The sequence below is a fragment of the Otoolea muris genome (assembly GCF_943193115.1).
Taxonomy (GTDB): Bacteria; Bacillota; Clostridia; order Lachnospirales; family Lachnospiraceae; genus Otoolea; species Otoolea muris.
Genome location: NZ_CALPCY010000005.1, coordinates 115,343 through 163,451, shown reverse-complemented (window position 1 = coordinate 163,451; position 48,109 = coordinate 115,343). Strand labels below are relative to the sequence as shown.

Below are 48,109 nucleotides of genomic sequence, written 5' to 3'. Positions count from 1 at the left end.
AGAAAAAAGTGGGTGATTTTTGAAAAATAGGTTCTGAAAGCCCCATGAAATAAGGGCTGAAGATTCCGAGAAGTTATGAAAATCCCAAGGAGGAAACGTGTTTGAAAAAAGATATGTGATTTTTATTTCCGATCAATTCGGCTACCGGAGCGGAGGAAGCAACACGGTTAATATTGAGCTGTGCATTGCGCTCAAACAGATCGCCAGGGGAGAGGATGAGATTGTGTCCCTCGTTATCAACTGCGAGGATGGCTGCCGTATCAAGGCTTTGGAGGAGAGAGCACAGGAACTCCGTATCCAACTGGTTCACCAGAATATCCTGGAAAAAGAGATATCTGAGAAGGAGTGCGATGAGATTTGCCGCCGTATTTTTGGCTATGAGAATGAGGAGGGGTGGAAGAATGCGGTCTGGATTGGGCATGATATTTTTACCGGCCATCATGCGATCCGTCTGGCGCGATTTACGAAAAGTATCAGCGTTGCTGTCATCCACACGGATTATGACACGATTGAAGGGCTGAAGGGCGTTAATAATCAGGGGTTTGTGAAGGAGGGGAACCAGAGATGGATTATTGAGCAGGCGGATAAGGTTTTTGCGGTTGGGCCGCGCCTGATGGAACGGGTTCGGGAAATCCGGGAGTCTGAGATATATGAATTAATTCCCGGCCTTTCTTTTTTTCAGGAAAATCAGATTTTCAATAACAGGGCGATTATTACATATGGGCGGTTTGAGGAAACAGTGGCCCAGGTGAAGCAGGTGCGCCTGGTGCTGGCGGCGTTTGGAAGGGCTGTTGATATTATGAATAACAACCGTGATTATGTACTGCACATTATAGGGACAGCGGACAGGGAGGAAGAAAAGCGTTTAAGGGGCATAGCGGAGGAGTACGCGAATGGACGGAGGCTCAGCATCAATTTTCTGAACTATACGCAGGACCGGAAAAGATTATATTCATATTTAAAAAATAATTGCGCAGGGCTTATGGTTTCAATCAGCGAGGGTTTTGGCATGACCGGGTGGGAGATGATATCTGCCGGTATTCCGCTGATTCTGACAAAAAAGAGCGGGCTGTATGATTATCTGGTATCGCGGTTCGGATTCAGGATGAACGGCCTGTGCCTTCCGGTCGATTTGAAGGGAAGCTCGGATCAGCATCTTTGCCGGGAGGATGTGGAGACGGTCGCCGGACGGATTGTAACGGTATTCAGGAATACAAAGGAATTAAGGGAGGCTGCCTCGGAATTAAAAGAACTATTGCGGGATGATACATGGTATAAGGCGGCGGAACGGCTGGCCGGGGGGATTGGGCTTCCGATTGAGAATTCAGGCAGCGCACAGATATATAGTGCAACTTACAGGACGCGTAAGGCCTGTATTGAGGAACTGCTTAACGAGCTGGAGCTGCGGCCGGATAAAAGACGGTTTCTTATTTTTTTCGGGGGGATTTCAAGCGCCCTGTGCAGGGAACGGGCAATCCGTAAAATAGATAGGTGGCTGCAGGAGGATCCGAAAAGAAAGCTTTTTTTATGCTATGAATCGGGAAATGCGGCAAGCGAGCGCGCGAAGGATCTGGACGCCAGAAAGCTCCCGCAGGACGGCCTGCCGGGCGATCCAAAAGAGCGGATGATAGCAAAGGAAAAAATGGTGGTGGAAAGTGTGAAACGCTATTCACAGCAGGTTCAGAGAAGGATTGTACTGATCCGGCTGGAAAATCAGCCCCTTACTTACAGCATCGTGTCAGGCCGGGATATTTATTTTACTGTTTTGCTGGAGACAAGAAGCTCGGAAAGCATGACCATGAAAATCAGGGATAATTCAATCGAGGAGAAGAGAAAAATCATTGCCAGCATGGAGTATATCATACAAAAACAAAAAACAGGAGGAGAGGAGGAAGAGCTGCTGGATATTTTACGCCAGTTGCAGACGGCTGATTTCTGGAGACAATGAGTGTGGAGGCGGCGAATAACGAATTATAAAGTAACAGCAGGGAGAGCGGAAGTGTTACTTTAAATTATGATACAAAGGAGAAAGTAATTATGGAAGGGATCGAGAAGGCGATTGTTTTTGTTGCCGATTTCTGGGGAAGCGAAAAAGGAGGAGTGAATGTTGTAAATCTGGAATTATGCAGCAGTATGGGATATATTGTGACCGGAAAAACAAGGGTAATCGCCCTGATCCTGAACGGTATCGTTTCAGACATGCAGATCGAGAAGGCGAAAAGGAATAATGTATATATTGTGCGTTATCAGAAGGATAAGAATGAGGAAAAGCTGCATTATGATCTGATTGTGAGAAAGGTTCTTCAGGAGGGAGGGATAAAAAGGCAGGCAGAAATGATTTGGGTGGGCCATGACATCCATACAGGCAACGAGGCATGCGAGCTCTCAAAGTACAGTAAAACAAGGCTGCGGATGCAAAGTATATTTGCGTTGATTATTCATACGCCATATAACCTGAGGGAGGGGTTTAAGGAGCACGGACAAAGGCTGAGTAAGTTAGGAAGGCAGGAAGCTCTTTTACTTGAAGCAGATCATATTTTTTGCGTCGGGCCGCTTCTTAAAAAACTTTTGAAGGATGAATACCATATTCAGAGAGATATAGATGAGATTATCCCGGGATTAACATCTGCAGACAGCGCCGAGGGGTGTGGGAGATATCATATCCTGACATATGGGTATGTGCTGGATGATTCTGATATTCAAAAAAACTGGAAGGAGGTCTGCTGGGCGCTTGCAAAGGCATTAAAGCGGCTAGGGCCGGATAAATACAGGCCGGAGCAATTTCCCGTCGTCGTCTGTGGGCTGAATGATGAGGCTAAAAAGGAAAAGTTGTATCAAATGGCAAAAGATATGATAGATGAAATTGAAGATGTAACAGGTGTCAGGATTACGCTTGAGTTACATAATTTCCAAACAGACAGAAGAAAGCTGTTAAGCCAGCTTAAAAGAAGCAAACTGTTTGTTTTGAATTCGGAGCTGGAGTCCTTTAGTTTGTCGGCGTGGGAGGCAATTTCCATGGGGATTCCTGTTATTGTGACAGAATCGTCGGGAGTTTATTACTATCTGGAAAGCCGATTTGGTTACCTGGCCAACGGGCTGTGCGGGGTAATCCGCAGGGACATAGAACATATAAACAGGCTTGACCGCGCAGAACATGATAATGCAGAACCTTTGGCGAGGGTTCTGCGCGATATCATTGATAATCTCCCGAAAATGGAATATTCTACAAAGTACCTGCTGAAGGAACTGCAGGACTGCACCTGGACAATGGCAGCGGCTAAGATGGCAAAGGCGCTGCGCCTTGATTACGGCGAGGATTTTATTGTGCGGGAGGAGAACAACTGTTATGAAACCGTTTATTATAAACGGGAAACCGTATTTAATATGCTTTACCATCAGGCCGAGAGATTTGAAATTACGAACCGGATTATTTTCTTTGGCGGCATTGCGACCCGGCTGACAGAGGGAGATTTCACGAAATGTCTGTTAAAACTGATGAGCTCCGGCAAAGGTAGGAAACTTGATATCTACTACTGTTATGAGACGGAGGAAGCGATCCGGCAGAGAGAAGAGATGCAGGCGCTGGAAGGCATGGAACAGGCCAGAACGGAGGAGAAGCGGGAGAAAATCCGCAAGGCAAATGAGGAAAAGCAACGGAAAAAAGCAGAGCGGATCATTCATATAAAGGAAGTATTCCAGGAAGAATATGAAAAATTGAATCTGGATTCCGCACAGGAATGGATGTCTCTTGACTCTGTTCTCTCAAGGATTCATATTATTCCGTTGAAAAAATCGCCGGCGTTTTATTTTAATATTATCGACGAGGATATGTACATCGGTTTTAAATACGAAACCAGAAGTTCTGTCAATACAACGGCAAAGATAAAGAACGAGGAAGCAGGACTTGCAGAGCGTCTTCGCGTGCTGTCTCATATGAGCTTTGTGCTGCAGGACAGTGAAAAAACAGAGGATTGTAAAAGGCTTATGGCTCTGATAGAAAAATTACGAGCATCCTATGAAGAACGAATTAAAAGAGAATTAACAGAAAGGATTTAGCTGTATCAGATGATACATTTAAGATATCTAATATAGTTAGGAAAGGGGTGGAGGTTTATGAGCACAGATACAGCAAGCCATCTTATGGAAGAGTATAAGCTTTTGCGGGAGGAACAGATGTATTTTATGAATAAGGATACAACACTGTCTATCTGCCTATTTTCGGAGGTTTCGGCAGCCCTGTTTCTGTCCGTACAGCACAAGGTGCCGGAGGGCTGCCTGCTGGCATTTCTTATCATCCTGCCGATATGCGTAAAGCTTGCGTACCACCAGAAGCAATCGGCTAAGATAGCAGCCTATTTATCGGAATATCTGGAAAAGAGGCTGGAGATTCAGTGGGAGACGTCAGTACAACGGCTGTCAAAGGTGAAAAGCCGGGAGCGCACCGGGCGTTTTTTGAAATTCTCGGAATGTCCGGTTATGGCATCTGCGGCCCTGGCAACCTATACGTGCCTGTCTGTGGAGCACAGGCTGTGGGAAGGGCGGCAGTTTCTTTTTGTGGTTGAGACAATATTAGCTTTTGTTTTGTTTATCGCCGTTCTGGCATATTCGCGAAATATTTACAGAATGAAGGAGTACCGTGAGAAATATACGGAGGCATGGAGACTGGCGAAGAATGTTCAGGACAACGATTGAGGCTCGTAGGAAAATGTTCCGGTTAATGTTAAACGTATAAAGGCAAAACTAAACATATATTCAAAGGAGAATGAAAGAAATGGATGAATTAAAGAGGATTGACAGTATTAGAACATGTACTAAAGAGCGGTTACTGGAAAAGATTAAATCAGCCCGGTTTGATATTAGCCTGATCGGCCCGATTGCGTTTGATCTCCCCTGGAGCGATCTGGCGGATTCACTGAAAGCGAATTTTAGAAGAGAAGATTTTACAATTCACATTTTAAGGGAGTCGGAGACGACGATCGCCCAGTATGCCCTCCTTACGGCGAGCCAGGAGGAGGACGGCGATTACGGGAACCTTTCCAGAGGAAATTTGATTGGTATTAAGGACAAGGTAATCAGGGAATTGAAGGATCTGTTGGAGGAAAGCAATCAGGGAAATAATATCGAGCCGCCAGAAGATAAATACGCGAAAGAGCTCGGAAAGATTTATTATGAGGAAAAAAGAAAGTATATTTTAAAATCATATTCTATCCATGGATGTGAAAGCTCTTTTAAAGAGTATATAGGGCGATGTGTAGAAGACACAGTGATGGGGACGGAAAATTATTTCTTAGGTCATCCGGAATTTGTAAAGCTTATAACAGAGAACATTTCTTCCGATCCGGAGTTTGTATCAAGGTTTGCCAACCATTTAAAGCGCATTTTGAGAGACGTAATCGCGGGTATTACTTGTTGTCTTGGGAATCTGGAAAATTTACAGGTACTGGAGGAGACAAATAAGTATGGTGGATTAGAAGCAGTCATAGGAAAAAAGGGTCAGACATCTGTTTATGCGAACATAAAAGTAGATATAGGGAAAACGGATATTTCAAAGAGGATTGAGCTTCCGATTGAGAAATGGATCGATGCCTTCACGCCTGAAGCAAGAGAGGGGGATGTGAAATACCGGATTGAGGCAGATAAAATACAGGCAATTAAACGTGCGTCGGATGTAAAGAGACAGAAACTGGAGGAGTATCAAAGGGATCCGAAGAAGAGGCAGCGTCTTTTTATTAAAAATTGCTATATGCCTATACCAATTCCCATGATTAAAATCGACCATGAACTCTTTATTACCATGGCGCTAACCAGATTTGACAATATCGCAAAATTCCAGTATGTGGGCGATGTGGCAGTGGATGAAGAAACCGGGACACATGTAGCAGAGAGCGGAAAGGATGAATACCGTTCCCTGTGGCTGGATGAGTTTGTCCGCTATTATACGGAATACTTTGTGAATGAAAACGGGGCGCAGAAATATTCTACAGAGGAGACAAAGGAGGGGAACCGGAAGGAGGTTATCGATATTTTTGATGAAAATCGAAGCCGGATCGGCATTGGGCCAAGGGACGCTTTCCTTTCTAACATGGCCATCGTAAAATCCGTGGTCTGGGCGCTGATCTTTGACAGGCAAGGGCGAATCCTGATTCACCAGAGAGCAAAAAACGCCAAGGACAACCAGGGCCTGTGGGATAAATCAGTGGGAGGACATGTCAGCACCGAGGATCTCGATACCATTGAAGCAATCAAACGCGAAATCGCGGAGGAACTCTTTACCATTGAGCATGAGGGGCAGGGCGGACATGACAGCGTACAGTGGATGATTACGAATAAAAATAAGATCATTTACCTGGGAGACTGGAAAACGTCGCGTTTTCCCGATCTGGGAGCGTTGAATTTAAGCCCGGATGAATACTACAATTTCTCCCTGAATTATCCAGATATCAATCGGAGAGATTTCAGGCGGGATATAGTCATCACTGAGCGCCTGCTGCCTAACGGGGAGTCTGTGAAGGCAAAATGCTTTGTGGATCCGTATCTGTGCGTGGTTTCAGAGGATTTTGAGATTAAGTCCCTGCAGAATTCAAAATATGCGCTTCTTACGCCAAATGAGTTAAAGCGCTGTGTGCTGCGAAAAAAAATTAAATTGAACGGGAAACGGGAGTATGACGCGGAAAATGGCGTGGAGGAGGAATTTAATCCCACGTCGGATCTGGCTTATCTGGTGGAATCCGCCATCTGGGATGATATTGTGACCGAGTTTGCTAAAAGAATTCGGGAAACATTTTCCAGGGCACAGGAGAACGGAAATGGGAAATAAAGGGTTTATCATAACCCTGACGGGCTCTTCCCAAAGTGGGAAATCTCTGGTAATGAAAAAAATCAGGCAGCTTCGGGAGGAGCTTAAAAGGGACGGGATGGATTTTTCGCCTGTTATTATCAAAAAATATACGACAAGATACCTGCGGCTGGATGAGCTGGAGCGTTCCAGGCATGGAGAGGAAGCAGATGTAGTGTATGTACATCAGATTCCGGAGGAATGTGATCTAGTGTATCAGACATATGGGATACGCTATGGGATGGAGACACAGCGTTTGTCTGAGGAGCTTGACAGGGGAAATTCACCGGTTCTTGTGGTCAATGATATACGGGTTGTAGAAGAAATTAAAAAATTTTTCTCCGGCCGTGTGCTGTCCTTGTATTTATTCCGAAAAATACCAGAGCTGGAGGATTTCAAAAGAGAGGCCCAGAACAGGGGGAATATGTCAGAACAGGAGGTAGTGGCCAGGTATGATAAGGCAGTGGCCATCTACCGGATTTACATAGAAAATATTATCCTGTTTGATAAAGTGATTTTAAATTCCATTGAATATGAGGAAGGGGAGGAGTTGAGCAATCAGACGATTCTTGACATGCAGCTACGGAATGTGCTTCTCCCGATTATCAAAGGTGAAAAGCGCCTCCGCCATAAAATGGAGTACCCAAAACTACCAAGGATCTTTGTCATTGCTGGGAATGCCGCGTCAGGAAAGGATGAGCTGATCCGGGCTCTTCTCTCTATGGGAAAGCTCCAGGCCCGGGTTCTGCCCAAGTATACCATGAGGCAGCAGGAGCCGGAGGATGGGAGGGAGATGATCTGCCGGTATATTCCGAAGAAAAGCTGGCTTGAGAGGCTTAAAAAGGAATATGATGAACAAAGAAGAAGCATCGAAGAAAATCTGAATAAGATGGAGGAACGCTTTAAGGCGGAATTCCGATCTGAATTTGTCAGTTTTGAGCAGAGGCTGAAGGAGCGTACCAAGAATGAGTATGAGCGTTTCTGGAGACTGGTAAAGGAGGAGATGGAGGAAAAGGGAGCCCGGGCAGATGAGATATTATATGAGTATTATGAGGAGAATTCTGCCTATGTGGATTTGACGGATATCAGGGAAAACGGCTACAGGCGGTATATGGATCAGGGGGTGGGGATCTATGAGCGAGGTGATCGCTCTTATATCATTTATGGAAATGATGGCAAGCTATATGGCTGCGATATTACGGAGATTCAGAAATCTTTGGAGGAAAACAGGGGGCATTTTGTGATTGTGGCCAGCCAAATAGGCGTAGTCAACGTGCTGAAGAAGAAATACGGAGAAAAGAACGTCCGCCTGATATATGCCCACTCGGAGATTTCCGCAAGCGAATTTGAGGCAAACGCGTCAGATATCACAAAGGGTGAGAAAAAGAAGGAATTCAGGGAGATCTTGGATAATTACACAAAGGAGATATCTAATTATGACCATGTGACAATCTATGCGAGGACGCAGCTTAATTATGAGCAGACGAGCCGGGAAGAGGAACTGATTGATCAGATGTTTCGTCTGCTGAGGGCATATTAACTGCCGTATTGCAAAAGGGGCGGGCGGCAGCCATTTTAGGAGGAAATATGGCACATATTATTACATTGACAGGGCCGGCACATTGCGGGAAGAGCACAATCAGCCAGTTATTTATGGAGTGTGAGGATGAATATTTCAGACCGATCCATGTTGCTAAATATACAACGAGACCCCAGAGAAAGAATGACGAGGACGTTATATGTGTGGATGAGATTCCGGAGGAGTGTGATCTGATTTATGAACAGTATGGCGTTCGGTACGGGCTGAAGTTGGACACAGTGTATGAATTACTGGAAAAGGGCAGGACTCCGATTATTGTGCTCAATGATATACGCGCAGTTGAGGATATCAAATCCATTCTGGGAAGCTTGGCGGTTTCCATTTTTTTATACCGGAAGGAGCCCGTATACGAAGAATTTTATGAGGAAGAGAAAGAGCGGGCTGGAGAAAGGGTGGAAGACAGTGAAATCGAGAGAAGCGCTAAGACGAGATATGAAAAGGCTCAGGCTATTTTCCGTATCTATATAGAAAATATTCCTCTGTTTGATCAGGTGATTCTGAATACATATGATTTGGGATACACAAAAAAACAGGTAATGTATATCGTAAATCAGCTTGAACAGAATTTTGGCGGCTTGAAGGAGGGCGATGCAGATGTCCATTAGTAAGCGGAATATGGCGAATATTTTTGCAATAGTTGGAAGCAACAATTCCGGGAAGGATGAAATCATCCGGGCTGTTTATGAGCTGGGAGGGCTGCATGCGCAGATTATCCCAAAATTCACTTCGAGAAAGAGAGATAAAGGAGATGGAAAAGAAATAAAGTGTAATTATGACTTTGAAGCGCTGGAAAACGGAAGTTACAATGTAAAATCTCGCGAAGATTATAAAGAGTTTATCTGCGATATTGTCTATAAAAAGAACGAAAATTATTATGGGATTAATTCCCATGAGATATGGAACGGGCTGCGTAACAACCGTTTCCAAGTGATCGCCGTCTCAGAGATCGAGGCAATCAACAGTTTGCGGAAGATATTCGGCGGCCTGGTGGTCCTTATCTATACTCATTCCAGGGAGGAAAGCGAGCCGTCGTCTGAATTTAAGATGTTTGTGGAGAATTTTAATTCGTTTGACCATGTATTGCTGTACGAGAGCCGGAAGGAGGATCTGTACGATCAGTTGTTCCGGCTGTTCCGGGCGTACGAGGCATAATTTAATACCCATATAGTAACAAAAACCGTTTTTAACCTGCATATTTCCAGTGGGCCAAGGCTGGCATGGAAACATGCCAGCCCGTCCGAACTGCTGCCGCAAGGCTCACATAACCCATAACCTGTTACTCAGGCAAGCGTCACAGGCTAACACCTCGCTGTTGATAACATAGTTATGGAAGAGATATTGACTGCCAAAACCAAATCATCCCCCTCACCGCCAAATCCCCACCCGCTCCTCCGGCGCTGTGTACATCGCGTCCGTCTCTTCAATATCATACGTCTCATAAAAGGCATCGCACGAGCTTAAGACAGCGTTCACGCGGATCTTGTTCGGCGCGTGGGTGTCGGTGCGCAGCGAGTAGAGCATGAAGTCCGCGGTGTCCTCCGCCGCCCAGTTATAGGCCATCTGGCTGAACGCGTCGTCTAAGGCGTCGGTATCATCGCCCAGGATGGAGGAGATGCAGGCCGCTGCGCCGAGGTCGGCGATATTTTCCGACAGGGTCAGTTCGCCGTTTACGGGAACACCCATCATTTCATACTGGTTATAATAGTCGATGATGGTCTGTGAAAGCCGCTGATATTCGGCCCGTTCCTCATCGGTCCACCAGTTGTTGTAGTTGCCGTATTCGTCATACAGGGATCCGTTCAAATCAAACGCGTGAGAGACTTCATGGGCAATCACAAAGCCTATGCCGCCCATATTGGCGCCGCGGCTGTTTTCGCGGTCATAAAACGGGGCCTGGAGGATCGCGGCGGGGAAGATGATCTCATTATTGAGCGGGTCGTAGAGGGCATTGACCGTCTGCGGAGGAATGTCCCACTTGCTTTTGTCCGCCCTGCCTCCGAGAAGGCACAGGCCGTGTTCGACGCCGACGTTCATGCTCCGCATGAAATTGGACATCAGGCTCCCGCCCTCAGAGACAGGCGTGACCTGCATCATATCCTTTTCTTCCGGCCACTCGTCCGGATATCCGATTTTGACATTCATAGTTTCCAGCTTGCGGACGGCTTTCTGTTTTGTCGCCCCGCTCATCCAGTCCTGCTTCATGATAATGGATTCATATTCGTCCAGGATCAGGGCTATGATTTCTTCCACGTTTTCTTTATCTTCTTTAGAAAAATGTTCTTCCACATAGATCATGCCGAAATCCCAGGGCAGCAGCTCCTGCGTCAGGCGCAGCCAGATCGTCTCATCGTCCCATTCCTGCGTTATGCCGTAGAGCGCGTTTTCCATGCCCTTATAGAGCCTGGCCATGGCCGCGCTGCCGTATTCGGCCGCGTCGTTGAGCAGGACAAAGGTCGAGTAGGCTTTTAAAGCCTCTAAGTTTTCTTCGGTCAGAAGAGAATTGACGGTTTTCGCCTGTTCCACGTCGATCACAATATAGCTGTCCCGGCCGTCGATCCGCAGGCCCCGGAGCATTTTGTCCACATCCACATTCGAGTAAAGCTCCTGAAGCTCCCCGGCGGTGTAGACATTGTACGTCAGGGACGGATCATACGACTGTTCGATGGTCAGTGTGGAAGCGCAGATATCGCGCAGCAGGCGCATGACAGAATCAGCCGAACGCCGCGCCTCGCTTTCCCCAAGGCCGAATTCCAGGAACATATTTTCGATATAATCCTGATACAGGCTGACATACGCCTGCGTGCCTTCGCCTTCCATATATTCCTTGCCGATCAGGGTGTCGGCGTACAGCATATAGACCGCATACTGATCCGAGTCCGCCTTGTCCTGCATGATGCTGTAGCCGCCGATAATGCTGCTGAAGCCGTATTCGCCGCTAAGGCTTACCAGGGCGTCCACGTATTCCGCGATGCTCTGCGCATTGCGGATACGGTCAATGTGCGGCTTGAGGGACCCCAGACCTGTCTCATTGCGGTTCTCTGTATCCGATACGCATTCATACAGATCCCGTATTTTCTGCTCGCTGGAGCCGGCCTCAAAGGCCGTGCGATCCCGCGACAGCCCGCGGATAATATCATCCATCTCATTGCTGGCAGCGATGTCCAGCTCCCCGAACCAGTCCCAGTGTGCGTCAGCAGCAGACAATTCGATCTGATCCAGAAGCTCTTTATTGATAAATTCATAGTAATCGTCCTGGAGGCGCGGGCCGTCAGCGTCTGTCTCCTGCCCGGAGACTTTGCCGCCCTGCGCGGACAAGCCGTTTTCCAGGGGATTTTTACCCTGTCCCGCCGCGCCGCAGCCGGTGAATACGATGAGCTGTACGGCAAGGAACAGGGCCAGTAATGATCGTTTCATAAATGAGTTCTCCTTTTCCTGTCTGATACCTGGGTAAAACAGCCTGCAAAATAGGAGGCTGAGTGATATATGAACTTTATTATAGGAGGAATTGCTCCGGGGTGTCAACTGTTTTTGCGGGATTGTTTGTCCGGACGCCGCCGATTTACCGGGCCAGCCTGGCAGGGGTGCGAATTAATGCAACGCTGTACCAGTCATTATATTTTAGATTTCCCGCCGTCTGAACTGTTACCCATCTTTTAGTCAAATCCGAAAAAACCTCTTACATTTATTGACATTTATTCGTAATAATTATACAATAAACTTGTTACATATTAGACAATGGTTCAGACTGAGTATGGATAATAGTCTAAAGGAGCAGGAAATACGATGAAGCAGGACTTTCATTACGGCAACAGACAGAGGCTTTATAGGACCCTGCCGGAGGATACGCTGGTTTTGCTGTTTTCAGGCCATGCGAAGAAAAAGACGGCGGATGAGGACTATCCGTTTTATGCGGATCGGAATTTCGTTTACTTAACGGGCCTTGACTGCGAGGGCTTTGTGTTTTTGGCCGAGAAGAGCGGGGGGCGGGTGAAGGAGACGGTTTTTATCCTTCCGCCAAACGCCCGCGATGAGCGCTGGAGCGGGAAGCGGATGCGGGAGACGGAGGCGAAGGAGCGGTCCGGGATTGAGCATACGGCTTTTACGGGCGAGCTGCGGGAGACGCTGCACCGTCTTTTGAAACGAGGGTGTTTTGCCCATGTGGCGCTGGATCTGTATAAGGATCAGGCCGGGGACGAGGATACGGAGGCTTTTTGCATGGCGGAGAGGATACGCCGCGCGGCCCCGGCCGCGCAGCTTTTGAATCTCTCCCCGCATATCCGGAGGCTGCGCACGATCAAGCAGCCGTGCGAGATCGAAGCCATGCGCAGGGCGGCGCTGATCACGCGGGACGGGATCGTGGCCATGATGCGCGCTTCCCGGCCGGGCATGTACGAGTACCAGTACAAGGCGGAATTTGACTACGCGCTGGCGCAGCACGGCGTGCTGGAGCCGGCGTTTCCGAGCATCATTTCAGCAGGGGACAATAATTTCTGCATCCATTATCATGAATATACCGGCCAGGCAAAGGACGGGGATATGGTTTTAAATGACGTGGGGGCCAAGTATGACGGCCTGTGCAATGACGTCTCCCGCGGCTGGCCGTGCAACGGTGTATTTTCCGGGCGGCAGCGCCAGCTCTACCAGTGCGCGTACAATACCTCTGAGCACATGTTTTCTGTCATCCGGCCCGGGATGGCGATGGGGGATGTGGACCGTCTGGCCCGGGAATTTAATTTTGAACAGCTAAAGGCCGTCGGCCTGTGCAGCCGCTATGAGGACGTGGATCGCTATATCTGGCACGGCGGCGCGCATCATGTGGGCTGGGATGTCCATGATCTCGTGGACGCGTCCGTGACGGAGCCGGGCATGGTGTTCTGCGTGGATATCGGGATCTACTGCGAGGAATGGGGCATCGGCTTCCGCCTGGAGGACAACTGCCTGGTGACAGAGGACGGGTGCGAGAACTTAACGGCCGTTGTGCCGCGGAGCATCGATGCGATCGAGGCCGTGATGGCGGGGGACGGCGGCGAGGCGCCTTCCCGGGAACGCGAGCCGGTTCCTGGCGGTTTTCTGGGCTGATCCGGGAGGAGGCACGGGTTCTGGGACGGGCGCTGCGCCGTTCACGCTGCAATTACATACTATGACAGACTGGAGGTACATACAGACGATATGGAGCGTTTATTGGAGCAAATGGAGAAGGCGGGCCTTGAGGCCATGTTTATCAGCCGCCCGGTGAATGTGAAATATGTGAGCGGATATACGGGGGATGATTCGTATCTCCTGATAACAAACCATAAAAAATATTTTATCACGGATCCGCGCTATATGGAACAGGCTTCCATCGAGTGCCCGGATTACATCCTGACAGAGTGGAGAAGCCGCGGCTCTGTGGGGAAGGCGGTCGCGGAGATCGCTGAGAAAGAAGAGCTTTCGGCGATCGGCTTTGAGGACGGCCACATGACGGTTGCGGAGTACCGTTCCTTTGAGGCTGAGGTAAAGGCCGAGCTCGCGCCCTTTGACGGCGTGATTGAGGGCTTCCGCTCCGTGAAGCGGCTGGAGGAGATTGAGTGCCTGCGCGCGGCGTGCGATATCGCGTCGCGGTCCTTTGACAAGATCATAAAGGATATCCGGATCGGCACACGGAAAAGGAGCTGGCGTCCCGGCTTTCCATGTATATGGTGATGGAGGGCGCGGACACAAAGCCCTATGGGAATATTCCCATTTCCGGGCCCAGGACGTCCCTGCTGCACGGGATTCCGTCGTCCAGGGCCATTGGCTACGGCGATCTGGTGCTGATGGATTACGGGTGCCAGTACCACGGTTACCTGTCAGATATGACGCGGACTGTAGTCGTGGGAAGGGCCACGAAAAAGCAGCGGGAGGTCTACGGGCTGGAGCAGCGGATGGTGGAGGCGGTCGAAGCCTTTTTAAAGGACGGCGTATCGGCCGCAGAGGCTTATGAAGAGTCAAGGCGGATCCTGGAGGGCACGGAGTACCTTCCCTGGCATTATACGGGGATCGGGCACGGAGTGGGCATGTTTGTGCATGAGACGCCCTTTATGAGCCCGCTTTCCAAAGACATAGTCCGCGCGGGAAATGTCATGACGGTAGAACCAGGTATTTATATCCCGGGATGGGGCGGGATCCGGATCGAGGATCAGCTTCTCATCACGGAAACGGGAAATGAAAACCTGATAAGCGCTACAAAGGAGCTCATAGAGATCTAGCGGCTGCCGGCAAAGCCCGGCGCGCGGCGGGAAGAAGGGCGTATGCCCTCCTGCCCGCCTGTTCGATCCGGCGGCCGCCTGTCCGTCCAGCTACCTCGGCGCGGTTCTGAAAAACGGCGCGGCGGTGAGCGCGGAGGAGCTTCCGCTCGAGGAACTGGGCGTGAAGGCCCTTGATGACTACACGCTGGAGATCACGCTGGAAAACCCGGCCGACTATTTCCTCGGCATGCTGAGCATGAGCGCGTTTGCCCCGGTCCGCCAGGATCTGGTTGAAAAATACGGCGCGGAATTCGGCGGCGGCGCGGATAAGCAGGCATACAACGGCCCCTTTAAGGTAACGGCTTACGGCGAGGGCAAGCTCGTGATGGCAAAGAACGAGGCGTATTACGACGCGGACAAGGTGAAGCTGGACAGCGTGGAGATCCTGACTGTGGCGGACAAGACGACCGCGGTTTCCATGTTCGACGCGGGCGACCTTGATTTGGTGGAGGTCCCGACCGAGCTCGCTCCCCAGTATGAGGGAAAGACGTTAAGCTATTACAACGGCTCGGACGACTATGCGGCCTTAAACCACAAGAACCAGTACCTGGCCAACAAAAACCTGCGCCTGGCGATGAATTACGCCATCAACCGCGAGGAGTATATTCTCCTGAGCCACAGCGGCCTTTACGACCCGAACCTGCGCTATGTGCTCCCGCAGGTGCACGGCGTGGACGGCGACTACGGGACCGAGTACCCGCTGGAGGCGTTTCCTGTGATCGGCGATCAGGAAAAGGCCCGGGAGTACCTGGAAGCGGCTCTTTCAGAGTTAAATCTTACAAGCGCGTCTGACATCACCTTAAAGCTGGTAGTATCGGACAATGATGCGGCCAAGAAGGAGGCCGAGGTGGTGGTCAACCAGTGGAAGAATGTTCTTGGCATCAATGTGGAGATCAACATGGTTCCGTATGCGACGAGAAACGCGCTTCTCGTTCCGGACAGCGACGAGTTTGACATCATCATGACAGGCTGGGCGCCGGATTATTCGGATCCGTACAGCTATCTGGAACTGTGGTACAGCACCTCCGGATACAACTATTTAAACTATAAGAGCGAAACGTATGACAAGTATCTGGACGCTTCCAAGATCACGAAGGGCAAGGAGCGCATGGATAACCTGTTTAACGCCGAGAAGACGCTTTTGGAGGACGGCGCGTTAGTTCCGCTCCAGTTCCGCGAGATCCAGTACATGGTATCGGATCGCGTGCAGAATCTGGGCGCGTACTTTGTCGGCCTGGACTACAATTTCGTATATGTGGATATGACGGAATAACAGGAATTCCGTTTCCAGTCACCGCAGAGCGCGCCAGGCATGCCTTTCTGCCCGTACGCTTACCTGTCCGGGCCCTGGCGCGCCCTGCCATTTTCAAAGGAGCAGCGCGCCTATGACAAAATACGTTCTGAAACGGATCGGCATCTCACTGGTCACGGTGTTTGTGCTGGTTTCCGTCGTTTTTTTCCTCGCACGGTTAATGCCGGGCGGCCCGTTTAATGATCCGAAGCTTTCCGCGACCGCCCGGGAAAATTTAAACGCCTACTATGGCTTTGACAAGCCGGTGCTCGAACAGTACCTGCAGTATCTAAACAATCTGATCCACGGCAATTTCGGCTTTTCAACGAAATATCCCAGCCGCACCGTGAATGATCTTCTGGCAGGGGCATTCCCCTACTCCGCTGATTTGGGAATCAGGGCGCTCTGTCTGGCCGTGTCCTTCGGACTTGTGTTCGGGATCATTTCGGCCTTAAACAGGGGCAATAAGATAGATTTGTTTTTTGTTCTCATCGCCGTGATCGGCACCAGCGTCCCGGACTTTATTATGGGCGCTTTGCTTCAGCATTTCTTTGGGGTAAAATGGGGCCTTCTTCCTATCGCGGAGTATAAGGGCTTCAGCTATACGATCCTCCCCTCCGTCGGCCTGGGCTTTTACACCATGGCCTCTGTCTCGCGCATCATGCGCGCCAGCATGCTGGAGGTGGTGCAGCAGGATTATATCAAGACCGCCCGCTCCAAGGGGATTTCCCGTTTCCGCGTGACGGTCAAGCACCAGATGCGCAACGCCACCATGCCGGTTGTGACCATGATGGGCCCCACCGTGGCGGCTGTGCTGACCGGGACCTTTGTCATTGAGTCCCTGTTTGCGATCCCCGGCATGGGAAAATACTATGTGGAGAGCGTTCAGAATAACGATTACTCCCTGATTCTGGGAATGACGGCCTTTTACGGCGCGTTCCTGGTGTTCTGCAACATGATCGTTGATATTCTCTACGGCGTCATCGACCCGAGAATCCGCATTGCAGGAAAGTAGGTGGATGATATGAGTGGAAATCAAGCGGAATTAACGAATCAAATGGAGATAACAAGAGACAAATTTCAGTTTGTAAGCTTTTTCCATAAGTTTCCCCAGTTTTCAAGGCTTTGCGCTATGCCAACCTCAAAATATGTATCCTTTTCCCTTGTTTTTGCCCTTATGGGTAGGTTACAAGGGAAAGTTTTTCTTATTCAGTTTTAATTCATTCCCACAACCTTATCCAAGAGTTTTGCAGATTCCCTCTTTGCCTCCCTTGTAGCGTGTGCATAGACATTTATGGTAGTGCTTACGTCCGAGTGTCCTAAAAGTTCCTGCACATCTTTTGGCTGCGCCCCGTTTGATAACAGGTTTGTTGTGTAGGTGTGCCTTAATGTGTGGAAGTGGAACCCCTCTAACTCCGGTACTTTCCTTGCCGCTGTCCGGCAGGCTGTTTCTACGGTGGCTGGAAGTTCCAGACAGCCATCTTCCCTCAGACATACAAAGGAGATTTCCGTATAATCCTCCGGCACATCCTCTGCCATTCCCAAGTTGTAATACTCATAATGTACCCGATTTTTCTCTGTAACTTCCCTGTAGAAATTCCTGTGGTAGAGTCCGCCATACTGCATACGGTTTTTAAGCTGCTGTTTCCTTGCTTTCTTCAGGATGTCAGCGAGGGCGTTCCCAAAATCAACGATCCGCACTTTCTTCCTTTTTGTCGAGCCGATTTCATGCTTATGGGTAGCGCCATTGTAGCGGACGCTTCTGCGGACTGTCAGGCATTGTTCCTCAAAGTTGATATCCTGCCAAGTCAGTCCTGCCACTTCCCCAAGCCTGAGACCTGTGAAATAGGCTATCTGTACAGGTAGGATTGCGTCTTTGCTCCGCTTGCCAAGCTGTGCAATCAGCTTTTGGTACTGCTCAAATGACAGTGGATTGACTTTGCCATTGTCGGTGTCCGTTTCTTCCGCAAACAAGTCCATATCGTCCTTTTTATGCCTCATGACTACATACTGCATGGGATTGAACGTAATGTACTGTTTCGGGAACACCGCAAAGCGGAATGACTGTTGTAATACTGCGGAAAATGACTTTACGTAGTCTTTGGAATATCCTTTGGAAACAAAATCTTCAATCGTGCCTCCAAAAGACATGATATCCATGAACTGCTGCAAATGCCCCGAAGTAACCGTTTTTAGCTTTCGTCTGCTTACAGGGTGCTGTTTAATGCGGTTGATCACCTGAAGATAAGTACCGACAGTTCCATTGCTCAATGTTCCTGTCTTTAATTCTTCCTCTGCCCATGTGTCAAGCAACTGTCCAAGGGTGATATTGTCCGCCTTTGCAATGAATTTCTTGCTTTCGTAATCTTCCATTGCCTGCCTTAACAGCTTTTCCGTTTCGCTTTTGCTTTCTGTTCCTGCATATTCTTTTTGTACCAGATTTCCACTTGCGTCCTCCACATAGAAGCGGTAGTACCATTTTTTTCCTTTCTTCCGAACTGATCCTTTTGCCATAATCGTTTCTCCTTTCGATAAACGCAACCTTTATTGCGTATGGCAATCGGAACTGATGAAATGCTTTCTGCGTGTAAGTATATCATAACTCCGGCTGCCAAGCTATACCGATTCGGATTCTTCCCCCGATACCATAGAAAGAAGATTTGCAAGCCTTATGGTGGCTGTTTCGGGATTTTTGGAATAGAGCCTCACAATATCGCCCATATCGTTAAACATATTTACGGTGTGGGTGATTTCCCTGAGAAACATAATCTCGTTATATTCCTTATTCGATTCAAACCCCATTGTCTGAGCGAGTGCGGCATTTTCCGCATTGTCCTTGAAATTCTTGCAGGCAAACTGAAAAGAATCCACGAACAATTCATATTCCTTCAACATCAGCAGCAGTAAATCTTTGGAAAAATCCGCCTCATCAGGCTTCATATCATAGGGGAGTTTGTTTACGATGGAATTCATCACATCACGAATAAATAATTCCCTATTATCCGTAATGTCCGTTTGGTATTCCTCCGTTTCCCCTTTCAGCCACTTCACAGACACATGGAGTGCTTCTGAAAGACCTTCCAAGACCAGCTTCTTTGTGTTGTCGATTGTTCCCGCCTCATAACGCACGATTGTGGAAGTGGCTACCCCCATCTTCTCTGCGACATAAGGCTGGTTTAATCCCAACTCAACCCTCCGCTGTTTTGCCCTGCTACCGATCAGCTTGCGTAACTCTTTATCTTTCATACTGATACGCCTCCTTTTTCGGTATGGACAAAGTATAGCATAGAAAAAGTAATAATGCAATATGCAACTTAAAAATGATTTTTGAATTGCTATAATGCTTGACAAGAGATTATAAAAGCGTTATAGTAAGCGTACTATTGAAATTGCATTATGCAATTAAAGGGGAGGTGAGTTAATGACCAAAACGAAAATTGCACTATCCATTGAAGAAGCTGCCGATTATACGGGTATCGGGAGGAATACCCTGCGAAACCTTGTAGAGTGGGGAAAACTACCCGTCCTCAAAGTCGGGAGAAAGGTACTTATCAAAATTGATATACTGGAGAAGTTCATGGAAGTGAACGAGGGGAAGAACCTGCGGGATAAGAATGATGTAAAGTCTGTTACAAGAAAATCAGCAGTATAAAAGGCGGCTTCTAAGGAAACCGCCCAATGGTATGTATCAGACCGAAGCCATGATATACCTACACGCAAATAAATTATATCATGTGCTTCCTTTTGGTACAAGCGGAAATTTGGGGAAAGCGGAAAAAGTGAGTTGAAAAAATAAGTTAATTTTGGAACAGCCAACTGAAAAAATCAACTTGTTTTGGTATATTCAGTTAAAAAAATCAACAGATGTTTCGGGCGTCATTTTCAATGTGATGTAAGATTGCTGCAAAAAGTTAACTGACATTTTAGATATTACTTTTTTGCTATCAAGGTTGCACTTTTTACTATCATAAGTGGCAGCACTTTTTGCTATCACAATGATGGCATTCTAAGGCAGATGACAGCATTTTTTGCTATCATGGCGGCTGATTTTACCGGCATAATCCGAACAGTTTCAAGAGAATATTACCTTCTCTTAAAGCCCTCGGCGTTTGAGAGCGAAATACACCCATTGCACAAACTTCGTTTATGCAATGGGGATTTCGCCCTTGCAGGGAGCAAATTCACGCAAGCGTGAATTACAAATGCTGCTGCATTTGTGAGAACCGCCGCCCTCTCCGCTTTCGCGCATCCGCTACTGCCATTTGCAGGAGGGAGGACAAAGCACAATACAAAGGCATTCATTTATCCGCATGAGCAAGCTGCTTGATGTCAGGGGCAGAATCACTTATATATCCAACCATGCAAAACAGGAAAACCTGTATGCAGTCTATGAAACGACAGACCGCTATTATTGGACGGAGCTTGCAAGATTCAATCAGCAGGAATTTCAAAAAAGCGGCACAGAGGGGGAATGTATCGAGGCGAGGGAATTTATCATTGCCCTGCCGGAATCTTTCCCGAATCTCTATGAGCCAGACAAACTTTTACAGTTGTTCACAGACCGCTTTAAGGAAAAGTACGGTGTGGAGTGCGTATCGGCTCTGCACCATAACAAACGAAAAACAAACTACCATATCCACCTTATTTTTTCAGAGAGGGAGAGATTGCCTGAACCCATAGAAAAGACTGCAACAAGGAATATGTTCTATGATGAGCAGGGAAAACATGTCCGCACCAAAAAAGAGATACTTGACGAAAACGGAAATGTCCGCAAAGGCTGTAAGATTGTGAAGAAAGGTGAGATATATGAGCGGAATCTTTTTACCGCCAAGAATAAGCTGTTCAAGCAGGACGAGTTTGTGGACGAGGTAAAGCATTTTTATACAGACCTTATCAATACTTTGGTAAAGAACGACAAAGAGAAACTGCACGTTTTTAACGAAAACGGTCTGTATCTTGCCACTAAGAAGATAGGGAAAAATAATCCGAAAGCGGAACAGATACAGACGGACAACGAATACCGTATGCGTTGGAATCGTGAAGTTGACAGGGCGATTGTAAGCGGCATGGCAGAAACAGAGATACAACAGATAAAAAAAGAGTACATCTCTGACCGCATCAAAGAATCTATTGATTTATTCGGCAGTCAGCCGGAACGGTTTGGAACAATCCTCATGAGTGCAGTTGCAGTATTGGCAATGCTGATTTCAAAGGTGCTGCAAAAAGCAAGGGAACTGTCTGCAAAACTCTTTGATACAGAGCAGATACAACCGCAGATGCCTGTGCAAGAACCTGTCCACCAACCATCCGAAAAGGAAGCACAGACCAAACCGAAGATACCGCCCAAACCTATTATGTCTGCCGAAGCAACCGCCTATCCAAAGCTGTTTAAGATTTACAAGGAACTGAAACGACAGAATAAGATTATTTTTGAGGCAGAAAAAGAACGCAATGCTTTGGAACTTGAGCGTGATGCCCTAAAAGGACTTGCGAAATTTACCAAGAAAGGTGAACTGCAAAGCAAAATTCACCGTAAAAATGAGGAGATTGACATCTTAAAAATCGGCTTGTCCGGCATTGTTAGAAGATATGGTTATCAGAATGTGCAGAATTTTTATCGGATTTACCATAAATCTCATAGTGCTTATATTGCTTATAGGGAACAAGAGGCTGAATGGGAAAAAATTTACGGAAAGGACAATCAAAAACAGGATAGGCAAAGTGTGCTTGAGCGGTTGAAAAATCCGCCAAAGAGAACGACAGATTGCCAGCAACAAATGACGGTTAAGAGCAAGGACCGAAGTGCAAGATAATATTTCAATCCTTGCTCTTACATAACAGTTTTTTAATGATGAATATTGAAAAATATGTTATGATAGGTTTGTAGCAGATAGCTTAAAGATTTTGGAGGAATATATAAAAATATGGAAAAATGGGACTTGTATACAAAATATAGAGAAAAGTCAGGAAAAGAGCAGATTCGAGGAGAAAAGATTCCAAACGGTTTCTACCATTTGGTAGTGCATGTATGGATACGAAATTGCAAAGGGGAATATCTCATTTCCCAACGTTCAGTTAGCAGACCAACATTTCCGCTTATGTGGGAGTGCGTTGGAGGTTCTGTTTTGATGGGGGAAAGCAGTATTGACGGAGCACTTAGAGAAGTAAAGGAAGAAGTGGGACTGGATTTACAACCCGAAGCCGGAAAACTCCTTTTTACTAAAATCCGAGGCACTGATGTTAAATATGAATGCAAAGAATTTAATGATATTATGGATGTATGGCTTTTTGAATACGATGGAGACCTGCATTTGGAAGATGCAACAACGGATGAAGTTGCTGACTGTAAATGGATGACAGTTTCTGAGATTAGAAAGTTATATGAAAACAAGAAGCTTGTGCAGACATTGGACTATTTTTTTTGTGTTATGGAAGCAGATGAACCGGATTACAGCCATATTATTGGGAAAATGGTAGACGGAACTGTTGACAGACCATTAGGCACCGCTCATCCTCGTCATTCGGAGATGATTTATCCAATCAATTATGGATATGTAAATAATGTACTTGCCGGTGATGGAGCAGAACAAGATGTTTATATATTTGGAACAAATAAACCGCTAAAGAGTTTTCGTGGCAAAGTAGTCGCAGTATGGCATCGTTTTGACGATGTGGAGGATAAGTGGATTGTGTCTTTGAATGGAGAAGATATTGCAGAAGAGAAAATATTAGGTGACATTTCATTTCAAGAGCAGTTTTTCTATGGGAAATTGTATAAATAATATTAAATTGCAATTGGTATTTATGGAATAGGAAAGGATGCCCTGTATGGTTAGAGAAATAGAAAAAAATGATTTAGAGGGTTTATTAAGATTGTATATGCAGCTACATAATAATCCCATGCCGGAAAAGACCGCAGAACTATTGCAGATTTGGGATACCATTTTTCAGGATAAAAATCATCATGTGATTGTTGCAGAGGAAAATGGAAAAATCGTATCTTCCTGTGTCTGTGTTATCATTCCTAACCTGACGCACAACCAGCAGCCGTATGCTTTTATTGAAAATGTGATAACGGATGAAAAGTTTAGAAAAAGAGGACTGGCAACGCAATGCCTAAACTATGCAAAAGAGATTGCCATAAAAGAAAACTGCTATAAAATGATGCTTCTCACAGGTTCTAAGGAAATAAGTACATTGGATTTTTACAGAAAGGCAGGGTACAACAGTGATGACAAAACAGCATTTATTCAATGGATATAGCGTGGCAAAGGAAACGCTTGACTTATATTTGGAAATGCAAAACCTAAATCGGGCAGCAATAAAGTATGTTGCTGGCATAATTAAAGTCGGGATGAATCTGGCGGATATGAAAGCATTGTGCGAAAATTATTTGTTGGAACATGGCGCGGATTCCTTTTGGTATTGGGATGTTGGTGCGTTTGTTTTTGCGGGAGATGAAACTGCTGTTTCCGTATCAGGCAAAGATTATAAAGTGACAAATAGAATCATACAGGAAAATGATATTATTACGATTGATTTAAGTCCTCAAAAGAATAACATTTGGGGGGATTATGCAAGAACGCTTGTATTTGAAAATGGCATTTTATGTGATAAAACTGACAAAATAAGAAATAACGAGTGGCGCAGCGGATTGCAGATGGAAGAATATCTGCATAAAACTCTAATTGATGTCGCAACGCCGGACATGACATTTGAAGAATTATATTATCTCATGAATGATGTTATTGTAAAAAAAGGATTTCTTAACTTGGATTTTCTTGGCAACCTTGGACATTCCATTGTGAAAAACAAAAATGACAGAATATATACCGAAAAGGGAAACCATCAAAGATTATCAGATGTTAAAATGTTTACCTTTGAACCGCACATCAGTCTTCCTGATTCCAAATATGGATATAAAAGAGAAGATATCTATTATTTTGATAACGGAAAGTTAATACAATTATAGACCGCATAGATGAAAGGATTTTATATGGGAAAACTAAATGTTGACGGAACAGAGATACAGGTCTTACAGATTGAAGAAGATGATTATATCTCTTTAACCGATATGGTAAGGAAAATTGACAATGGACCTGCTCTGATAGAAAAATGGTTACGAAACAAGAATACAATAGAATTTCTTGGTATATGGGAAGAAATGTACAATGCAGACTTTAATACTGCCGCCTATGAAGAAATCATGCTGGAGGCGGGATTAAACCGCTTTATTATGTCGGTTAAACAATGGGTAACCCGCACAAATTCAAAGGGCATTGTAGCAAAGGCAGGAAGGTATGGCGGTACATACGCATATAAAGATATTGCGTTTGAATTTGCAAGCTGGGTATCTCCACAATTCAAATTATATCTTATCAAGGAATTTGAACGGTTAAAGAAAGAAGAACAGGCTCTGCTTGGCTGGAGTGCCAAAAGGGAATTGGCAAAAATCAATTATCGAATACACACCGATGCAATCAAAGTTAATCTCATTCCGTCAGAGCTTACACCACAGCAGACTTCTATCATGTACGCATCGGAAGCTGATGTGTTGAATATGGCATTATTTGGCATGACAGCAAAACAATGGCGGGATAAGAATCCTGACAAAAAAGGCAATATCCGGGATTATGCGAGCATAAATGAATTGATATGCCTGTCAAATATGGAAAACATCAATGCAGTGCTGATTGAAGATGGGCTGAATCAAAAAGAACGCTTAATAAAACTCAATAAAATTGCAATACATCAGATGTCCATTTTGGAAGAACAGACTACAAAGATTTTGAAGTGATTTAATTCCCCCGAATTCGGGGGAATTAAAATTATTCTTACCATAATTCAAGGCTATCTTCTGCGTCAATCCACATTTGCAAGCTGCCATCGAGTGCTAAGCGGGCATATTCGAGCGGCTCATCTATTGCCAAGGCATCTAAGGCACATTGAGAGCAGGGAGTAGTCCTTAATCCATCTTCAGCCTTGTTACAGTCAATCCGCAGGATATACTCGTCAAAGGTGGTTATATCAACACTGTTGTGGTGCATATTGTATTCTGCATATATGAATCTCATATCTTATCTGTCCTTTCTTAGTTAATTATATTTTGGAGAAATTTTAGAAAGCATTTCAATCAGTTCTTCCTGCCCTGTTCATTTCATGTTATAATTTGTTACAGGTTTTTCTTTCCCTTATTTTTGCCCTTATGAGAGTTCGTAACATGAGGGAAAAGGATATAACACGAGGGAAAGCATAAGGGCAAACTCACTTGCTATAAATTTAGCGTTTTCAAGGGTTTGCAGACTTTTTGAAGATAAGATATAACAGTTATTAAATGTTATAAAAAGTGTCTTATCAGAACTGAAAGTTGTCGGCAAAAATCTGGAAAAGATGGAGTCCATTTCCCGGCCCAGCCTGATTTTCTGGCAGGAGGCGTGGCGGCGGATCCGCGGGAATAAGGTCGCGTTTTTCAGCCTCATCCTCCTGATCGCCTACGGGTTCCTGGCGATTTTTGCGCCCATGCTCAGCAAATACGGCTTTGACCAGCAGGACGCCTACGCCATGAGCCAGGGCTTTTCCGGGGCGCACTGGCTGGGAACCGACTCCCTGGGGCGCGATCTCTGGGTGCGCGTGTGGATGGGCGCCCGGGTGTCGCTCACGATCGGCCTTCTGGCCGCGGTTCTCAACACCGTGATCGGTACGGTCTTAGGGGGCTTCTGCGGGTATTACGGCGGGAAGCTCGATATGATCGTGATGCGCATGATTGACGTTATTTACGGCATCCCGTCCCTGATCGTCTGTATTCTGGTGATGGTGGTCTTGGGATCCGGCGTGCAGAGCCTGGTGATCGCCATGGTCATCGTGGGCTGGACCGGGACCTGCCATTTCACAAGGGGCGAGGTGTTCCGCCTAAAGGAACAGGAATTCGTGCTCGCGGCCCGCGTGATGGGCGAGCCGGTATTTACGATCATCATGCGTGAGATTGTCCCCAACATCATGGGCCTTCTGATCACGCAGCTCGCCATGGCCATTCCCAGCGCGATCTTCCAGGAGGCGTTCTTAAGCTACATCGGGCTCGGCATTTCCCCGCCGCAGGCAAGCTGGGGGGTTCTCGCCAAGGAGGGCACGAGAATGCTGAAGGTGGCTCCCCATATGCTGTACGTGCCGGCGTTTTTTATCTGCACCACGGTGCTGGCGCTCAACCAGCTTGGCAACGGACTGCGCGACGCCTTTGATCCGAGGCTGCGCGGCACAGAGTAAGGAGGGAGCAGAAAGAATGGCAAATAACATTTTAGAGATTAAAAACCTGGAGTTTTCCTTCCGCACTTACGGCGGCGTGGTCAAGTCCGTCCGCGACGTGAGCTTCAATGTCCGCGAGGGGGAGATTCTCGGGATTGTGGGGGAGAGCGGCTGCGGAAAAAGCGTGACCTCCCAGTGCATTCTGCGGCTGAACCCCGAGCCGCCGGGCTTCTTTGCGGGAGGATCGATCAAATACAGGGGAGAAGAGATCACGGCCAAGTCCGACCGGGAGATGCGCAAAATCCGCGGCATGGAGATCGGCTTCATTTTCCAGGATCCCATGACGTCCTTAAACCCCACCATGACCATCGGAAAGCAGATCGAGAAGATCTTTGTGGGGCGGGAGGGCATTTCCAAAAAAGAGGTGCGGGAGCGAACGCTGGAGATCTTAAAGCTGGTGGGCATCAATGAGCCGGAGCGGCGCTACAAGCAGTATCCGCACGAGCTGTCGGGCGGCATGAAGCAGCGCGTCATGATCGCCATCGCGCTCGTCGGCAAGCCGAGCATCATTATCGCGGACGAGCCGACCACCTCCCTGGACGTGACGATCGAGGCGCAGATCCTGGATCTCCTGATGGATCTGCGCAGGCAGATGAATACCTCGATTATCCTCATCACCCACGATCTGGGTGTGATCGCCAAGATGTGCGACCGCGTGCTCGTCATGTACGGGGGAAAGGTGGCCGAAAAAGGCACGGTGGAGGAGATCTTTTACGAGACAGCCCACCCCTATACGGCGGGGCTTATCAAATCTATCGCGACCCTGGACACGTCCAAGGATCAGAAGCTGGTTCCCATTGACGGAACGCCGCCGGATCTGTTCGCGCCGCCTGCGGGCTGCCCCTTTGCGGCCCGCTGTGAATTCGCGATGCAGATCTGCTATGAGAAGCAGCCGGAAAATTATCAGATTTCAGAGGAACACATGTGCGCCTGCTGGCTGCGCCACGAGTACGCGCCCAAAGTGGATATCATGAAGCGCGGGGCGGGCCGCGCGGATGGAACCGGCGGGATAAACGGGGCGGACAGGACTGATGACACGGCCGCCGCAAATGACACGAGCCGTACAAATGGGATGAAGCGTACAGGTGAAACGAGCCAGTCAAGGGAGGAGGTCCGGGCATGAGCAGGCAAATCGCACGAAACGAGCCGCTTTTTCAGGCAGAGGATCTCTGCCAGTATTTCCACATCGCCAGAGGGAAGATCTTAAAGGCCGTGGATCACGTGAATTTCACGATCTATAAAGGGGAAACTCTGGGACTGGTGGGGGAGAGCGGCTGCGGCAAATCGACCACCGGCCGGTGCCTTGTAAAGCTCTACCAGCCGGCCGCGGGGCGCATTACTTATAAGGGTAAGGACATCTTTTCGTATAACCGGGAGGAGGAAAAGCAGTTCCGCAAAAACGTGCAGATGATTTTCCAGAATCCCCATTCGTCCTTAAACCCGCGCATGACGGTCAAGGATATCGTGGGGGCGGGTATGAAGCTGCACGGCCTGGCCACGGATTCGGATCTGGACGCGAAGGTGGAGGCCATGCTCCGGCGCGTGGGCTTAAACCGGGATCACATGTCGCGCTTCCCGCATGAGTTTTCCGGCGGCCAGAAGCAGCGCATCGGCATTGCCCGCGCCCTGGCCGTGGAACCGGAATTCATCATCTGTGACGAGCCGATCTCGGCCCTGGACGTGTCGATCCAGGCGCAGGTGTTAAATATGCTGAAAGAGCTGCAGGAGGAGCTGGGGCTGACGTACCTCTTCATCGCGCATGATCTGAGCGTGGTCAAGTATATCTCGGACCGCGTGATCGTGATGTATCTGGGAACCATGGTGGAGTTTGCGGACGCGGAGGAACTGTATATGAACCCGCTGCACCCGTATACCCAGGTGCTCCTGTCGTCAATCCCGGTGGCTGACCCGCGGCTGGTGCGGGAGCGGAAGCGGATTATGGTGAAAGGGGAGATCCCCAGCCCGATCAATCCGCCGGACTGCTGCCGCTTCGTGGAGCGGTGCCCGTATGCAAAGGAGGAGTGCAGGAAAAAGCTTCCGGAGCTGCGGGAGGTGAAGAAGGGGCATTTTGTGGCCTGTCATATGGTTGGTTAGGGGAATCAGTATACTCTTTAAGGTTTGTGAAAAGGCCGCCGGGATGGATTTTGCAGGTTCCGGCGGTTTTTTATGCGCGGATCTGTGTAAGGAACTGTCAAAAAATAACTTTTCATATTGCTTGTTTTTTTCTCCGATAGTACCACTCAAAAATCAGTTACATAGCCCACTATGCGCCTGATTTTTGAGTGGCACTCCCGAAGAAAAATCCTGCGCACTATTGAAAAGTTATTTCTTAACAGTTCCTAAGAACAGTTTGCTGCCAATGCAGCATGCGGGCAGGAGCCATAAATTCAATCCCTTATGTTTCCCCCAAACCCGCCGATATTCCAACTGGAGTTTATGCATATACCGGAAAGGCGCTGTATGGCTCATACCATATTCTGACATGCAGCCAGAACAGCCGCGCCGGAGATGCGTTTAACATAAAGAGGAGAGATTGGTATGAGAATCGCAGTGATTGGAACCGGATATGTGGGCCTCGTGACAGGCGCGTGTTTTTCGGAGATGGGCAATAAAATCTGGTGTGTGGATGTGGATGAGAAAAAGATTGAGAATTTAAACAATGGGATCATCCCCATTTTTGAGCCGGGTCTTGCGGATATGGTGGCGAGGAACCGGAAGCAGGGACATCTGCGCTTTACGACAGGCATTGAGGAAGCGCTGGAGCAGTGCGAGATTTGCTTTATCGCGGTGGGGACGCCGATGGGCGAGGACGGGAGCGCGGATCTGCAGTACGTGACGGCTGTGGCAAAGGACATCGGCCGTTATATGGCGCGCCACATGTATGTGGTTGATAAATCAACGGTTCCGGTGGGGACGGCCGCGGCGGTGCGGGAGGCGGTACAGGAAGAGCTTGACAGGCGCGGCTCGGATCTGACGTTTGACGTGATCTCCAATCCGGAGTTTTTGAAAGAGGGATCGGCGGTAAGCGACTGCTTAAAGCCGGACCGCATCGTGATCGGCGCGGACAGCGAGGACGCGGCGGAGCTGATGAAAGAGCTCTATAAGCCGTATGTGATGAATACTGAAAATTTTATTGTCATGGACGTGGCCAGCGCGGAGATGACGAAGTATGCGGCAAACTGCATGCTTGCCACGAAGATCTCGTTTATGAATGAGATTTCCAATATCTGTGAGCGCGTGGGCGCGGATGTGAATAAGGTGAGGATGGGCATTGGCAGCGACAGGCGGATCGGCTATTCCTTTATTTACCCGGGCTGCGGGTACGGCGGAAGCTGCTTCCCCAAGGATGTGAAGGCGCTGATCCGCACCGCGGGCCAGTACGGCTACCATACAAGGCTTTTGCAGGCCGTGGAGGACGTGAACCAGGCGCAGAAACGGGTGCTGGTGGAGAAGATCACCGGGCGTTTCGGGGAAGATCTGTCGGGAAAATGCTTTGCCATCTGGGGGCTTGCGTTTAAGCCGGATACGGACGATATGCGCGAGGCGGCGGCGCTGACGATCATCTCTGAGCTGACGGCGGCGGGCGCGGCGGTGCAGGCATATGATCCCAAGGCCATGGCGGATGCAAAGGAATTTTACTTAAAGGGAAATGATCGCGTGACCTACTGCGACACCAAGTATGAGGCGCTTAAGGGGGCGGACGCCCTGGTGCTGGTTACGGAGTGGAAGGAGTTCAGGAGCCCTGATTTTTATGAGATTAAGGCCCGGCTTCGCGAGCCGGTTATTTTTGACGGAAGAAATCAGTACAGCCCGAAGCGGATTGCCCGGTACGGCCTGGAATATTACCAGATTGGCGCGCGCCCGGTGATCGGCAGGGATGAAAGAGGCAGACAGGAAGAAATCTTTGCCTGAAAGGCATTTATGTACTCCCGGAATCTTGCCGCGTCTGATGCTGTGAGATGATTTTTTGCCGGATGTGCACAAATTTATGAGGAGTAAGTTGATTAAATTTGGGTGCATCCGTCAGAAAATCAGCCGCAAAGGCAGGCTCGGCGAGACTCCGGGAGTTCATATTTATGGTTCCTGTTTTTCAGATATAGGAGATTTTAGCGGGATGTATAACGGTGTAACAGCTCTGGTTGTCTGAATGGTTACGAAACGAATTTTTATTTCCCGAAAAATTTAAAAATGGGATTGACTCTCCCCTACGGTCAGGGTATACACTGTCCATAGGCTCGAGTCAACAAATCCCGCGCAGGCAATGGGATATGCCGGGGCAGCCGCTAAATGTGCATGAAAGCCTGCCTGTTGCCCGCGGGAATCCATTATATGTACTTTCAGAATCTCTCTGCACCTGATTTTGTGAGTACATTCATCACGAAAGGAGGTATCAGGGGATGCTGCAGATCGGAGAGTTTTCCAAGATTTGCCAGGTCAGCGTGAAAACGCTGCGCCATTACGATAAGATCGGCCTGCTGGCGCCGGCAGAGGTGGATCGTTTTACAGGCTACAGGTACTACCGTGTTGAACAGATTGACACGATGAACTATATTCAGCGTCTGAAACGGTATGGCTTTTCTCTGGAAGAGATACAGCACCTGATTGCCATTTCGGAGCCAAAAGAGCTCGCAGCCCGGCTCCGGCAGCAGAAGGAAAAGCTGGAGGCAGGGCAGCAGGAGATGGCCATGATCCTGAACGAGCTTAGGACACATATTTCTGTATTTGAAAGGACAGGTGATATTATGACGGTTCAGAAGGGGTATACAATTGAAATCAAGGAGTCTCCGGCCATGTATGTGCTGGCAAAGCGCGCGGTTATGGGCGTGGACGAATTCGGCAAGTATTACGGTACACTCTTTGAGCGTGTGCCTAAGGAAGGCGTTACGCCTACAGGACTTACGGGCGCCAGGTACTATGACAAGGAATTCAACCATGAATCATCAGATGTGGAGGTGTTTGTCGAAATCAGGGAAGCGGATAAGGCGGACGCGGCCATAGAGCCGGTAACATGCGCGGTGACCATGCATCATGGCGCATATTCCACGCTTTCAGAGGCATACGGCGCGATCGTATCCTGGATTATTGAGAACGGCTATGAATATGCCGGCGCGCCGTTTGAGCGGTACATCAAAACACAGTTCAATTCACTGTCTCCGGAGGACTGGGAGACGGAGGTGTACTTCCCTGTCCGCAGGAAGTGATCCCCGCCAGCAATCGCACTGCCTGAATATAATCGGGACAGTACACTAGAGCGTGTTTGAAAATTCATTCCTGGCATCTGCACGCCCCACTTCGCGGTATATTTGTGCCAAATTCACTTAACGTAGCCCACTGCGCCGCGTTCATTTGGCACAAATCTCCCACAAAGTGGCACGCACAGCTACCAGAAAGCAATTTTCAAACACGCTCTAGTACAGCATTGCGTAAATAATGATGAATTCAGCGCCTGCTCTTTGCGCCAGCGCCGCGTTGTCGTCAGTCAACGATGCCACCGCATCGCCTCCCTCCTCCGCCTTGCCCTGACACAAATATCAGTGATTAAATTGCTAATGGTATACCAGCATATGTCCACTTAAATGGGTGTGCTGTAAGATTATATTGTTCAATAAAGCGCTGGATGCCTGCTTCCAGTTCTTCTACTGACAGGTAGCTTTTCCGCTTCTCCCTAAAATATCGGTAGGAATCCCGGTGTTTTTTGGTATAATAAAAGTAAGACAGCGATTGGACAGCAGCCGGAGAACTGGCGGCAGACAGGCGAAAGCGGAATTGTGTAAGCTTAAGGCAGAGAAAAACAGCAGTAGGAGGTGTGGTTCCCATGTATCTGAAACGAAAAATATATGATCGACTGATGGAATGGAAGAACGACAAAAGCCACAGCACCTTGGAGGTAAACGGCGCCAGGCAGACCGGAAAGACCTACATCATCAATAAATTTGCAGATGAAAATTTCAAGCATAAAATCTACATTAATTTGTTTGACCTTTCCGGAAAGCAGTTTATGGAGTGCTATCAGAAAGCAACGGAATGGGTTCCGGGAAGCAGACGGCCGGAGTTTCCGCTTCATGAGGCGGTCCGCCTGTATGAACCTTCTTTTCAGAACTGTGGGGATACGGTGATTATCATTGATGAGATTCAGGAATCTTCAGAGATTTATAACCGGATCAGAGAGTTTACCAGACAGTTTCAGGCACGATTTATCGTCACGGGAAGTTACCTTGGACGGGTGCTGGAACCGGAGTTTCACTATGCCAGCGGGGATATTACAAAGCTGCGGATTTATACCCTTTCCTTTGAGGAATTTCTGGAGGCATTGGACGGGGAGCTTTGTCAGGCATGGAGAAGGCTTCCTTTGCCTGAGGCAGATGACAACTGCCCGGAGGTGTATGACCGGCTGAGACTGGCCTATGACCAGTATTGCCAGATTGGCGGCTATCCGAAGGTAGTGGAAGCATATCTGGAAAGGCGGGACATTCTGGCAGCCCGGAAGGAGCTGGTGCGGATTATCCAGATTTTTTTGGAAGAATCCATGCGGTATTTTAAGGATATTACGGATATCAGTGTGTTTACTAATATTTTCTTAAGTATCTGCCGTATCCTTTTGCGGGAAAAGGAGGGACTGGAGGAGGACAGTGTCAGTGAGGAACTGCAAAAACTGGTGACGAAGAATTATTCCAGCAACCTGTCAAAAGAAACCTGCAACCGGGCGATTAGCTGGCTGTACCATTCGGGGATTATCGGATTCTGCGGAAAGATTATTGAAATGGACTTTCTGGATTTTAAGCCGGGAAGACGGTGCTTTTTTATGGACCCAGGGGTTGCGGCCTACTATTTTAACAGGGCAGGAACTACGGAGGCGGCTGTTTACGGAACGCTGAATGAAAACTATGTATTCATCAATCTTTTGAAGCGCCAGGATTTCCCGGAGGAGATTACCTTTGAGATGCCGGCATTTGCCACATATAAGGGCGGAGAGATCGACTATGTGGTGCAGACAATCCGGGGACACAGAAGATATCTGGTGGAGGTGAAATCAGGAAAGGGAAGGGCGGCTACTGCCCTTAAGGCACTGGAGGCTGGAAAGGCGGATTACCTGCTGTATCTGAAGGGCAACACCAAGGGCGGCAGGGAAGGGAAAATTTTCACGCTGCCTCTTTATATGCTGGAGCAATTTGAGTTTTAAAAATAAGAAAGAATAGAGATTCTATTAAGAAAGGCCGTGGGAAACTGCGGCCTTTTGTGATACCACAATATGCGAAGGATTCGGAAAAAGAAGAAGGAGTCTATGGAGTTAAAGGAAAAATGGCTTGATGAATACTGCAATAGCTGTGGCCGGCAGATCAGTACCTGGGACAAGCGGATATCAAAGGTACCGGCCTACAAATATCCTTGCTGTGAGGATTGTATTGCAAAGGAATATGATATGGAGCCGGAAGCTCTTCGCAGGCGCATGGAAAATGTGTTTGGAATGCGGCCCTGTCTGGGACTGTAGGGGTCTGCCATGAAAGAGTACAACCTTTTTACACAAAAACTCTTTGAGCAGGGCTATACCTTTGAACATTATCCAAACTATGCCAAAATGCCAAACCCGGTGATTCCCTGCCCTTACAAAAAATTCCAAAAAAGTCTTATGAGAATCCTATTTATTTTATGAAAGGCCCAAAAGCCAGTGTACCTTGACAGCAGAATAGCTTCAGTTGGGACAAATTGTCTCGAACTTAATAGGGGCTGTCCAGAAAATGCGCCTCGGCCTCCTCCAGCCCCCGGCAGTCGAAAACCTCATAGAGCTCGGCCGCCACGCGCCGGATGTCCTCGGGGGAAAAGCCGCAGTTTTCCATCGCGTAGATGGCATAGCCCCGGCACCCTATGGCTTGCCGGGCAGATTTCGCTTGTTGGGAGGAATCCCAAACCCTCTGAAATACCCCGTATTTCCCACAATGCCACACAGGACAGCTTTACCAAAGTTATGCAAAAATTCTTTTCCGTCATTTATGAAAATGGTATAAACTTTTCGCACCCACTTGACAACTGAAATGTGTAGCAGTAAAATAAATTCCTGTAATTAGAATTCTAAGTAGAAACGGGTGATACCATGAGGGACGAAAAAAAGCTAATGGAAAAATATGACAAGTTGAATCGGAGAATGCTGAGATACTTTTCAAGTTTTTTCACAGGTACACAGATAACCAGCATTCAAGGTCTTATCCTGCATTATATTATCGTTGAATCGGAGGCAAGGGACATATTCCCCAAAGACATAGAAGAATTTTTAGAAATTAAAGGTTCTTCTGTCACGAGCCTTATCAGCAATCTGGAGCGCAATGGCTATTTGCGCCGTGAAAGTTTGGACAGCGACAGGCGTTATAAGAAACTTGTATTGACAGAACAGACGCTTGCGATAAAGGACGATATTACAAGCCGTGTCAATGAGTACATGCACAGTATGTTCGCCGGTATCTCCGAAGATGATTTGGAAGTCTTTGAAAAGGTCATTCTGCAAATGACGGAGAATACAAAATAGGTATTCTTTTGCCTGTATAATTAGAATTCTAATTAAAAGGAAAGGAGGATGGATTGATAAAGAAAAATTGTATTGGCTGTTTTTTTATGATAAGATAGATTGTATGAATAAGTGATGTTTGAGATTCTGAGAAAGGAATGGGGATATGGGACGATATTTAGACAGCAGAGATCCTTTTGAATCATACAGGGGAATTGCCGGGACCCGGTTTTTTGTGGATAAAACATTGCTTTTGGAAGATATTTTGAAGGCGGTTGAAGTAGATGGGCAAAGGTATTTGTGCATTACAAGGCCGCGGCGCTTTGGTAAGAGTGTTATGGCGAACATGGTGGCGGCATTTTTAGGGAGGGAGAGGAAACAGGAGACCTTTTTGACCGGTTGGAGATTGGGCAGTCGGAATGCTGCCATGGGCATTTGAATCAATATCCGGTTATTTATATTGATTTTAGTGAAATTCCGGAGAACTGTGTTTCCTATCGTGAGTATATCAGCCGGGTGCTGGAGGGCTTGAAACAGGATTTGTCGGAAGCATTTCCGGAAATCGTTACGGATACGGGAATATCGGTATGGGATATATTGAAGCAGGTTTTCCGAAAGGCAGGGATGAAGTTTGTTTTTGTAATTGATGAATGGGATTCCATATTCCATATGTCTTTTATTACAGAGGAGGATAAAAAGGCGTACCTTCTTTTTTTGAAGTCTCTTTTAAAGGATAAGGCATATGTGAAGTTTGTGTATATGACAGGGGTGCTTCCCATTACAAAATACTCCAGTGGTTCGGAACTGAATATGTTTGTGGAGTATGATATGACGGTGATGGAGAGGTTTAGTGACTGCTTTGGGTTTGTGGAAAGGGAGGCTGACCGTCTTTTTGATATTTACCTTCAGACAACGAAAAAGCCGAAGATTACACGGAAGGATCTGGAGGTGTGGTATGATGGGTATTATACGGCAGCGGGGGAGAGATTATATAATCCCCGTTCTGTGGTGTGTGCGCTGGTTAATAATCAGCTGGCAAATTATTGGACCAGCTCCGGGCCGTATGATGAGATATTCTTTTATGTGAAAAATAATGTGGATGATATGCGGGATGATCTGGTTCTGATGGTTGCCGGTGAAGGGGTGGAAGCGGAGATTCGGAATTATGCCGCTGTTTCTATGGAGCTGAATACAAAGGATGAAATTTATTCGGCTATGGTAATCTATGGCCTGCTTACCTATATGGATGGAGAGGTGTTTATTCCGAATAAGGAGCTGATGGATAAGTTCCGGGAGCTTCTTATGGGCAAGGAGTCCATGGGATATGTGTACCGGCTGGCTAATGAGTCGAAAAGGATGCTGGCGGCAACCTTACATGGGGATACAAGGGTTATGCGTTACGATTTAAGGGAAAAATGGGGGAGAAGCCAAAGTATACGGGGAGGATTTTAGCTGTGGGAATCAGTTACAGCACAAAGACGAAGGAGCATTCCTGCAGGGTGGAAGTGTTGTAGAAGATTTGCAGGGTGAGACAAGTTTTGTGTTGGTTTGTTTGGGCGCCATTATGACATAAAGAAGAAATGTGTATTTAGATGGTGTGGAATCGTAATGGCTGCTGAATTTAGAAGAGAGGTCCCCAAAATGTATAATTTATCAGAAAATATTGAGGAAAATGGTAAAAAAGGGTATCAGGGAAGAACGGATTGAGGCTATAGATAGAATGATTAAGGCCAACGCTGCCAAAGAACAGATTATTTTGTATGGATATACGGAAGCGGAATATATAGAAGCGGAAAAGTTTATGTATATGAATGCATAGATGTGGCTGGCTGCTGTCTGGGAGAAGGAGATATAAGGCATGGAGAGCCATAGGAGTTGAAACTGAATATTGCAAAATGGGAAGCAGTCATCAGATTTGGTGGCTGCTTTTTTTGTGCCCAAATGGGCGGAACGGAGGCTGGCGGTATTGGTTCGGAAGGTAAAGAGTGTCCTGGAGGATGTGGGCAGAAAGACGGAGAGTCAGATTCCCCCTGCTCCACTTTCCGGCCAAATCATATTTTAACGGCTCTGGTTTACCTGGCCCTACAAATGGAGTCCTTTTGATATCCTTAATCAGTTCACTCACTCTTTTAACAATTTTCTTATCCATCTTTTGCCAATAAAGATAATTTTCCGTGAAAGATACATTCATATGCGAATCCTCCACATCAAAATTCACTAATTTTCCCTCTTCCGCCTGTTTTATCGATTCCTTTAACCATTCATAATTCGGCTTACTGTGTCTGATATGAAGATTTTCCATCAGGCTGTCATATTGGGCCCGGGACATTAAAACAACATTTTCGTCATTTTTTCTTGTGATAATTGCAATTTCAGAATCCCGGACAACACGATCGCATACTTCTTTAAAATTATTTCATACATTTGAAAAATTAGCCGCTATCATTTTCCACATTCCTTTGCTTATAGTATATAAAAGGAAAAAAATAATTATCAATATTCTGTACTGAGAACGATTTGATGCCGAAACAGTTCAGGTTGTCTGAACTGTTACTTGTCAGGCGCGGTTTAATAGGGTTTCACTTCTGAAATGTAGTATGCAGATGGCTTTAAAATGATTTTACGGTTTCATTTTTGGATTTCGTAGAATAACGTATTCTAAGAAATTTCATTTATTATACTACGGTTTTCCCCTTATTTCAATAGCAGTTTCTCTCATAAATGTTTTAAAATTCTATAAATATTCTTTGTGAATTTCTTAATTAAAACTCATCAAAAAATAAATCAGATAATTAAATAAATTTTAACACAATTATCTTTCGTAGATTACGTTATTCTACGAAATCCGGGAGGTTTCTATGTGGTATGTGCTGGAATGCCGGCGCGGGCGGGAAGAGCGGATGCTCGACGCCTGCCGCAGGCAGTTATCCCATGAGGCGCTGGAAGATGCTTTTGTATTCCGCTGCGAGCGCTTCTGGCGTTCGGACAGGGCGTGGAGGCGGGTGGAACGGGACATGTTCCCCGGATACGTCTTTTTACAGAGCGCCCGGCCGGGGCTTTTATCGGAAGAGATAAAGAAATACCGCGCGCTCCTGCCGGTTCTGGGCGAGCCGGGTTATCTGATCCCTGTATACCGGGAGGAAGAGAATCACCTGCGGCAATTATGCGGGGAACAGCATGTCCTCGGACTCTCGTACGGATACCGGGACAGGGAGCGCGGGTGCGACTGTATTACAAAGGGCCCTCTGAAAGCGGCCGGATCCCGGATCCTCGCCATTGACTGGCACCGGCGGTTTGCGAGGGTGGAGGTTCCCCTGGCAAGGAGGACGGCCGTCATGTGGGCCGGGGTTGCGTTTGACGGGCGCGGGGGCCATGGACAGCAGCGGTAAGACCGCGGCTTCAGGCCGTCCCACAACGATTGCGGCGGACAATGGGGCGGCGGCGCAGCGGCCGCGGCAGACAATGGCGCAATGACACAATGACACAACGATACAAAACAGGCTGTACAGCTACGGAGGCATGCAGGCTGGTTGTATCTGCATAAGGGACAAAATGCAGGGGCGGCTGTCCGTGCGGGGCAGGGAAACTATTCTAAAACCGTGCGGCGGATGGAAACAGGCATTTTGGCAGACAGGGCTTTGGGGACGCTTGTTCCGCAGGGATGGCGGAGCGCTGCCCGATCGCCCGGAAATAAAATCATCTGCCTGTGTTTACCAAAGCCGCCGCGGGCAGGAGGACAAATTTCATGTGGTATGTGATTTGGACCGTGACAGGCGGGGAAGAAGCGCTGGCAGGGCGGATCCGCAGCCGGCTCCCTTCCCGCCTGTGCAGGGAGTGTTTTTGCATGAAACGGGAATCCATGAAAAAACTGGGAGGCGAATGGGTAGAGCTTACGGAGCCGCTGTTCCCGGGGTATGTCTTTCTGGACACCGGGAACCCGGAGGAAGCGTTTTACAGCCTTAAAAGGCTTCCGGGCTTTGCCGTGCTCATAGGCGGAGGCCAGGGGGGTTTTATCCCGCTGGAGCGTGAGGAGGAGGCGTTCCTCGCGGCGCTGTGCGGGCAGGCGCCGGGATACCTGGTCAAAAATACCAGGGTTTATCTGGATCCCGGAGGGAAGATCCGCGGCTTTAAAGGGCCGCTGGAGTTATTTAAAGACAGGATTCGGGAGGTGAACCTGCGCAAACGCTATGCGGTCCTGGATATCCCATTAAGGGGGAAGGAAAAAACAGCCCTGTTTGGGATACGGCTTGAAAAGGACGGGTGAGGGCAGAAGAAAACAGGAAGAAGAAATAAAAAAGAAAGAAGGAAAAAAGAAGCAGGAGGCAATTGCTCCAGGAACCCCGCAAAACCGGCCGCAAAGGTGGGACGGCGCAGGGGTGTTCAGGAGCACATGACAGAGAAAGCGGGGAAAAAGGATGTTGAAGGTACCATTTTCGCCTCCGGATATTTCGGAGGCAGAGATCCGTGAGGTGACGGAGGCGCTGCGCTCCGGATGGATCACCACCGGACCGAAGACGAAGGAGCTCGAACGGCGGGTGGCGGCCTATGTCCATGCGCCGAAGGCGGTCTGCTTAAACTCAGGGACGGCCTGCATGGAACTGGCGCTGCATTTCCTGGGCGTGGGGCCCGGGGATGAGGTGATCACAAGCGCCTACACGTACTCGGCAAGCGCCAGCGTGGCATGCCATGCGGGGGCGGAGGTGGTCTTGGTGGACACCGCGCCCGGCTCGTATGAGATGGATTACGCGAAGCTGGAGGAGGCGGTCACAGAGCGGACCAAGGTGATTATCCCCGTGGATATCGGCGGCGTGATGTGCGATTATGAGCGGATTTATGAGATTGTGGAGAGAAAAAAGGGATGTTTTTCTCCCGCTAATGAGGTTCAGGAGGCATTTGGGCGGATCGTGGTCCTGGAGGATGCGGCCCATGCGTTCGGCGCGGAGCGGGCCGGGAAGAGATGCGGGGAGACGGCGGATTTTACGAGCTTCTCCTTCCATGCCGTTAAAAACTTCACAACCGCCGAGGGCGGCGCGCTTGTATGGAGGAACATCCCGGGGATGGACAATGAGTGGATCTACCGCCAGTTTATGCTCCTGTCCCTGCACGGGCAGGACAAGGACGCTCTGGCCAAGTCGAAGCCCGGGGCCTGGGAGTATGATATTGTGATGACAGGCTATAAGTGCAACATGACGGACATTATGGCCGGAATCGGGCTGGCGCAGATGGAACGCTATGCGGGGATGCTGAAGCGCAGGAGGGACATCCTGAATGTCTATGAGGCGGAGCTGGGAGGGCTCCCGGTGGAGCTGCTTTCGCATGACGGGACGGACCGTCTGGGGAGGGAGTACCACTCCAGCCGCCATCTGTGCCTGGCGCGGCTTTGCGGGAAGACGGAAGCGTTCCGGAACGCGCTTATTGAGGCGCTGGCAGAGAAGGGCGTGGCGGCGAATGTGCATTATAAGCCGCTGCCGATGCATACCGCTTATAAAAAGCTGGGATTTGACATAAAGGATTACCCGAATGCATTTCACCAGTATGAAAATGAAATCACGCTGCCGCTGCACACCTGCCTGTCGGATGAGCAGGTGAAATGGGCGGCGGAGGCGTTCCGGGAATGTTATGCCGGGCTGTAGGGAGTTTGCGCCGGGCGGCAGGAGGTTGACATTGGGCGGCCGGGCGCTCCTGGGCAGCCGGTTTCGTTTGTTTACTGACTTCGGGAAGCAGGAACAAAAAGGGAAGGGAGTGGAACGGGATGCTCTGTAAATGGGAGGCGCTTCCGGAATTTATGAGGACAGAGGAGGTGCGCCCGTACTATCAGGCGCTGTACCGCCGCCGGGCGGGGCTGGCCGTAAAGCGGACGTTTGACTTTGCCGCGTCGTCTGTGCTCCTGGCGCTTTTGGCGCCGCTTTTTTTGTTTCTAGCTGTTTTGGTTAAGCTGGACTCGGAGGGGCCGGCATTTTACCGCCAGGAGCGGGTGACGCAGTATGGGAGGCGGTTTTACATATATAAGTTCCGGACTATGGCAGAGAATGCGGACAGGAAGGGCAGCCTGGTGACGGTCGGGGATGACGCGAGGATCACGCGGGTGGGAAGGAAGCTTAGGGGCTGCCGCCTGGACGAGATCCCGCAGCTTATCAATATCTGGAAGGGCGAGATGACCTTTGTGGGGACGCGTCCGGAGGTGGCGGGGTATGTGAGGGCGTACACAAAGGAAATGTACGCGACGCTGCTGCTGCCGGCGGGCGTGACCTCTGAGGCCAGCATCCGCTTTAAGGATGAGGCCCTGCGGATGGAAAAAGCCTGCTCTGCCGGAGCCAATATAGACGAGACGTACATCCGCACAGTGCTGCCGGAGAAGATGAAATGGAACCTGCGGGAGATGGGGAAATTTTCGTTAGGACGGGAAATGCGCACGCTTGTAAAGACCATGTATGGGGTGCTGCTGCCATAAAAGGGCGGGCTCCGGGCGTTCTGCAGCGTTCATTTTATAAAATCAACGCTCTAGTACATCATTGCATTAATTCGCGAGTAAAAAGCGCTTGATATTCGTGTCATCTGTGCGTCTGCGAAGCGACGGCGTAGTGGAGCCTACGGCTAGCTTCGCAGGCGTGCAGAGGGCGCGGATAGCGAGTGCGGTTTACTCGCGAATTAATGCAACGATGTACTAGCTGTACGTGAACGATTATGACGAGATTGGATAGGAAAACATATGAAACAGATTTGGATATTAAGCCATTACGCGGCCGGGCCATCCTATGGTTCAGCGCTGCGGGACTGGAGCCTTGCCAGATATCTGCAAAAGCAGGGCTATGAAGTAAAGATATTTGCCTCGAGCTTTGTCCACAATACGGATCTGAATTTCTGCGGGGAGAAACAGCGGTTTGCGGAAAAAGACGTTGACGGGGTTTTCTTTGTCTTTGTCAGGACAGGAAGTTATGTGGACAGCGGAAGAAAGCGGATTAAAAATTTTCTGGAGTATTATGTCCGCGTGCTTTTTGCCGGCGGGCGGTACGGGAGGCCGGATCTGATCGTGGCCGCCATGCCGTCCCCATTTGCCTGTGTCGCCGCCGCGCAGCTTGCCGGAAGATACCGGGTTCCGTGGATCATGAGCGTGGTGGATCTGTGGCCGGAATCCATTGTCACCTACGCGGATTATTCCAGATACAATCCGCTCATTATCGGGCTGTACCAGTTGGAAAAATGGCTGTATAAGAGAGCGGACGCGATCGTATTTACATGGGAAGGCGCGTATGACTACATAAAAGATCGCGGCTGGGACAGGGAGGTACCAAAAAAGAAATGCTTTTACATCAATATCGGCGTGGATTTAAACGATTTTTACAAAAACAGGGAGGCGTTTCAGATCGAAGATCCCGGCCTGGAGGATGAGACGGCCTTTAAAGTCATGTACTGCGGGAGTATCCGCACCGCAAATGACATTGACACGGTGGTTGACTGCGCAAAGGAGCTGGGGAAAAGAGGATATGAAAAAAAGATCCTCTTCCTGATTTACGGAGACGGCCCGGATCGGGCTGTGTTAGAGGAGAAATGCCGCCGGGAAGGGATTGGAAATGTCCTGTTTAAGGGTTTTATCCCAAAGAATTATATCCCCTTTGCGGTTTCCAAAAGCGACTTAAATCTCCTGAATTTAAAGCCCTCGTCAACACAGCGGTACGGCAACAGCTCCAACAAGCTGTTTGAATATTTTGCCGCCGGAAATCCCGTGCTGGCCAATATTGATGAAGGGAAATATCCGATTATAACAAAGTATGGCTGCGGGATGGTATTAAAGGACCGGAGCGTGAAGGCGTATTCCGACGCGGTGGAGGCATTCTATCACATGGATCAGGAACAGCGCGCACAGTACAGGGCAAACGCCTTAAAGGCGGCGGCGCTGTTTGACACGGAGCGGTTAAACAGGCGGTTTGAGAGGATTATAAACAGGCTGCTGGGCCGACCGGAGCCGGAGACGGCAGGGGCTTGGCAGGAAACGAAGCCGGGACAGGAAACGAAGCCGGAAACCTGCAGCCCGCAGGAGCTTAGGAGGCTTCAGAAGGTTACGCTTTATCTGGCGGAATATTTTGTGGAGTTCTGCCGGGAACATGGGCTGATGTGTTATATCTGCGGGGGAGGCTGTATCGGGGCGGCGCGGCATCAGGGATTTATCCCGTGGGACGATGACCTCGATTTTTTTATGCCGCGCCGGGATTATGACCGCCTGTGGGCGCTCTGGCACACGCACGCGGACCGGAGATTTGCCATCAGCCGTCCAACGGGGCGCAGGCTGGATCACAACCAATACACAACTGTGCGCGACAGACGGACAACGATGATCAAGCCATATCAGGCGGATCTGGATATTGTGCATGGGGTGGGGCTGGATATTTTTCCCCTGGACGGGCTGCCGGATTCGCGGGTAAAGCGCCTGACGCAGATGGGCTGGGCCTGCCTCCACTCCCTGCTCACGACCGGGCAGATACCGAAACGGCACGGGCGGGCTGCGGCTGTGTGCTCCGGGATTATTTTAAAGATATGTTCCCCTGAATGGCTGCGGACCGGTTTGTGGCAAAGGGCGGAGAAGGAGATGTCAAAATACAGCATTGAGAGCTGCCGCTATATCACGGAATTATGCGCCGGGCCCGGTTATATGAGGAACCGGTATCCGAAGGAGCTGTTTGCGTCCGCGGCCTGGATGGCGTTTGAGGATACAAAGCTGCCGGTTCCGGTCGGATATGACGCGTATTTAAGAATCGCGTTCGGGGATTATATGGAGCTTCCGCCGGAGGAAAAGCGCGTCGCGCAGCATGAGGCGGTGAAGGTGGATCTGGAGCACGGGTGCCGGAGGTATAAGGGAATATATTACGATGTAAACACTCATAACTGAAACAGGATTGGAAAGGATGAAGAATTTATTAATTGTTGAATACGATTTAAGCGAAACAGGCGGAGGGGAGACTGTAGCAGTAAAGCTTGCAAATGAATTTTCAAGATTTAAGGATAGCAATACATATTTACTATCGATATGCACCAAAACTTCCAAAATCCCATATGAAATTGATGATAATGTCAAGCTGGTTTTATGGAAGACATGTAATAAAAAAGTGCTTTCTACGATTCTGTTAAACACGAAACGTTTCAATCGGTTTCTAAATGAAAAAAAGATATCATTAGTGATATTTATTGGATGCGTATCATCACTGCTGGCTATGTTTATAAAAAACAGGGGTTTAAGGATAATTTCATGTGATCACTCTGGCTTAATAAATCAGTGGAGCAATAAAAAAACTGTTTTGTGTAAATGGATTCAGGCAAGATATTGTGATCATCTGATTGTATTGAATGAAAGAATCAAAGAAGAATTTGAACGTAAATTCAAATGTGCCGGAGGAAAAATAGTTGTAATACCTAATTGGTTTGAAAAGCCCACAGTGGATTATAAATATGAAATTGATTCAAAACGTATCGTATCGGTTGGCAGATTATCAAAAGAAAAGGGATACGGCCTGCTTTTGAAGGCAGCGGATATTGTATATAAAAGCTGTCCGGAATGGAAGTGGGATATTTACGGAGATGGGCCAATGCGCCGTGAATTAGAAAAAAAGATTAATGAGAGAAGCTTAAATCATTTTTTGTCATTGAAGGGAAACGTAAAAAACGCAGCGGATTTATTGCCTGGATATGCAATGCTTGTATTGACTTCATATAGAGAGGCAATGCCGTTAGTCATACTGGAGGCAAAGTCCAGGAAACTTCCGGTTATCAGTTTTGACATACGGACTGGGCCTGCTGAAATGATTTGCAATGGAACAGACGGCTACTTGATAGAACCATTTCATGTGAAACAGATGGCGGAAAAAATAATTTTTTTAATAAAAAACAGTGAGAAACGAATTCAAATGTCTTGTAAAGCAGGCGAAAATCTTGAAGAGTTTTCCAAAGAACAAGTGCTGCTCAGTTGGAAAAAATTACTTGAAAGTATCTGATATTTCAGAAAAAATGCGGAGGTAAAAATGAATGTTGCACTGATTATCGCAGCCGGTTCAGGAAAAAGAATGAATCAGGATATCCCGAAGCAGTTTATCAATGTTTATGATAAGCCGGTTCTCATTTATACATTGGAAAGCTTTCAGCGGCATCCTGAAATCGACGCAATTGAAGTAGTCTGCCTTGACGGATGGCATGACATTCTTCGCGCTTATGCAAAGCAGTATAATATATCAAAACTACAATGGATTTTGTCTGGGGGGATGACAGGGCAGGAGTCAATCAGAAACGGGGTTTATTATCTGGAAGCATTCTGTAGCCAGGATGATATTGTTATTATTCATGACGGGATTCGTCCTTTAGTAGATGATACTGTGTTATGTGACGTGATTATCAAGTGTAAGAAATATGGAAATGGCGTAACGGCTCTGCCCTATAACGAACAGATTTTCAGAGTAAAGGACGAGTATTCGACAGAAGAATATATTCCGCGAGAACAGCTTCGGCGGGTTTCCACGCCGCAGGCCTACCGTTTTGGTAAGCTGGATTGGGCATATCATACGGCCTTTGAGAAAAAAATAGGTATTTATGGTTCATCATACACAAATACAATGATGGTGGATTTGGGAGAAACTCTGTACTTTGCAGCCGGTTCTGACAGGAACATCAAGTTGACGACAAAGGATGATTTAGAGATGTTTAAGGCATATTTAAAGCTGGAAAAGGATACGTGGCTGAAATGATCAATCTGGACACAGAAACAGGCAGTGGGCTTAAAATAAAGTATTGGTACGTATTTTTTTCAGCATTTTATTACTTTTCAATAATGCTGAAAAATTACAGGTTTCTCACATATATTTACTATTATTTAATACCGCTGATATTCCTTCTGTTAAATTTTAAATGGGTACTGGGAAAGATAAAAAAGTTATTTTCAAAATATCTGTTTATATTTACATTTTGTTATTTATTTATGTGTATTGGGGCTGTCCTGATTCCAGCAATATTAAAAACCGGAGACTACAGCTATTTATTGGATGGGCCTATCATAGCTATTGTTAAGAAAAGTATTGTCCTGTTTTTTCTTCTGCTTGTGTATGAGAAGAAGATCAGTAAAAAACCAAATATATATGAATTTATACAATATTATATATATTCGGTGATTTTATATGTGTTAGTTACGCTTATAATCTGTATCATCCCATCCTTGCACGGATGGGTAATTGAAAATATTTATTTAACAGATTTTCAGCGCGAAAAAATAGTAGAGACGGCTGCTTATACAAGAATTGGCTGGGGAGGTTTTTCTGTTTTTAGTTATACATTACATTGTTCTTTTGCTATGATTTGCAGCAGTATTATGGCTTTTTATTACAAATACCAAAGTAAATTATTTTGGAAATTTAATATTTGTATTCTCATTTTGTTAATTGGAAATATGTGTTATGGGAGAAGCGGGCTGGTCATATCAGTAATTAATTTATCCGTTTTTTTACTTACCCTTTATTTGAATAAACAAGGCAGAGTATTAGCTTATCCTATCTGCAGCGGGGGAATTATTACATTCATTTTAATTTTTAAAGAAAAAAATGAAAAACTGCAAAATTGGTACAATTGGTATTTTTCGGTGATTAATAATTTTATGGAGACAGGAAAATTTACAACAGGTTCTCTGGAAAGCATGTATCGGATGTATTTTATTCCTGCGCTTGAAACGGTTGCAGTTGGGGACGGGAGATATATGGAAGGCTCTCTGTACTATAAAGGTACAGATATCGGATGGCTCCGCCCAGTTCTATACTACGGTTTATTTTATACCCTGTTGGGCTATGCTGCGGTGATACGACTGTTTTTTGTATTAAAAGCAAGACTATGGGAATTAAAGCGCAATGAGAGGAACGCAATTATACTGATGTGGTTCATTACACTGTTTCTTGCAGAATTAAAAGGAGAAATCTTCTATGAAATGATAGCCCTTCTTCTTCCTGTATGTGTATTGGAAAATCCACATGAGGGTTATGTACGTAAATAAAAAAGAAACAGTGGAGGATGGCGAGGATAGAAAGTTGGAAAATAAAACACTGGTTAGCATTGTATGCTTAACTTATAATCACCAAACCTATATAAGGCAGGCTTTGGACAGTTTTATTATGCAGAAAACAAGTTTTCGTTATGAGATATTGATACATGACGATGCATCGACAGACGGCACAGCGGATATTGTCAGAGAATATGACAGGAAGTATCCCGGAATGTTCCATGTGGTCTGCCAAAATGAAAATCAGTATTCACAGGGCGTGGAAATCTGCAGTGAATTCCTGTATCCGCTTGCGCAGGGGACATATATCGCGCTTTGCGAAGGAGACGATTATTGGACAGATCCTTTTAAGCTTCAGAAGCAGGTTGATTTTTTGCAGGAAAATAAGGACATTTCTCTGTGTACAGCCAGGGCGGCGGTTATTGATGCGGCAGATGGAAAAACGGCGGGGGAGATCCGGCCGCGGCGGAATGCTTCTTTTTTTCTGACGGAACAGGTCATTGCAGGCGGCGGCGGGTTGTTTGCAACAAACAGCATGGTCTTTCGCAAAAAAGACGCGCTGGGTTTTCCTGATTTTTTGAAAAGGGCTCCTGTCGGTGATTATCCGTTGGCAGTTTATCTGTCTTTATGCGGGCGCGTGTACTATATGGATGAAACGATGTCCGTCTACCGGAAAAATGTTAAGGGATCGTGGAGCGAGCGCCACGGGAATGCAGAATTGGATCTGCCTTTTTTAAAGGCAATGGAAACGATGTTTCAGGAGCTGGATCAGTATACGGAATATAAGTATTCACCGGTTATCTCAGAATCAATGGCCAGTATCCGCTTTTGGGTCTTTTCAAAATCAGGATGTGTAAAAAAAATGAAAGAGGAGCCTTACAGGGAGTGGTACCGTTCCTGCCGGGCTTCCTGGAAAGCCCGGATTTTTCTGTGTTCCTGTGCGCCGGGACTGTATCGTTTTCTCGCTGAGATAAAGCATTTCATAAATAAAAGCGTGGTATAAGAGGCGGAAACATGTCAGATTTTAACAGGAGAAACATATTAAACGGCTTTTTCTGGAGGTTTGCTGAGCGGTGCGGGGCTCAGGGCGTATCGGCTGTTGTGTCCGTGCTCCTTGCGCGTCTGCTGGCGCCGGAGGCGTATGGAACGATCGCTCTGATTACGGTATTTACAGGCATATTGCAGATATTTGTAGACGGGGGCATGGGGAATGCGCTGATCCAGAAAAAGGATGCGGATGATCTGGATTTTTCATCCGTTTTTTATTTTAATGTGGCTGCCTGCCTGCTCCTCTATGCT

The 48,109-nt window shown here is 47.7% G+C and carries 45 protein-coding genes and 2 pseudogenes (1 of these 47 only partly in view); 40 read left to right on the top strand and 7 right to left on the bottom strand.

Annotated elements, in window-relative coordinates:
• The first annotated feature begins 97 nt into the window (after nucleotides 1–97).
• The 7 genes from NFS31_RS05580 to NFS31_RS05550 all read left to right on the top strand — a co-directional run bounded on the left by NFS31_RS05580 (nucleotide 98) and on the right by NFS31_RS05550 (nucleotide 9,587).
• A complete protein-coding gene (locus tag NFS31_RS05580; protein ID WP_251492450.1) occupies nucleotides 98–1,948 on the top strand; it encodes a glycosyltransferase family 4 protein in 1,851 nt (616 codons plus the stop codon).
• Between the two features lie 89 nt (nucleotides 1,949–2,037).
• Nucleotides 2,038–4,056, top strand: coding sequence for a glycosyltransferase (locus NFS31_RS05575; RefSeq protein WP_251492448.1), 2,019 nt, complete (start codon nucleotides 2,038–2,040; stop codon nucleotides 4,054–4,056).
• A 57-nt stretch (nucleotides 4,057–4,113) separates the two neighbouring features.
• On the top strand, nucleotides 4,114–4,692 hold the full coding sequence (locus tag NFS31_RS05570; protein WP_251492446.1) for a hypothetical protein: 579 nt from the start codon (nucleotides 4,114–4,116) through the stop codon (nucleotides 4,690–4,692).
• 79 nt (nucleotides 4,693–4,771) lie between these two features.
• The gene (locus NFS31_RS05565; protein WP_251492444.1) at nucleotides 4,772–6,817 is read left to right on the top strand and encodes an NUDIX domain-containing protein; all 2,046 of its coding nucleotides are present in this window, start codon (nucleotides 4,772–4,774) and stop codon (nucleotides 6,815–6,817) included.
• A complete protein-coding gene (locus tag NFS31_RS05560; RefSeq protein WP_251492442.1) occupies nucleotides 6,807–8,375 on the top strand; it encodes a hypothetical protein in 1,569 nt (522 codons plus the stop codon). The genes NFS31_RS05565 and NFS31_RS05560 overlap by 11 nt, the downstream gene beginning before the upstream one ends.
• A gap of 47 nt (nucleotides 8,376–8,422) precedes the next feature.
• Nucleotides 8,423–9,040, top strand: coding sequence for a nucleoside/nucleotide kinase family protein (locus NFS31_RS05555; RefSeq protein WP_251492440.1), 618 nt, complete (start codon nucleotides 8,423–8,425; stop codon nucleotides 9,038–9,040).
• Entirely contained in the window at nucleotides 9,030–9,587 is a 558-nt protein-coding gene (locus NFS31_RS05550) for a hypothetical protein (protein ID WP_251492439.1), read from the top strand. Before NFS31_RS05555 ends, NFS31_RS05550 begins: the two co-directional genes overlap by 11 nt.
• 213 nt (nucleotides 9,588–9,800) lie before the next feature.
• On the opposite strand, the gene NFS31_RS05545 is transcribed toward NFS31_RS05550, so the two are convergent.
• Nucleotides 9,801–11,849: a M13-type metalloendopeptidase gene (locus NFS31_RS05545; RefSeq protein WP_251492436.1), complete on the bottom strand. Its 2,049-nt coding sequence runs from the start codon at nucleotides 11,847–11,849 to the stop codon at nucleotides 9,801–9,803.
• A 369-nt stretch (nucleotides 11,850–12,218) separates the two neighbouring features.
• Here NFS31_RS05545 and NFS31_RS05540 point away from each other — a divergent pair, with 369 nt between their 5' ends.
• From NFS31_RS05540 to NFS31_RS05520, 5 genes are all read left to right on the top strand, one after another.
• Nucleotides 12,219–13,514: an aminopeptidase P N-terminal domain-containing protein gene (locus NFS31_RS05540; RefSeq protein WP_251492434.1), complete on the top strand. Its 1,296-nt coding sequence runs from the start codon at nucleotides 12,219–12,221 to the stop codon at nucleotides 13,512–13,514.
• 90 nt (nucleotides 13,515–13,604) lie between these two features.
• Nucleotides 13,605–14,117, top strand: a complete 513-nt coding sequence (locus NFS31_RS05535) for an aminopeptidase P family N-terminal domain-containing protein (protein ID WP_251492432.1) — start codon at nucleotides 13,605–13,607, stop codon at nucleotides 14,115–14,117.
• A complete protein-coding gene (locus NFS31_RS05530) occupies nucleotides 14,105–14,662 on the top strand; it encodes a M24 family metallopeptidase (protein ID WP_251492430.1) in 558 nt (185 codons plus the stop codon). Before NFS31_RS05535 ends, NFS31_RS05530 begins: the two co-directional genes overlap by 13 nt.
• A gap of 58 nt (nucleotides 14,663–14,720) precedes the next feature.
• Nucleotides 14,721–15,974: a peptide ABC transporter substrate-binding protein gene (locus NFS31_RS05525; RefSeq protein WP_331482531.1), complete on the top strand. Its 1,254-nt coding sequence runs from the start codon at nucleotides 14,721–14,723 to the stop codon at nucleotides 15,972–15,974.
• Between the two features lie 112 nt (nucleotides 15,975–16,086).
• Complete coding sequence (locus NFS31_RS05520; RefSeq protein ID WP_251492426.1) at nucleotides 16,087–17,007, top strand: ABC transporter permease; 921 nt, start codon at nucleotides 16,087–16,089, stop codon at nucleotides 17,005–17,007.
• Between the two features lie 200 nt (nucleotides 17,008–17,207).
• Here the strand turns inward: NFS31_RS05520 and NFS31_RS05515 are convergent, their stop codons facing one another.
• Together NFS31_RS05515 and NFS31_RS05510 are read right to left on the bottom strand one after the other, a co-directional pair.
• Nucleotides 17,208–18,506 carry a tyrosine-type recombinase/integrase gene (locus tag NFS31_RS05515; protein WP_251492424.1) on the bottom strand — a complete coding sequence of 433 codons (1,299 nt, stop codon included), beginning with the start codon at nucleotides 18,504–18,506 and terminating at the stop codon, nucleotides 17,208–17,210.
• A gap of 102 nt (nucleotides 18,507–18,608) precedes the next feature.
• A complete protein-coding gene (locus tag NFS31_RS05510) occupies nucleotides 18,609–19,238 on the bottom strand; it encodes a helix-turn-helix domain-containing protein (RefSeq protein WP_016301857.1) in 630 nt (209 codons plus the stop codon).
• Between the two features lie 175 nt (nucleotides 19,239–19,413).
• Between NFS31_RS05510 and NFS31_RS05505 the strand changes: the two genes are divergently transcribed.
• The 6 genes from NFS31_RS05505 (at nucleotide 19,414) to NFS31_RS05480 (ending at nucleotide 24,789) form a co-directional block, all read left to right on the top strand.
• Entirely contained in the window at nucleotides 19,414–19,644 is a 231-nt protein-coding gene (locus NFS31_RS05505; protein ID WP_016301858.1) for a helix-turn-helix domain-containing protein, read from the top strand.
• 658 nt (nucleotides 19,645–20,302) lie between these two features.
• Nucleotides 20,303–21,805, top strand: a complete 1,503-nt coding sequence (locus NFS31_RS05500; RefSeq protein ID WP_251492422.1) for a MobA/MobL family protein — start codon at nucleotides 20,303–20,305, stop codon at nucleotides 21,803–21,805.
• Between the two features lie 111 nt (nucleotides 21,806–21,916).
• Complete coding sequence (locus NFS31_RS05495) at nucleotides 21,917–22,774, top strand: NUDIX domain-containing protein (protein ID WP_016301860.1); 858 nt, start codon at nucleotides 21,917–21,919, stop codon at nucleotides 22,772–22,774.
• Between the two features lie 46 nt (nucleotides 22,775–22,820).
• Nucleotides 22,821–23,255, top strand: a complete 435-nt coding sequence (locus tag NFS31_RS05490; RefSeq protein WP_016301861.1) for a GNAT family N-acetyltransferase — start codon at nucleotides 22,821–22,823, stop codon at nucleotides 23,253–23,255.
• The gene (locus tag NFS31_RS05485; protein WP_016301862.1) at nucleotides 23,224–23,964 is read left to right on the top strand and encodes a M24 family metallopeptidase; all 741 of its coding nucleotides are present in this window, start codon (nucleotides 23,224–23,226) and stop codon (nucleotides 23,962–23,964) included. Before NFS31_RS05490 ends, NFS31_RS05485 begins: the two co-directional genes overlap by 32 nt.
• Before the next feature lie 24 nt (nucleotides 23,965–23,988).
• Nucleotides 23,989–24,789: a KilA-N domain-containing protein gene (locus NFS31_RS05480; protein ID WP_251492420.1), complete on the top strand. Its 801-nt coding sequence runs from the start codon at nucleotides 23,989–23,991 to the stop codon at nucleotides 24,787–24,789.
• 37 nt (nucleotides 24,790–24,826) lie between these two features.
• Here NFS31_RS05480 and NFS31_RS05475 read toward each other — a convergent pair whose 3' ends face one another.
• The gene (locus NFS31_RS05475; RefSeq protein WP_251492418.1) at nucleotides 24,827–25,066 is read right to left on the bottom strand and encodes a DUF6061 family protein; all 240 of its coding nucleotides are present in this window, start codon (nucleotides 25,064–25,066) and stop codon (nucleotides 24,827–24,829) included.
• A gap of 316 nt (nucleotides 25,067–25,382) precedes the next feature.
• Between NFS31_RS05475 and NFS31_RS05470 the strand changes: the two genes are divergently transcribed.
• From NFS31_RS05470 to NFS31_RS05450, 5 genes and pseudogenes are all read left to right on the top strand, one after another.
• Nucleotides 25,383–26,252, top strand: coding sequence for an ABC transporter permease (locus NFS31_RS05470; RefSeq protein WP_251492416.1), 870 nt, complete (start codon nucleotides 25,383–25,385; stop codon nucleotides 26,250–26,252).
• A 16-nt stretch (nucleotides 26,253–26,268) separates the two neighbouring features.
• Entirely contained in the window at nucleotides 26,269–27,414 is a 1,146-nt protein-coding gene (locus NFS31_RS05465; RefSeq protein ID WP_251492414.1) for an ABC transporter ATP-binding protein, read from the top strand.
• A complete protein-coding gene (locus NFS31_RS05460; protein ID WP_251492412.1) occupies nucleotides 27,411–28,385 on the top strand; it encodes an ABC transporter ATP-binding protein in 975 nt (324 codons plus the stop codon). The genes NFS31_RS05465 and NFS31_RS05460 overlap by 4 nt, the downstream gene beginning before the upstream one ends.
• Before the next feature lie 444 nt (nucleotides 28,386–28,829).
• Nucleotides 28,830–30,203 carry a UDP-glucose dehydrogenase family protein gene (locus tag NFS31_RS05455; protein ID WP_251492410.1) on the top strand — a complete coding sequence of 458 codons (1,374 nt, stop codon included), beginning with the start codon at nucleotides 28,830–28,832 and terminating at the stop codon, nucleotides 30,201–30,203.
• Between the two features lie 485 nt (nucleotides 30,204–30,688).
• Nucleotides 30,689–31,471, top strand: a pseudogene (locus tag NFS31_RS05450) (MerR family transcriptional regulator); the annotation flags it as partial.
• Here NFS31_RS05450 and NFS31_RS28215 read toward each other — a convergent pair.
• Complete coding sequence (locus NFS31_RS28215; protein ID WP_416389429.1) at nucleotides 31,384–31,605, bottom strand: DUF6783 domain-containing protein; 222 nt, start codon at nucleotides 31,603–31,605, stop codon at nucleotides 31,384–31,386. The pseudogene NFS31_RS05450 and the gene NFS31_RS28215 overlap by 88 nt on opposite strands.
• Between NFS31_RS28215 and NFS31_RS27365 the strand changes: the two genes are divergently transcribed.
• The 7 genes from NFS31_RS27365 (at nucleotide 31,549) to NFS31_RS05425 (ending at nucleotide 36,607) form a co-directional block, all read left to right on the top strand.
• Nucleotides 31,549–31,722, top strand: a complete 174-nt coding sequence (locus NFS31_RS27365; RefSeq protein ID WP_416389428.1) for a DUF6783 domain-containing protein — start codon at nucleotides 31,549–31,551, stop codon at nucleotides 31,720–31,722. The genes NFS31_RS28215 and NFS31_RS27365 overlap by 57 nt on opposite strands.
• A 384-nt stretch (nucleotides 31,723–32,106) precedes the next feature.
• Complete coding sequence (locus tag NFS31_RS05445) at nucleotides 32,107–33,471, top strand: ATP-binding protein (RefSeq protein WP_251492406.1); 1,365 nt, start codon at nucleotides 32,107–32,109, stop codon at nucleotides 33,469–33,471.
• A gap of 102 nt (nucleotides 33,472–33,573) precedes the next feature.
• Complete coding sequence (locus tag NFS31_RS05440; RefSeq protein WP_251492404.1) at nucleotides 33,574–33,780, top strand: hypothetical protein; 207 nt, start codon at nucleotides 33,574–33,576, stop codon at nucleotides 33,778–33,780.
• Nucleotides 33,781–34,380: 600 nt separating this feature from the next.
• On the top strand, nucleotides 34,381–34,809 hold the full coding sequence (locus tag NFS31_RS05435) for a MarR family winged helix-turn-helix transcriptional regulator (protein ID WP_251492402.1): 429 nt from the start codon (nucleotides 34,381–34,383) through the stop codon (nucleotides 34,807–34,809).
• 145 nt (nucleotides 34,810–34,954) lie between these two features.
• Nucleotides 34,955–35,227 (top strand): AAA family ATPase, encoded by a 273-nt coding sequence (locus NFS31_RS27010; protein WP_331482529.1) that lies wholly within the window; start codon nucleotides 34,955–34,957, stop codon nucleotides 35,225–35,227.
• Nucleotides 35,188–36,240: an AAA family ATPase gene (locus NFS31_RS05430; RefSeq protein WP_331482528.1), complete on the top strand. Its 1,053-nt coding sequence runs from the start codon at nucleotides 35,188–35,190 to the stop codon at nucleotides 36,238–36,240. The genes NFS31_RS27010 and NFS31_RS05430 overlap by 40 nt, the downstream gene beginning before the upstream one ends.
• Nucleotides 36,241–36,460: 220 nt before the next feature.
• Entirely contained in the window at nucleotides 36,461–36,607 is a 147-nt protein-coding gene (locus NFS31_RS05425) for a hypothetical protein (protein WP_251492400.1), read from the top strand.
• A gap of 90 nt (nucleotides 36,608–36,697) precedes the next feature.
• Here the strand turns inward: NFS31_RS05425 and NFS31_RS26845 are convergent, their stop codons facing one another.
• Nucleotides 36,698–36,979, bottom strand: a complete 282-nt coding sequence (locus NFS31_RS26845) for a Txe/YoeB family addiction module toxin (RefSeq protein ID WP_275563874.1) — start codon at nucleotides 36,977–36,979, stop codon at nucleotides 36,698–36,700.
• Nucleotides 36,980–37,027: 48 nt separating this feature from the next.
• Nucleotides 37,028–37,192, bottom strand: a pseudogene (locus NFS31_RS26840) (type II toxin-antitoxin system Phd/YefM family antitoxin); the annotation flags it as partial.
• 454 nt (nucleotides 37,193–37,646) lie between these two features.
• Between NFS31_RS26840 and NFS31_RS05410 the strand changes: the two are divergent.
• The 10 genes from NFS31_RS05410 to NFS31_RS05365 all read left to right on the top strand — a co-directional run.
• On the top strand, nucleotides 37,647–38,177 hold the full coding sequence (locus NFS31_RS05410) for a transcription termination/antitermination NusG family protein (protein ID WP_251492398.1): 531 nt from the start codon (nucleotides 37,647–37,649) through the stop codon (nucleotides 38,175–38,177).
• A gap of 356 nt (nucleotides 38,178–38,533) precedes the next feature.
• The gene (locus tag NFS31_RS05405) at nucleotides 38,534–39,052 is read left to right on the top strand and encodes a transcription termination/antitermination NusG family protein (protein WP_160308426.1); all 519 of its coding nucleotides are present in this window, start codon (nucleotides 38,534–38,536) and stop codon (nucleotides 39,050–39,052) included.
• Between the two features lie 151 nt (nucleotides 39,053–39,203).
• On the top strand, nucleotides 39,204–40,421 hold the full coding sequence (locus NFS31_RS05400) for a DegT/DnrJ/EryC1/StrS family aminotransferase (protein ID WP_251492396.1): 1,218 nt from the start codon (nucleotides 39,204–39,206) through the stop codon (nucleotides 40,419–40,421).
• A gap of 119 nt (nucleotides 40,422–40,540) precedes the next feature.
• On the top strand, nucleotides 40,541–41,239 hold the full coding sequence (locus tag NFS31_RS05395; protein ID WP_251492394.1) for a sugar transferase: 699 nt from the start codon (nucleotides 40,541–40,543) through the stop codon (nucleotides 41,237–41,239).
• Nucleotides 41,240–41,497: 258 nt separating this feature from the next.
• Nucleotides 41,498–43,672, top strand: a complete 2,175-nt coding sequence (locus NFS31_RS05390) for a LicD family protein (protein WP_251492392.1) — start codon at nucleotides 41,498–41,500, stop codon at nucleotides 43,670–43,672.
• A 16-nt stretch (nucleotides 43,673–43,688) separates the two neighbouring features.
• Nucleotides 43,689–44,771: a glycosyltransferase gene (locus NFS31_RS05385; RefSeq protein WP_251492390.1), complete on the top strand. Its 1,083-nt coding sequence runs from the start codon at nucleotides 43,689–43,691 to the stop codon at nucleotides 44,769–44,771.
• 27 nt (nucleotides 44,772–44,798) lie between these two features.
• Nucleotides 44,799–45,515 carry an IspD/TarI family cytidylyltransferase gene (locus tag NFS31_RS05380; RefSeq protein ID WP_251492388.1) on the top strand — a complete coding sequence of 239 codons (717 nt, stop codon included), beginning with the start codon at nucleotides 44,799–44,801 and terminating at the stop codon, nucleotides 45,513–45,515.
• Nucleotides 45,503–46,804, top strand: a complete 1,302-nt coding sequence (locus tag NFS31_RS05375; protein WP_251492386.1) for a hypothetical protein — start codon at nucleotides 45,503–45,505, stop codon at nucleotides 46,802–46,804. Before NFS31_RS05380 ends, NFS31_RS05375 begins: the two co-directional genes overlap by 13 nt.
• On the top strand, nucleotides 46,782–47,813 hold the full coding sequence (locus NFS31_RS05370) for a glycosyltransferase family 2 protein (RefSeq protein ID WP_331482527.1): 1,032 nt from the start codon (nucleotides 46,782–46,784) through the stop codon (nucleotides 47,811–47,813). The genes NFS31_RS05375 and NFS31_RS05370 overlap by 23 nt, the downstream gene beginning before the upstream one ends.
• 11 nt (nucleotides 47,814–47,824) lie before the next feature.
• Nucleotides 47,825–48,109, top strand: the start of a protein-coding gene (locus NFS31_RS05365) for a lipopolysaccharide biosynthesis protein (protein ID WP_251492384.1). It continues 1,173 nt past the right edge of the window; 285 of the gene's 1,458 nt are visible here — the first part of the coding sequence; it begins with the start codon at nucleotides 47,825–47,827; its stop codon lies off the right edge, out of view.

What these genes read in the sequence shown, in the direction of transcription:
- NFS31_RS05575 (WP_251492448.1), top strand. Translation starts at nt 2,038, where the DNA reads ATGGAAGGGATCGAGAAGGCGATTGTTTTTGTTGCCGATTTCTGGGGA.
- NFS31_RS05570 (WP_251492446.1), top strand. Translation starts at nt 4,114, where the DNA reads ATGAGCACAGATACAGCAAGCCATCTTATGGAAGAGTATAAGCTTTTG.
- NFS31_RS05565 (WP_251492444.1), top strand. Translation starts at nt 4,772, where the DNA reads ATGGATGAATTAAAGAGGATTGACAGTATTAGAACATGTACTAAAGAG.
- NFS31_RS05560 (WP_251492442.1), top strand. Translation starts at nt 6,807, where the DNA reads ATGGGAAATAAAGGGTTTATCATAACCCTGACGGGCTCTTCCCAAAGT.
- NFS31_RS05555 (WP_251492440.1), top strand. Translation starts at nt 8,423, where the DNA reads ATGGCACATATTATTACATTGACAGGGCCGGCACATTGCGGGAAGAGC.
- NFS31_RS05550 (WP_251492439.1), top strand. Translation starts at nt 9,030, where the DNA reads ATGTCCATTAGTAAGCGGAATATGGCGAATATTTTTGCAATAGTTGGA.
- NFS31_RS05545 (WP_251492436.1), bottom strand. Translation starts at nt 11,849, where the DNA reads ATGAAACGATCATTACTGGCCCTGTTCCTTGCCGTACAGCTCATCGTA.
- NFS31_RS05540 (WP_251492434.1), top strand. Translation starts at nt 12,219, where the DNA reads ATGAAGCAGGACTTTCATTACGGCAACAGACAGAGGCTTTATAGGACC.
- NFS31_RS05535 (WP_251492432.1), top strand. Translation starts at nt 13,605, where the DNA reads ATGGAGCGTTTATTGGAGCAAATGGAGAAGGCGGGCCTTGAGGCCATG.
- NFS31_RS05530 (WP_251492430.1), top strand. Translation starts at nt 14,105, where the DNA reads ATGTATATGGTGATGGAGGGCGCGGACACAAAGCCCTATGGGAATATT.
- NFS31_RS05520 (WP_251492426.1), top strand. Translation starts at nt 16,087, where the DNA reads ATGACAAAATACGTTCTGAAACGGATCGGCATCTCACTGGTCACGGTG.
- NFS31_RS05515 (WP_251492424.1), bottom strand. Translation starts at nt 18,506, where the DNA reads ATGGCAAAAGGATCAGTTCGGAAGAAAGGAAAAAAATGGTACTACCGC.
- NFS31_RS05510 (WP_016301857.1), bottom strand. Translation starts at nt 19,238, where the DNA reads ATGAAAGATAAAGAGTTACGCAAGCTGATCGGTAGCAGGGCAAAACAG.
- NFS31_RS05505 (WP_016301858.1), top strand. Translation starts at nt 19,414, where the DNA reads ATGACCAAAACGAAAATTGCACTATCCATTGAAGAAGCTGCCGATTAT.
- NFS31_RS05500 (WP_251492422.1), top strand. Translation starts at nt 20,303, where the DNA reads ATGAGCAAGCTGCTTGATGTCAGGGGCAGAATCACTTATATATCCAAC.
- NFS31_RS05495 (WP_016301860.1), top strand. Translation starts at nt 21,917, where the DNA reads ATGGAAAAATGGGACTTGTATACAAAATATAGAGAAAAGTCAGGAAAA.
- NFS31_RS05490 (WP_016301861.1), top strand. Translation starts at nt 22,821, where the DNA reads ATGGTTAGAGAAATAGAAAAAAATGATTTAGAGGGTTTATTAAGATTG.
- NFS31_RS05485 (WP_016301862.1), top strand. Translation starts at nt 23,224, where the DNA reads ATGACAAAACAGCATTTATTCAATGGATATAGCGTGGCAAAGGAAACG.
- NFS31_RS05480 (WP_251492420.1), top strand. Translation starts at nt 23,989, where the DNA reads ATGGGAAAACTAAATGTTGACGGAACAGAGATACAGGTCTTACAGATT.
- NFS31_RS05475 (WP_251492418.1), bottom strand. Translation starts at nt 25,066, where the DNA reads ATGAGATTCATATATGCAGAATACAATATGCACCACAACAGTGTTGAT.
- NFS31_RS05470 (WP_251492416.1), top strand. Translation starts at nt 25,383, where the DNA reads ATGGAGTCCATTTCCCGGCCCAGCCTGATTTTCTGGCAGGAGGCGTGG.
- NFS31_RS05465 (WP_251492414.1), top strand. Translation starts at nt 26,269, where the DNA reads ATGGCAAATAACATTTTAGAGATTAAAAACCTGGAGTTTTCCTTCCGC.
- NFS31_RS05460 (WP_251492412.1), top strand. Translation starts at nt 27,411, where the DNA reads ATGAGCAGGCAAATCGCACGAAACGAGCCGCTTTTTCAGGCAGAGGAT.
- NFS31_RS05455 (WP_251492410.1), top strand. Translation starts at nt 28,830, where the DNA reads ATGAGAATCGCAGTGATTGGAACCGGATATGTGGGCCTCGTGACAGGC.
- NFS31_RS05445 (WP_251492406.1), top strand. Translation starts at nt 32,107, where the DNA reads ATGTATCTGAAACGAAAAATATATGATCGACTGATGGAATGGAAGAAC.
- NFS31_RS05440 (WP_251492404.1), top strand. Translation starts at nt 33,574, where the DNA reads ATGGAGTTAAAGGAAAAATGGCTTGATGAATACTGCAATAGCTGTGGC.
- NFS31_RS05435 (WP_251492402.1), top strand. Translation starts at nt 34,381, where the DNA reads ATGAGGGACGAAAAAAAGCTAATGGAAAAATATGACAAGTTGAATCGG.
- NFS31_RS27010 (WP_331482529.1), top strand. Translation starts at nt 34,955, where the DNA reads ATGGGACGATATTTAGACAGCAGAGATCCTTTTGAATCATACAGGGGA.
- NFS31_RS05425 (WP_251492400.1), top strand. Translation starts at nt 36,461, where the DNA reads ATGGTAAAAAAGGGTATCAGGGAAGAACGGATTGAGGCTATAGATAGA.
- NFS31_RS26845 (WP_275563874.1), bottom strand. Translation starts at nt 36,979, where the DNA reads ATGAATGTATCTTTCACGGAAAATTATCTTTATTGGCAAAAGATGGAT.
- NFS31_RS05410 (WP_251492398.1), top strand. Translation starts at nt 37,647, where the DNA reads ATGTGGTATGTGCTGGAATGCCGGCGCGGGCGGGAAGAGCGGATGCTC.
- NFS31_RS05405 (WP_160308426.1), top strand. Translation starts at nt 38,534, where the DNA reads ATGTGGTATGTGATTTGGACCGTGACAGGCGGGGAAGAAGCGCTGGCA.
- NFS31_RS05400 (WP_251492396.1), top strand. Translation starts at nt 39,204, where the DNA reads ATGTTGAAGGTACCATTTTCGCCTCCGGATATTTCGGAGGCAGAGATC.
- NFS31_RS05395 (WP_251492394.1), top strand. Translation starts at nt 40,541, where the DNA reads ATGCTCTGTAAATGGGAGGCGCTTCCGGAATTTATGAGGACAGAGGAG.
- NFS31_RS05390 (WP_251492392.1), top strand. Translation starts at nt 41,498, where the DNA reads ATGAAACAGATTTGGATATTAAGCCATTACGCGGCCGGGCCATCCTAT.
- NFS31_RS05385 (WP_251492390.1), top strand. Translation starts at nt 43,689, where the DNA reads ATGAAGAATTTATTAATTGTTGAATACGATTTAAGCGAAACAGGCGGA.
- NFS31_RS05380 (WP_251492388.1), top strand. Translation starts at nt 44,799, where the DNA reads ATGAATGTTGCACTGATTATCGCAGCCGGTTCAGGAAAAAGAATGAAT.
- NFS31_RS05370 (WP_331482527.1), top strand. Translation starts at nt 46,782, where the DNA reads ATGAGGGTTATGTACGTAAATAAAAAAGAAACAGTGGAGGATGGCGAG.